Source organism: Pseudomonas sp. LBUM1643 (assembly GCF_059716215.1).
In genome coordinates, this window is record NZ_CP166813.1 from 5,533,006 (window position 1) to 5,588,734 (window position 55,729).

57 protein-coding genes and 4 tRNA genes (2 of these 61 running past the window's edge) are annotated in these 55,729 nt (G+C 57.8%); 27 read left to right on the forward strand and 34 right to left on the reverse strand.

Translation table 11 applies throughout. From position 1 onward, the window contains the following. Positions 1–1,822, forward strand: the 3' portion of a protein-coding gene (locus ACA063_RS24960; protein WP_497663753.1) for a DUF748 domain-containing protein. The gene continues 1,136 nt to the left of window position 1, outside the view; only the last 1,822 of its 2,958 coding nucleotides appear in the window; its start codon lies off the left edge, out of view; it ends in the stop codon at positions 1,820–1,822. Beyond that, positions 1,822–2,118, forward strand: coding sequence for a DUF2845 domain-containing protein (locus ACA063_RS24965; RefSeq protein ID WP_497663754.1), 297 nt, complete (start codon positions 1,822–1,824; stop codon positions 2,116–2,118). Before ACA063_RS24960 ends, ACA063_RS24965 begins: the two co-directional genes overlap by 1 nt. A 255-nt stretch (positions 2,119–2,373) precedes the next feature. Here ACA063_RS24965 and ACA063_RS24970 read toward each other — a convergent pair whose 3' ends face one another. Then, the gene (locus ACA063_RS24970) at positions 2,374–2,736 is read right to left on the reverse strand and encodes a BON domain-containing protein (protein WP_497663755.1); all 363 of its coding nucleotides are present in this window, start codon (positions 2,734–2,736) and stop codon (positions 2,374–2,376) included. A gap of 317 nt (positions 2,737–3,053) precedes the next feature. After that, a complete protein-coding gene (locus ACA063_RS24975) occupies positions 3,054–3,464 on the reverse strand; it encodes a pilin (protein WP_497663756.1) in 411 nt (136 codons plus the stop codon). Positions 3,465–3,689: 225 nt separating this feature from the next. Here ACA063_RS24975 and pilB point away from each other — a divergent pair, with 225 nt between their 5' ends. Genes pilB through yacG form a run of 5 tightly spaced genes read left to right on the forward strand, consistent with a single transcriptional unit; the run spans position 3,690 to position 8,301 of the window. Beyond that, positions 3,690–5,390 (forward strand): type IV-A pilus assembly ATPase PilB, encoded by a 1,701-nt coding sequence (gene pilB / locus ACA063_RS24980; protein WP_497663757.1) that lies wholly within the window; start codon positions 3,690–3,692, stop codon positions 5,388–5,390. Positions 5,391–5,392: 2 nt separating this feature from the next. Continuing rightward, the gene (locus ACA063_RS24985) at positions 5,393–6,610 is read left to right on the forward strand and encodes a type II secretion system F family protein (protein ID WP_497663758.1); all 1,218 of its coding nucleotides are present in this window, start codon (positions 5,393–5,395) and stop codon (positions 6,608–6,610) included. Position 6,611: 1 nt separating this feature from the next. Further along, complete coding sequence (locus tag ACA063_RS24990) at positions 6,612–7,484, forward strand: prepilin peptidase (RefSeq protein ID WP_497663759.1); 873 nt, start codon at positions 6,612–6,614, stop codon at positions 7,482–7,484. After that, positions 7,481–8,104 (forward strand): dephospho-CoA kinase, encoded by a 624-nt coding sequence (coaE, locus tag ACA063_RS24995; protein WP_497663760.1) that lies wholly within the window; start codon positions 7,481–7,483, stop codon positions 8,102–8,104. Before ACA063_RS24990 ends, coaE begins: the two co-directional genes overlap by 4 nt. After that, positions 8,101–8,301: a DNA gyrase inhibitor YacG gene (yacG, locus tag ACA063_RS25000; protein WP_123404924.1), complete on the forward strand. Its 201-nt coding sequence runs from the start codon at positions 8,101–8,103 to the stop codon at positions 8,299–8,301. Before coaE ends, yacG begins: the two co-directional genes overlap by 4 nt. Before the next feature lie 54 nt (positions 8,302–8,355). Here yacG and ACA063_RS25005 read toward each other — a convergent pair whose 3' ends face one another. Beyond that, positions 8,356–9,045, reverse strand: coding sequence for an energy-coupling factor ABC transporter permease (locus ACA063_RS25005; RefSeq protein WP_497663761.1), 690 nt, complete (start codon positions 9,043–9,045; stop codon positions 8,356–8,358). A 136-nt stretch (positions 9,046–9,181) separates the two neighbouring features. Between ACA063_RS25005 and ACA063_RS25010 the strand changes: the two genes are divergently transcribed. The 5 genes from ACA063_RS25010 to ACA063_RS25030 all read left to right on the forward strand — a co-directional run bounded on the left by ACA063_RS25010 (position 9,182) and on the right by ACA063_RS25030 (position 12,629). Then, positions 9,182–9,808, forward strand: a complete 627-nt coding sequence (locus tag ACA063_RS25010; protein ID WP_162437805.1) for a DUF1780 domain-containing protein — start codon at positions 9,182–9,184, stop codon at positions 9,806–9,808. Then, positions 9,805–10,332: an MOSC domain-containing protein gene (locus ACA063_RS25015; RefSeq protein WP_497663762.1), complete on the forward strand. Its 528-nt coding sequence runs from the start codon at positions 9,805–9,807 to the stop codon at positions 10,330–10,332. Before ACA063_RS25010 ends, ACA063_RS25015 begins: the two co-directional genes overlap by 4 nt. Positions 10,333–10,383: 51 nt before the next feature. Beyond that, entirely contained in the window at positions 10,384–10,557 is a 174-nt protein-coding gene (locus ACA063_RS25020; RefSeq protein WP_162437803.1) for a DUF3094 domain-containing protein, read from the forward strand. Positions 10,558–10,617: 60 nt separating this feature from the next. Beyond that, a complete protein-coding gene (locus tag ACA063_RS25025; RefSeq protein ID WP_162437802.1) occupies positions 10,618–11,916 on the forward strand; it encodes an NAD(P)/FAD-dependent oxidoreductase in 1,299 nt (432 codons plus the stop codon). A gap of 305 nt (positions 11,917–12,221) precedes the next feature. Beyond that, positions 12,222–12,629 (forward strand): HvfA family oxazolone/thioamide-modified RiPP metallophore, encoded by a 408-nt coding sequence (locus ACA063_RS25030; protein WP_497663763.1) that lies wholly within the window; start codon positions 12,222–12,224, stop codon positions 12,627–12,629. Between the two features lie 115 nt (positions 12,630–12,744). On the opposite strand, the gene ACA063_RS25035 is transcribed toward ACA063_RS25030, so the two are convergent. The 7 genes from ACA063_RS25035 to rluD all read right to left on the reverse strand — a co-directional run bounded on the left by ACA063_RS25035 (position 12,745) and on the right by rluD (position 17,839). Next, positions 12,745–12,821 (reverse strand) — tRNA-Pro (locus ACA063_RS25035). A 95-nt stretch (positions 12,822–12,916) separates the two neighbouring features. Then, a tRNA-Lys gene (locus tag ACA063_RS25040) sits at positions 12,917–12,992 on the reverse strand. Positions 12,993–12,997: 5 nt separating this feature from the next. Next, positions 12,998–13,074, reverse strand: a tRNA-Pro gene (locus tag ACA063_RS25045). A 9-nt stretch (positions 13,075–13,083) separates the two neighbouring features. Further along, positions 13,084–13,159: transfer RNA gene (locus ACA063_RS25050), tRNA-Asn, on the reverse strand. A 300-nt stretch (positions 13,160–13,459) separates the two neighbouring features. Beyond that, positions 13,460–16,024 (reverse strand): ATP-dependent chaperone ClpB, encoded by a 2,565-nt coding sequence (clpB, locus tag ACA063_RS25055; RefSeq protein ID WP_497663764.1) that lies wholly within the window; start codon positions 16,022–16,024, stop codon positions 13,460–13,462. A 130-nt stretch (positions 16,025–16,154) separates the two neighbouring features. Next, entirely contained in the window at positions 16,155–16,880 is a 726-nt protein-coding gene (gene pgeF, locus ACA063_RS25060; RefSeq protein WP_497663765.1) for a peptidoglycan editing factor PgeF, read from the reverse strand. After that, positions 16,877–17,839, reverse strand: coding sequence for a 23S rRNA pseudouridine(1911/1915/1917) synthase RluD (gene rluD / locus ACA063_RS25065; RefSeq protein WP_007942311.1), 963 nt, complete (start codon positions 17,837–17,839; stop codon positions 16,877–16,879). The genes pgeF and rluD overlap by 4 nt, the downstream gene beginning before the upstream one ends. Positions 17,840–17,990: 151 nt before the next feature. Here rluD and ACA063_RS25070 point away from each other — a divergent pair, with 151 nt between their 5' ends. The 4 genes from ACA063_RS25070 to ACA063_RS25085 all read left to right on the forward strand — a co-directional run bounded on the left by ACA063_RS25070 (position 17,991) and on the right by ACA063_RS25085 (position 22,305). After that, complete coding sequence (locus tag ACA063_RS25070) at positions 17,991–19,013, forward strand: outer membrane protein assembly factor BamD (protein WP_497663766.1); 1,023 nt, start codon at positions 17,991–17,993, stop codon at positions 19,011–19,013. A gap of 136 nt (positions 19,014–19,149) precedes the next feature. Beyond that, positions 19,150–19,383, forward strand: coding sequence for a PP0621 family protein (locus ACA063_RS25075; RefSeq protein ID WP_162437797.1), 234 nt, complete (start codon positions 19,150–19,152; stop codon positions 19,381–19,383). Then, positions 19,373–20,962 (forward strand): sensor histidine kinase, encoded by a 1,590-nt coding sequence (locus ACA063_RS25080; RefSeq protein WP_497666587.1) that lies wholly within the window; start codon positions 19,373–19,375, stop codon positions 20,960–20,962. The genes ACA063_RS25075 and ACA063_RS25080 overlap by 11 nt, the downstream gene beginning before the upstream one ends. Before the next feature lie 2 nt (positions 20,963–20,964). Further along, on the forward strand, positions 20,965–22,305 hold the full coding sequence (locus ACA063_RS25085; RefSeq protein WP_497663767.1) for a sigma-54-dependent transcriptional regulator: 1,341 nt from the start codon (positions 20,965–20,967) through the stop codon (positions 22,303–22,305). Positions 22,306–22,434: 129 nt separating this feature from the next. On the opposite strand, the gene thiO is transcribed toward ACA063_RS25085, so the two are convergent. The 7 genes from thiO to ACA063_RS25120 are packed head-to-tail and all read right to left on the reverse strand — an operon-like array spanning position 22,435 to position 29,203. Next, on the reverse strand, positions 22,435–23,535 hold the full coding sequence (gene thiO, locus ACA063_RS25090) for a glycine oxidase ThiO (protein WP_497663768.1): 1,101 nt from the start codon (positions 23,533–23,535) through the stop codon (positions 22,435–22,437). 55 nt (positions 23,536–23,590) lie between these two features. Further along, complete coding sequence (locus tag ACA063_RS25095) at positions 23,591–23,998, reverse strand: type IV pilin protein (RefSeq protein WP_162437793.1); 408 nt, start codon at positions 23,996–23,998, stop codon at positions 23,591–23,593. Between the two features lie 14 nt (positions 23,999–24,012). After that, entirely contained in the window at positions 24,013–27,093 is a 3,081-nt protein-coding gene (locus ACA063_RS25100) for a pilus assembly protein (protein WP_497663769.1), read from the reverse strand. Next, on the reverse strand, positions 27,080–27,562 hold the full coding sequence (locus ACA063_RS25105) for a pilus assembly PilX family protein (RefSeq protein ID WP_497663770.1): 483 nt from the start codon (positions 27,560–27,562) through the stop codon (positions 27,080–27,082). Before ACA063_RS25105 ends, ACA063_RS25100 begins: the two co-directional genes overlap by 14 nt. Positions 27,563–27,573: 11 nt before the next feature. Continuing rightward, on the reverse strand, positions 27,574–28,287 hold the full coding sequence (locus ACA063_RS25110; RefSeq protein WP_497663771.1) for a PilW family protein: 714 nt from the start codon (positions 28,285–28,287) through the stop codon (positions 27,574–27,576). Then, a complete protein-coding gene (gene pilV / locus ACA063_RS25115; RefSeq protein WP_497663772.1) occupies positions 28,284–28,733 on the reverse strand; it encodes a type IV pilus modification protein PilV in 450 nt (149 codons plus the stop codon). The genes ACA063_RS25110 and pilV overlap by 4 nt, the downstream gene beginning before the upstream one ends. Further along, positions 28,730–29,203 (reverse strand): GspH/FimT family pseudopilin, encoded by a 474-nt coding sequence (locus tag ACA063_RS25120; protein WP_497663773.1) that lies wholly within the window; start codon positions 29,201–29,203, stop codon positions 28,730–28,732. Before ACA063_RS25120 ends, pilV begins: the two co-directional genes overlap by 4 nt. 130 nt (positions 29,204–29,333) lie before the next feature. Here ACA063_RS25120 and ACA063_RS25125 point away from each other — a divergent pair, with 130 nt between their 5' ends. After that, positions 29,334–29,876: a GspH/FimT family pseudopilin gene (locus ACA063_RS25125; RefSeq protein WP_497663774.1), complete on the forward strand. Its 543-nt coding sequence runs from the start codon at positions 29,334–29,336 to the stop codon at positions 29,874–29,876. Here ACA063_RS25125 and ispH read toward each other — a convergent pair. The 5 genes from ispH to ribF all read right to left on the reverse strand — a co-directional run bounded on the left by ispH (position 29,853) and on the right by ribF (position 35,767). Then, complete coding sequence (gene ispH / locus ACA063_RS25130; RefSeq protein WP_162437786.1) at positions 29,853–30,800, reverse strand: 4-hydroxy-3-methylbut-2-enyl diphosphate reductase; 948 nt, start codon at positions 30,798–30,800, stop codon at positions 29,853–29,855. The genes ACA063_RS25125 and ispH overlap by 24 nt on opposite strands. Before the next feature lie 234 nt (positions 30,801–31,034). Next, entirely contained in the window at positions 31,035–31,487 is a 453-nt protein-coding gene (gene fkpB / locus ACA063_RS25135) for an FKBP-type peptidyl-prolyl cis-trans isomerase (RefSeq protein ID WP_490147755.1), read from the reverse strand. Beyond that, positions 31,480–31,992, reverse strand: a complete 513-nt coding sequence (lspA, locus tag ACA063_RS25140; RefSeq protein WP_162437784.1) for a signal peptidase II — start codon at positions 31,990–31,992, stop codon at positions 31,480–31,482. The genes fkpB and lspA overlap by 8 nt, the downstream gene beginning before the upstream one ends. Next, entirely contained in the window at positions 31,985–34,816 is a 2,832-nt protein-coding gene (gene ileS / locus ACA063_RS25145) for an isoleucine--tRNA ligase (protein ID WP_194692801.1), read from the reverse strand. The genes lspA and ileS overlap by 8 nt, the downstream gene beginning before the upstream one ends. Further along, positions 34,817–35,767 (reverse strand): bifunctional riboflavin kinase/FAD synthetase, encoded by a 951-nt coding sequence (ribF, locus tag ACA063_RS25150; RefSeq protein WP_162437782.1) that lies wholly within the window; start codon positions 35,765–35,767, stop codon positions 34,817–34,819. On the opposite strand from ribF, the gene ACA063_RS25155 reads away from it, so the two are divergent. Next, positions 35,675–35,893, forward strand: coding sequence for a hypothetical protein (locus ACA063_RS25155; protein WP_162437760.1), 219 nt, complete (start codon positions 35,675–35,677; stop codon positions 35,891–35,893). The two genes, ribF and ACA063_RS25155, sit on opposite strands and share 93 nt — an antisense overlap. A gap of 3 nt (positions 35,894–35,896) precedes the next feature. On the opposite strand, the gene murJ is transcribed toward ACA063_RS25155, so the two are convergent. Then, positions 35,897–37,435, reverse strand: coding sequence for a murein biosynthesis integral membrane protein MurJ (gene murJ, locus ACA063_RS25160; protein ID WP_497663775.1), 1,539 nt, complete (start codon positions 37,433–37,435; stop codon positions 35,897–35,899). 252 nt (positions 37,436–37,687) lie between these two features. On the opposite strand from murJ, the gene rpsT reads away from it, so the two are divergent. After that, positions 37,688–37,966, forward strand: a complete 279-nt coding sequence (gene rpsT / locus ACA063_RS25165) for a 30S ribosomal protein S20 (protein ID WP_008154937.1) — start codon at positions 37,688–37,690, stop codon at positions 37,964–37,966. A 186-nt stretch (positions 37,967–38,152) separates the two neighbouring features. Here the strand turns inward: rpsT and ACA063_RS25170 are convergent, their stop codons facing one another. From ACA063_RS25170 to rplU, 5 genes are all read right to left on the reverse strand, one after another. Further along, complete coding sequence (locus tag ACA063_RS25170) at positions 38,153–38,617, reverse strand: CreA family protein (RefSeq protein WP_015096894.1); 465 nt, start codon at positions 38,615–38,617, stop codon at positions 38,153–38,155. A 12-nt stretch (positions 38,618–38,629) separates the two neighbouring features. Then, a complete protein-coding gene (gene proB / locus ACA063_RS25175) occupies positions 38,630–39,748 on the reverse strand; it encodes a glutamate 5-kinase (protein ID WP_162437843.1) in 1,119 nt (372 codons plus the stop codon). A 137-nt stretch (positions 39,749–39,885) separates the two neighbouring features. Continuing rightward, positions 39,886–41,109 carry an Obg family GTPase CgtA gene (gene cgtA, locus ACA063_RS25180; RefSeq protein ID WP_162437780.1) on the reverse strand — a complete coding sequence of 408 codons (1,224 nt, stop codon included), beginning with the start codon at positions 41,107–41,109 and terminating at the stop codon, positions 39,886–39,888. A 193-nt stretch (positions 41,110–41,302) separates the two neighbouring features. Further along, a complete protein-coding gene (gene rpmA / locus ACA063_RS25185; RefSeq protein ID WP_003176049.1) occupies positions 41,303–41,560 on the reverse strand; it encodes a 50S ribosomal protein L27 in 258 nt (85 codons plus the stop codon). A gap of 34 nt (positions 41,561–41,594) precedes the next feature. Continuing rightward, positions 41,595–41,909, reverse strand: a complete 315-nt coding sequence (gene rplU, locus ACA063_RS25190; protein WP_007901869.1) for a 50S ribosomal protein L21 — start codon at positions 41,907–41,909, stop codon at positions 41,595–41,597. A 240-nt stretch (positions 41,910–42,149) separates the two neighbouring features. Here rplU and ACA063_RS25195 point away from each other — a divergent pair, with 240 nt between their 5' ends. From ACA063_RS25195 to ACA063_RS25205, 3 genes are all read left to right on the forward strand, one after another. Beyond that, complete coding sequence (locus tag ACA063_RS25195) at positions 42,150–43,118, forward strand: polyprenyl synthetase family protein (RefSeq protein ID WP_490147758.1); 969 nt, start codon at positions 42,150–42,152, stop codon at positions 43,116–43,118. Between the two features lie 154 nt (positions 43,119–43,272). Then, a complete protein-coding gene (locus tag ACA063_RS25200; protein WP_497663776.1) occupies positions 43,273–43,614 on the forward strand; it encodes a zinc ribbon domain-containing protein YjdM in 342 nt (113 codons plus the stop codon). 206 nt (positions 43,615–43,820) lie between these two features. Continuing rightward, on the forward strand, positions 43,821–44,078 hold the full coding sequence (locus ACA063_RS25205) for a PA4570 family protein (RefSeq protein WP_497663777.1): 258 nt from the start codon (positions 43,821–43,823) through the stop codon (positions 44,076–44,078). Positions 44,079–44,192: 114 nt separating this feature from the next. Here the strand turns inward: ACA063_RS25205 and bamJ are convergent, their stop codons facing one another. The 3 genes from bamJ to ACA063_RS25220 form a co-directional block, all read right to left on the reverse strand. Continuing rightward, positions 44,193–44,810, reverse strand: coding sequence for a BamJ family beta-barrel-assembly machinery protein (gene bamJ, locus ACA063_RS25210; protein WP_497663778.1), 618 nt, complete (start codon positions 44,808–44,810; stop codon positions 44,193–44,195). A gap of 121 nt (positions 44,811–44,931) precedes the next feature. After that, positions 44,932–45,243 (reverse strand): DUF6482 family protein, encoded by a 312-nt coding sequence (locus tag ACA063_RS25215; protein ID WP_497663779.1) that lies wholly within the window; start codon positions 45,241–45,243, stop codon positions 44,932–44,934. Between the two features lie 138 nt (positions 45,244–45,381). Further along, complete coding sequence (locus tag ACA063_RS25220; protein WP_497663780.1) at positions 45,382–45,870, reverse strand: TIGR00645 family protein; 489 nt, start codon at positions 45,868–45,870, stop codon at positions 45,382–45,384. Positions 45,871–46,030: 160 nt separating this feature from the next. On the opposite strand from ACA063_RS25220, the gene ACA063_RS25225 reads away from it, so the two are divergent. Beyond that, the gene (locus ACA063_RS25225) at positions 46,031–47,860 is read left to right on the forward strand and encodes a hypothetical protein (RefSeq protein WP_497663781.1); all 1,830 of its coding nucleotides are present in this window, start codon (positions 46,031–46,033) and stop codon (positions 47,858–47,860) included. 18 nt (positions 47,861–47,878) lie between these two features. Here ACA063_RS25225 and ACA063_RS25230 read toward each other — a convergent pair whose 3' ends face one another. Then, positions 47,879–48,220, reverse strand: coding sequence for a PA4575 family protein (locus ACA063_RS25230; RefSeq protein WP_162437773.1), 342 nt, complete (start codon positions 48,218–48,220; stop codon positions 47,879–47,881). Between the two features lie 319 nt (positions 48,221–48,539). After that, positions 48,540–50,978 carry a Lon protease family protein gene (locus ACA063_RS25235; protein WP_497663782.1) on the reverse strand — a complete coding sequence of 813 codons (2,439 nt, stop codon included), beginning with the start codon at positions 50,976–50,978 and terminating at the stop codon, positions 48,540–48,542. A gap of 274 nt (positions 50,979–51,252) precedes the next feature. Here ACA063_RS25235 and ACA063_RS25240 point away from each other — a divergent pair, with 274 nt between their 5' ends. The 4 genes from ACA063_RS25240 to ACA063_RS25255 all read left to right on the forward strand — a co-directional run bounded on the left by ACA063_RS25240 (position 51,253) and on the right by ACA063_RS25255 (position 54,814). Further along, entirely contained in the window at positions 51,253–51,741 is a 489-nt protein-coding gene (locus ACA063_RS25240) for a DUF3015 domain-containing protein (RefSeq protein ID WP_162437771.1), read from the forward strand. A 105-nt stretch (positions 51,742–51,846) separates the two neighbouring features. Next, positions 51,847–53,700 carry an Lnb N-terminal periplasmic domain-containing protein gene (locus ACA063_RS25245; protein ID WP_497663783.1) on the forward strand — a complete coding sequence of 618 codons (1,854 nt, stop codon included), beginning with the start codon at positions 51,847–51,849 and terminating at the stop codon, positions 53,698–53,700. 192 nt (positions 53,701–53,892) lie between these two features. After that, a complete protein-coding gene (locus ACA063_RS25250; protein WP_497663784.1) occupies positions 53,893–54,249 on the forward strand; it encodes a hypothetical protein in 357 nt (118 codons plus the stop codon). A 70-nt stretch (positions 54,250–54,319) separates the two neighbouring features. Beyond that, on the forward strand, positions 54,320–54,814 hold the full coding sequence (locus ACA063_RS25255; protein ID WP_497663785.1) for a GreA/GreB family elongation factor: 495 nt from the start codon (positions 54,320–54,322) through the stop codon (positions 54,812–54,814). Here the strand turns inward: ACA063_RS25255 and gdhA are convergent. Continuing rightward, on the reverse strand, positions 54,811–55,729 hold the 3' portion of the coding sequence (gdhA, locus tag ACA063_RS25260; protein WP_497663786.1) for an NADP-specific glutamate dehydrogenase. 419 nt of this gene lie beyond the right edge of the window; only the last 919 of its 1,338 coding nucleotides appear in the window; the start codon falls outside the window, past its right edge — the gene reads right to left on this strand; the stop codon is at positions 54,811–54,813. The genes ACA063_RS25255 and gdhA overlap by 4 nt on opposite strands.

Genomic DNA, 55,729 nt, shown 5'->3' on the forward strand with positions numbered 1-55,729 from the left:
CGTGCAACTGCGCGATTACCAGGTGCATCTGGCGGACCGTCAGGCTCAGCCCAACGTGGCGCTGGACATCGGACCGCTGAACGTCGACCTACAGAACTTCGACAGCCTCAACGGCTCGCCTTTCGACCTCAAGCTCGACACTGGCATCGGCAAGCAAGGCAAGCTCACCGCGGAAGGCATCGTCAATCTGGCGCCGGTCAATGCGAAGCTCAAGGTTCAAACCAAAGATATCGACCTGCGTGTCGCCCAGTCCTACATCAACCCGTTTATTCGCCTCGAACTGCGCAGCGGCATGCTAGGCAGTGACCTGGCTGTCGACCTGAAAAGCACCGAGCCCCTCGCGCTCAGCGTCACCGGTCGAGCTCAGATCGATCAACTGCACACCCTCGATACCTTGAAGACCCGTGACTTTCTCAAGTGGCAACAGGTCGTGGTCGAGGGCCTGAATTATCAGCATGGCGACAGCTTGTCGATCGACAAGGTCAACCTGTTCCAGCCTTACGTACGCTTCATGATCAACGATGACCGCACAACCAACGTCGACGATTTGCTGATCCCGCAACCGGCCGATTCCGGCAGTAAATCCACTGCCGCCAAACCGGCCAGCAAAGACAAACCCCTGGGCATTCACATTGGCGGCATTGCCATTAATGACGGGTCGGCCAACTTCGCCGACTTCAGCCTGACGCCAAACTTTGCCACCGCCATCCAACAGCTCAACGGTGCGATTGGCACCATCGACAGCCGCCAGATGAAACCGGCCACCGTCGACATCAAGGGCAAGGTCGACCGCTATGCGCCAGTGACCATCAAGGGCGCGGTCAACCCGTTCGACCCGATGGCCAGCCTGGACATTGCGACCAGCTTCAAGCGCGTGGAACTGACCACACTGACGCCCTACTCCGGAAAATTTGCCGGTTACCGCATCCGCAAGGGCCGACTTAATCTCGACCTGCACTACCTCATCACCAAAGGCCAGCTCAAAGCTGAAAACAAAGTGGTGGTCGAACAGCTGCAACTGGGCGAAAAAGTCGACAGTCCCGATGCGGTGAGCCTGCCGTTGAAACTGGCGATCGCGTTGCTCAAGGACGTCGACGGCAAGATCTCGATCGAACTGCCGGTCACTGGCGATCTCAACAATCCCCAGTTCAGCGTTATGCCGATCGTCTGGCAAACCCTGCGCAACCTGATCGTGAAAGCGGCTGCCGCACCCTTCAAGTTAATCGGCGGACTGGTCAGCGGTGGTGGGTCGCAGGATCTGGGCACCGTTTCCTTCGCCCCGGGTTCAAGTGACTTGAGCAAGGATGCCGAGGGTGCATTGATCAAACTGTCCCAGGCCCTCAAGGAACGTCCAGCCCTTCGCCTGGAAATTGAAGGCACCGCTGCAGCCAGCAGTGACGGCCCGCTGATTGCCGAGCAACGTCTGGAGCGGGAATACCAATACAACTACTACAAAATGCTCCAGCGTCGCGGCGATAAAGTGCCGGCCCAAGCCTCTCTTCTGGAGGTGCCGGACGGCGAAAAGGGCGCGCTGCTGGAAGGGATCTACCGCACACGCCTGAAGACCCAACCGCCTGCCGAGTGGAAAGACCTGGGCAAGGAAGAACGCACCGCGAAAATGCGCGAAGGTTTGATCAAGTTCTGGAGTTCCAGTGACGTGCTGTTACGTCAGCTGGGTCAGGACCGCGCCAGCGCCATCAAGGACTATCTGGTCGACAAGGGGCAATTGGCCGATGACCGCGTTTACTTCATCGACGCCAACCTTGGCGAAGCTGAAAGCGACGGCCGGGTCATTACGCCCCTGCACCTGGATGCCGAGTGATGATTCGCAGAGTGTTTTTCAGCCTGGCGCTGACATTGATCGCGGGGAATGTCTGGGCGGCCGACACGCTACGCTGCGGCAGTCAATTGATCAGCGTCGGGGATCGTTCCAGCGAGGTCTTGCAGAAGTGCGGGGAGCCCGTCGCACGCGACCCGCTGGGCTATAAGCGCAGCGCTAACCGACGGGAAGAATTCCAGGTCGAAGAGTGGACTTACGGGCCGAATGGCGGGATGTACCAGTACTTGCGGTTCGAGGGTAATCGCCTGGTGCAGATCACCAGCAAGCGCGGTAGTTGAACGTCAAAAGATCGCAGCCCCGTTTCACTCGACAGCGCCTACACACCGACAAGGGATGTGCGCTTCCTGTAGGAGCTGTCGAGTGAAACGAGGCTGCGATCTTTTAATTCCACAATAGAACAGGCCCCGACACGAATGCCGGGGCCTGTAATGGCCACATCCTTGTGGCCTTCGCATGAACTCCAAAGCTGCGACAGACGTATAGCTCGGCCCGTCTATCGCGCCTTCTCCCGGTTCAGGCGAGAAGTCGTGCCGTTACTCGGCTTTCAGGCCGTCAGCGGAGACCGCTTTGACGCCTTTGATTTTCTTGGCGATGGCCACTGCGGTGGTTTTCTGAGCGTCAGTCACTGCAACAGTGGACGACAGGGACACAACGCCTTTGTTGGTTTCAACTTTGATGTCGGTACCAGGAATGCCTTTTTCGGTAACCAGGTCTGCTTTGACTTTGGTAGTGATCCAGGTATCGGAAGTAGCTTCTTTGGCTTCGGTCACTTCACCAGCGGCCAGCACCATTGGTGACTGGGTAGCCTGGGTAGTTTGTGCAAATGCGGAACCGGCCATGGTCAGGGTCAGGGTCAGCGCGGTAGCAGCAGCGGCAGTGATAGCGAACTTCTTCATACGAGTAACTCCTGTTTTTCTGGAAAGTCTGCTGCGTGTCTTGTCAGCAGGGTTACTGGGTATATTGCGAACGCTGTGCCAACTTTGAAACACAGAATAATTACTTATAAATCAACAGGTTAAAAAATCACCTGATTTTCGAAATCATGCAATTTGCATGAGTTGGAAATAATGGACATGCAAGTTGCGGGTTTTGGCGTGGGCCTAAGGCCATGAATTGTCGGGGGTTTTCTCAAATTTCCCGATTGCGCCGTATCAGAATCAAAAAAAAGCCCTGTATCGCGAAATACAGGGCTCTTGATGATGCTGAAACTGGATCAGCCAGCAGCAGGCGTGCAACCTTTCGGCGCGTAGTCTGCGATAACACTGGTGGCGCATGACCAGCCTTTGGCGGCATCGCGAGTCAACGTCACAGTTGCGCCGGTAATAACGGAAGGTGCGCCTTTGATTGTGCAAACGATGCCTGAAGCAGGACTCGTAGCAGCGGTGATGGTGCAGTTTTGCGTATCGCCAGCGGGGTTGAAGGCTGTCGCTGCTGGTGCCGCAGTACCGGAGTTCACCGCATCTTCATAATTGACCTTCAGCGCCGATACTTCGGCCGCGCCAGCCGTCATCTTCGCCCGCGCCTGGTACTTCGAATAGGCCGGGATAGCGAACGTCGCCAGGATCCCGATGATCGCCACAACGATCAACAGCTCGATCAGGGTAAAACCTTTTTGGTTATTCATAGACAAGCTCCATGCATGAGTCGGAATCTCATGATCTGCATTTATCCCAGCACAGCGCATGCCAACAGCCGCAACGCCTGCACGCTGGGGGCAAGCGCAAATTACCCATCTTTAGAGCCCTCGTAATCCGCACTATCTGACACTTTTTGTCACTTCACCACGGCTGGTTTGGCTCCGTCCCTTGACTAGGCTATAAGTCATGAACTGTCTGCGTCCGGTATCCCAATGAATGACATCGCTCTTAGCGGCCTGGCCAAGCAACTGGTCCTGGCCGAGCTGCTGACTGACAAAAGCGCGCAACAGGCGTATCAGCAAGCCCAACGCAACCGCATCTCCCTGGTCAGCTATCTGGTGCAGAACAGGCTGGTGAAGAGCCGGCGAGTCGCCGAGATCGCCTCCGAGCATTTCGGCATGGCGCTGTTCGACCTCAATGCCCTCGACAAGGAAGGCCAGCCCAAAGGACTGGTCAGCGAAAAGCTCGTGCGCCAACACCACGTCTTGCCCCTGTGGCGGCGTGGTAACAAGTTGTTCGTGGGGGTTTCCGACCCGACCAACCATCAAGTCATCAATGACATCCAGTTCAGTACCGGGCTGACCACCGAAGCCATTCTGGTAGAGGATGAAAAGCTAAGCGACGCCATCGAAAAACTCTTCGACACCCACTCCACCGGCCTGGAAGACATGGCCGACGTTGACCTTGATGGCGTGGACATTGATTCAGCCGATGACAGCAAAGCGGACGCCATCGCTGGACAGGATGCCGATGACGCGCCAGTGGTTCGCTTCGTCCACAAGATGCTGCTCGACGCGATAAAAAGTGGCTCCTCGGACCTGCACTTCGAGCCTTACGAAAAAACCTACCGCGTGCGGATGCGCACCGACGGCATGCTGCGCGAAGTTGCCAAGCCACCGATTCAACTGGCGGGCCGCATCGCCGCGCGGTTGAAAGTCATGGCCAGCCTCGACATTTCCGAACGACGCCGCCCCCAGGACGGGCGGATCAAAATGCGCCTGTCCAAAAGCAAATCCATCGACTTCCGGGTCAATACCCTGCCGACCCTATGGGGCGAGAAAGTGGTGATCCGGATCCTCGATCCGTCCAGCGCACAAATGGGCATCGACGCCCTCGGTTACGAACCCGCGCAAAAAGATCTGTACATGGCCGCGCTGAGGCAGCCACAGGGCATGATCCTGGTCACCGGCCCCACGGGTTCCGGCAAGACCGTATCGCTCTACACCGGCCTGAACATTCTCAACACCGTGGACATCAACATCTCCACCGCCGAAGACCCGGTGGAAATCAACATGGAAGGCGTCAACCAGGTCAACGTCAATCCCAAGCAAGGCCTGGATTTTGCCCAGGCGTTGCGCTCCTTTTTGCGGCAGGACCCGGACGTGATCATGGTCGGCGAAATCCGTGACCTCGAAACCGCTGAAATCGCCATCAAGGCGGCCCAGACCGGGCACCTGGTATTGTCGACCCTGCACACCAACAGTGCGGCGGAAACCCTCACCCGCCTGCACAACATGGGTGTTCAGGGCTTTAACATTGCGACGTCCGTCAGCCTGATCATCGCTCAGCGCCTTGCGCGCAAATTGTGCAGTCATTGCAAAAAACCTATCGACATACCCCGCGAAGCATTGCTCAAGGAAGGTTTCCCAGAGGAACGCATCGGCTCGTTCACGATCTTTGAACCGGTCGGATGCGACCTCTGTAACAACGGCTATAAAGGCCGGGTCGGGATTTATGAAGTGGTGAAAAACACGCCGGCGCTTCAACACCTGATCATGGCCGAAGGCAATTCACTGGAAATCGATATTCAGATGCGCAAAGACGGTTTTGATGATCTGCGTACTTCCGGTCTGCAAAAGGCCATGCAAGGCATCACCAGCCTTGAAGAAATCAACCGGGTCACCAAGGACTGAACATGGCGGTCAAAGCAGTAAAAATCAGCGTTTACGCCTGGGAAGGCACCGACAGGAAAGGCACGAAAATGACCGGCGAATTGAGCGGTCAGAATCCGGCGCTGATCAAGGCTCAGTTACGCAAGCAAGGCATTAACCCGGGCAAGGTGCGCAAGAAGTCCGTCTCGATTTTCAACCTGGGCAAGCGTATCAAGGCCCAGGACATCGCCCTGTTCACCCGGCAAATGGCGACCATGATGAAAGCCGGTGTGCCGCTGCTGCAATCGTTCGACATCATCGGCGAAGGCTTCGAGAATCCGGCCATGCGCAAACTGGTGGGCGAGGTGAAACAGGAAGTCGCGGCGGGTAACAGCTTCGCTGCGGCCTTGCGTAAAAAGCCCCAATACTTCGATGAGCTCTACTGCAACCTGGTGGACGCGGGCGAACAGGCAGGTGCTCTGGATACACTGCTGGAACGGGTCGCGACCTATAAGGAAAAAAGCGAAGCCCTCAAGGCGAAGATCAAGAAAGCCATGACCTATCCCCTGTTCGTGGTGTTCGTCGCGCTGATTGTGACGGGGATTCTGCTGGTCAAAGTGGTGCCGCAGTTCGAGTCTGTTTTCAAAGGGTTTGGTGCTGAATTGCCCGCCTTTACCGTAATGGTCATCGGCCTCTCGGAGTTCATGCAGGAGTGGTGGTGGATCATACTGGGGCTATTGATCGCAGCAATCTTCGGTGTACGCCATGCGCTTAAAACCTCTCAGGCTTTTCGCGACCGGATGGACACCTGGCTGCTGAAACTGCCGTTGGTGGGCGCTCTGATGTACAAGTCTGCCGTCGCTCGTTATGCCCGCACACTGTCGACCACTTTTGCCGCAGGGGTGCCACTGGTAGAAGCCTTGGAGTCCGTTGCCGGGGCGACCGGCAATATCGTGTTCAAGCGTGCGGTGTTAAGGGTCAAGCAAGACGTTTCGACGGGTATGCAGCTGAACTTCGCCATGCGCACCTCTGGCGTTTTTCCAAACATGGCGATCCAGATGACGGCGATTGGTGAGGAGTCCGGCGCGCTGGACGACATGCTGGACAAGGTGGCGAGTTTCTACGAAGCCGAAATCGACAACATGGTGGACAACCTCACCAGCCTGATGGAACCGTTCATCATGGTGGTGCTGGGGATTATCGTCGGCAGCCTGGTGGTTGCCATGTACCTGCCTATTTTCCAACTCGGCGCAACGATCTGACATGCCCTTGAATGAAATCCTTACTGCGTACCCAATGGCCTTTGTCGCGCTTGCCCTGCTGGTCGGCTTGCTGGTGGGCAGCTTTCTGAATGTGGTGATCTGGCGTCTGCCGAAAATGCTTGAGCGTGATTGGCGGCTGCAAGCTCACGACATACTCGGTCAGCCGCTGGATACGCCTCAGCCGACCTATAACCTGATATTGCCCCACTCCCATTGCCCTCACTGTGATCACAGCATTCGCGCCTGGGAAAACATTCCAGTCATCAGTTACGTGTTTCTGCGGGGACGTTGCTCAAGCTGCGCGGCGCCGATCAGCAAGCGCTATCCATTGACCGAACTGACCTGTGGCGTGTTGTCGGCGTTTATTGCCTGGCACTTCGGATTCGGCTGGCCGGCGTGCCTGGTACTGGTCCTGACATGGGGCCTGTTGGCCATGAGCCTCATCGATGCAGAACATCAACTGTTGCCGGATGTGCTGGTGCTGCCGTTGCTGTGGCTGGGATTGATCGTCAACAGTTTCGACCTGTTCGTGCCGCTGCATGAGGCGCTGTGGGGCGCGATCGCCGGCTACCTGGTGTTGTGGTCGGTGTTCTGGCTATTCAAGCTGATCACTGGCAAGGACGGTATGGGCCACGGTGATTTCAAGCTGCTGGCGATGCTCGGCGCCTGGGGCGGGTGGCAAATTCTACCGCTGACTCTGCTGTTGTCGTCCTTCGTGGGCGCCATCATCGGCGTGACCCTGCTACGTTTTCGCAATGCCAAAACCTCCACACCGATCCCGTTCGGCCCCTATCTGGCAATTGCCGGCTGGATTGCGTTGCTCTGGGGTGGTCAAATAACCGACTTCTATTGGCAGTTTGTCGGTTTGAAATGAATACCCCTGTGGAAAAACCCTGGATTCTTGGTCTCACTGGCGGCATCGGCAGCGGCAAAAGCGCGGCTGCACAGCACTTCATCGATCTTGGGGTGCACGTGGTGGACGCCGACCACGCAGCGCGCTGGGTGGTGGAGCCCGGTCGCCCGGCGCTGACCAAAATCGTCGAGCACTTCGGCCCTGATGTCTTACAGGCTGACGGGCAGCTGGATCGCGCTGCATTGCGCAAGCTGATCTTCGAAGTACCAGAGCAGCGCATGTGGCTCGAAGCGTTGCTGCATCCGCTGATCGCGAAGGAAATCGTCGAACACCTGGGCAAGGCACAATCGCCCTACGCGATACTGGTGTCGCCGCTGTTGATCGAATCCGGCCAGTACGCCATGACGCAACGGGTCCTGGTCATCGATGCCCCCGAACAGCTTCAGATCGAACGAACCCTGCAGCGTGACCAGACCAGCGAGCAGCAGGTCCAGGCGATCCTCAAGGTTCAATCAAGCCGTCAGGATCGCGTGAGCCATGCCGACGATGTCGTGATCAATGACCGCGACCTCACCTGGCTGCACAGCGAGGTCGAACGCCTGCATCACTTTTACCTTACTTTGCGTGGAGGCCAGTCATGAGCCAGACCCCAACCGTCAACTGCCCAACCTGCGGCGCTCCTGTTGAATGGAGTGCCACCAGCACCTTCCGACCGTTCTGTTCGGACCGTTGCAAACTGATCGACCTGGGCGCCTGGGCGTCCGAAGAACACAAGATTCCCGTCAGCCCGGACGCCGAAGACGACCTGTTCAGTGAAGACTTCGAACCCCGTCATTAAGAGGACGACCAAGGAGGGCCTTTAAACCCCAGGGCGAAAGACTTCAATTCAGAATCAGGATTTTGGATCGTCGTCTTTCCAGGGTGCCGACAGGTAGCGCGTACGATTGAAAGTTTCTAGCCACTCGGGGCAGAACACCACCAATGCGCTGACCACCATGCCGTTGATGAACGCCTCGGGAAATATGATCAGCCACAGATAGCCGACAAAATCCTCCAGCCAATACGGCATCGCAAAACGCCCATCGAACCACAGCAGCCAAAGCGCAAGCAGCAGGCACAGCAACGCAGACACCGCCGCCGCAAAGAATCCGGAAACGAAGATATAGACAAAGGGATTACGCGGCTGCGCGCGCTCGACCAGAATGGCGCAGCATTCAGTGATCAACACCGGCAGCAAAATCAGCAATGCGCCATTGACCCCCACGGCAGCAAGGTCCTGACGCCCGAGGAAAACCAGGCCCATTTGTGCCACCAGGCCGCCGATGATTGCCAATGGCCAATCCAGCAGCAGGGTGACCGCCGTCAGTCCGATGAAGTGATAGCTCACGCCAGTGTCGAAATCCCGACGCACCAGCCAAAGCATGAACAGCGCGAATATCGTGCCAAACAGCAAATGCTGACGCCGACGGTCGGTGAACAATTCAACCCACGGCGCACGCCAGATTGCCCACATCACCACAGGTAAATAAATCAGCCAGCCGACCGTCAGACTTTCCGGTGACAGCAACTCGGCGCCGATCATGTGCCTACTCCTTTGAACACCACCGTAGTCTCCTTCGCTGAGTGCAGCTCATATCAGCAGTCTACACCGGCCTAAAAGTCGCTCCACCTGATGCAAAGCTTTCTGCTTGTCGCATTTGAACGCTAAGCTTGGGCCTATGGATGACTCAGACTACTTACGCCTGCTGACCATTGCGGCCGAGCAAGCCAACGCATTCCTGTCCAATGCCCGCAAATGGGAGCGTGAGCGTTGGGTTTGCCAGCGCCTGCTGCAAGGCCTGAACATTCCCTATCGCGCCGACGAGTTTGCCCCCGCCGGAGAGCCGCCAGACGTGCTGTTTCGCGACGCCAGTTTCGAGGTGTTCTTCGTTCTCGACGAAGGCCGACGCCTCAATGACGAATGGCGCGACGAACTGCAGCGCCGACGCAGCGCGTTTTCCTTGAGCTCACTCGTACGCCGCGAAGCAAAACCCAAGCGCATTCCGGCCAATGAGTTCTTGATGAGACTGGCGCCGACCCTGCGTAAAAAAGCGCACAACTACAAAGAGCGCGGCATGGACCTGGGGGAACTGGACATCATTGCTTTCGCCAGCCTCAAGCGCGAAGTACTTGACCTCAACAGCCACTTTCCACCGCCCACCGAATACCTGCGCCAGGGCTGGCGCTCGTTGTCGCTGGTCGGGCCGACCTTCGCCCGCGTGCTGTTCGCGCACCCGGACGCCCCGGACTTCCTGCGCAGCAACCTGGGCCGCAGCATTGTTTTCGACGTTGGAATCAGTCTGTGAGCCCGTTGCAGGAATTGCTCGCCGAAGTCCCGCAAACCGGCCTCGTTCGCTGGATTGGCGTGCGACCGGAACCGCACGTGCCAATGATTGAGCTCGATGCCGTGGAAGCGCGTCTCGAGGCAGGCCTGACCGGCGATCGCGCTCGCCCCGGCGTACGTAATGCCCGGCAGGTAACGCTTATTCAGTGGGAACACCTGGCGGTGATCAGCTCACTCATGGGGCGCTCGATCGATAATCCGGTGTTACCACAGGATTTGCGGCGCAACCTGGTCATCAGCGGGATCAATCTGTTCAGCCTCAAGGGCCGACGCTTCCGCATTGGCCAGGCAATTTTCGAAACCACCGGTTGGTGCCAGCCCTGTGCACGCCTTCAGAACAACCTCGGCCCCGGGACGTTTCAGGCCGTTCGTGGACATGGCGGAATCACAGCTCGAGTGCTACAAAGTGGAATCATTCGCCTAAACGACACCGTGAGCGTCGAGCCCATTCCGGACAGCGGCTATGCTCCGTTCAACGTGCGTTAAATCAGCCTGTAGCTTCTACACATTCAGCAACGTCTACCTGATGAGGCCTTTATGACCAGCCGCCTGAACCCGGACGACCAGAAGCATGTCGAAGAGTACCTGCACCTGTCCCAACACCAAGTCGAGCGCCGGCCCTTCCGGCCGTGGATGCTCCTTGTGCTGGTGCTGGCAGTGACCATTGGTTTGGGCCTGTTGAGCCGATTTATCAGTTACCTGACGCTATGAGCCGCCTCGCGCTCGCTCGGGTAGTTGCACCGATTTCTTTTAGCCTTGCGAGATATCCCCATGACTCATCGTATTGTCATCGTTGGCGGCGGCGCCGGCGGTCTGGAGTTGGCTACCCGTCTGGGTAAGACTCTGGGCAAGCGCGGCACGGCCAGCGTGATGCTGGTCGACGCGAACCTGACCCACATCTGGAAACCCCTGTTGCACGAAGTGGCCGCCGGATCGCTGAACTCTTCCGAAGACGAACTCAACTATGTCGCCCAGGCGAAATGGAACCACTTCGAGTTCCAGCTGGGGCGCATGAGCGGGCTTGATCGCACCCAGAAGAAAATCCAGTTGGCCGCCACTTACGACGAAGCCGGCGTAGAGCTGGTGCCTGCCCGTGAACTGGGTTATGACTCGCTGGTGATTGCCGTCGGCAGTACCACCAACGATTTCGGCACTCAGGGTGCGGCGCAGCATTGCCTGTTCCTCGATACCCGCAAACAGGCCGAGCGCTTTCACCAGCAACTCCTGAACCATTATCTGCGCGCCCACGCCGGACAGACCGACAAGGTCGAGCAAATCAGCGTGGCCATCGTCGGGGCAGGTGCAACGGGTGTCGAACTGGCCGCCGAGCTGCACAACGCCGCTCATGAACTGGCGGCGTACGGACTGGACCGGATCAAACCAGAGAATATGCACATCACCCTGATTGAAGCCGGACCACGGGTGTTGCCAGCATTGCCGGAGCGCATTGGCGGGCCTGTGCATAAAACCCTGGAAAAACTCGGGGTCAACGTCATGACCAATGCGGCAGTCAGTGAAGTGACGGCTGACAGCCTGATCACCGCGGATGGAAAAGTGATCAATGCCAGCCTGAAAGTCTGGGCTGCGGGGATCCGCGCACCGGGTTTCCTCAAGGACATCGATGGTCTGGAAACCAACCGCATCAACCAGCTTCAAGTGTTGCCGACCCTGCAGACGACGCGCGATGAAAACATCTTCGCCTTCGGTGACTGCGCAGCGTGCCCGCAACCGGGTACAGATCGCAACGTGCCGCCACGGGCGCAAGCCGCGCACCAGCAGGCGTCATTGCTGGCCAAATCGTTGAAGCTGCGCATCGAAGGCAAGGCGTTGCCTGAGTACAAATACACCGACTACGGCTCGCTCATCTCGCTGTCGCGTTTTTCGGCTGTGGGTAACTTGATGGGCAACCTGACCGGTAGCGTGATGCTTGAAGGCTGGCTGGCGCGGATGTTTTATGTGTCGCTGTATCGCATGCACCAGATGGCGCTGTATGGCGCGTTTCGTACGGCGATGCTGATGCTGGGCAGCAAGATCGGGCGCGGTACTGAGCCGCGGTTGAAACTGCACTAACCCTCTAACCACTGTGGGAGCAAAGCTTGCTCGCGATGGCCGTCATAGCAGTCGACATATCGGTTGAATGCAGGTCCGTCATCGAGCAAGCATTGCTCCTACAGAACGTCATCCAAGCAAAGATCCTTGTGTCCCACTGTATCCCCGCCCCGATTCAGCCCCTTCGCTTACAAACTCCCCCTGGCGCGACACAGTAGCGATACACCCATCCCGCTAAATGGCCACACCCGAGCAAGGCAACCCGCCTGCTCTGGCTACCTGACCCTTTATCGAGCGGTTGTGTCGTGCAACCCAGGAGAATTCAAATGTCCCGTACCCCTACTCTCGGCAAGAACACTTTTGGCCTGCTCGGCGCTGTACTGGCCGGTGGCATGATGTTGTCCGGCTCCGTGTTTGCCTCCCAGCCTTTGACTCAGGGCTATTTGCTGGCGTCGGCCGAACAAGTCGTGAAGACCCCTGAAGGAAAATGTGGTGAAGGCAAGTGTGGCGACGAGTCGATGGCCCGGACCGATACCGATACCGACGGTGACGGCAAAGTATCCCGCGCAGAATTTTTGAAAGTGGCGCCCAAAGCGGACTTTGACAAGATCGATGCCAACCATGACGGGCAGATCGATGAGCAGGAAGCATTTGATAACGTGAAGGCTAACTACGAAGCCAATGGCAAAAAAATGCCGAAAGGCCTGTTCGAGCACCTGAAGGACAACAGCTAAGACCTGAACGCCGCACCCACGCCTCGCTTCTCCAAAAGAGATGCGGGGCTTTTTTATGTGCATTTGCTGCAGGCAAAAAAAATCCCCATATCTTTCGATACGAGGATTTTTAATATGGTCGGGGTAAGGGGATTCGAACTCCTGACATCCTGCTCCCAAAGCAGGCGCGCTACCGGACTGCGCTATACCCCGGTAAAAAAAAGGCGACCTTATCAGTCGCCTTCTTCGATCAGGGCTTTTGGCCTCTGATCTTAAGATCTGATTCCAGCGTTAACTGGTTTCAAAAATGGTGGGTCGTGTGGGATTCGAACCTACGACCAATTGGTTAAAAGCCAACTGCTCTACCAACTGAGCTAACGACCCAAAAATGGTCGGGGTAAGGGGATTCGAACTCCTGACATCCTGCTCCCAAAGCAGGCGCGCTACCGGACTGCGCTATACCCCGGTTTGAAATTGGCTCCGTGACCAGGACTCGAACCTGGGACCCAATGATTAACAGTCATTTGCTCTACCGACTGAGCTATCACGGAACTACATATTTCAATTTACAACGTTGAAGCTTTACAGCGTTCTCTTCGACCCGTTCGCATCGCTGCGTTCGTGTGTCTGAGGCGCGCTATTCTACAATCTTAAGCACCTCTGTCAACCCCCTAAATTGCTTTCAAGTTAATGATTTGCAACTTATTTCAGATTTCTGCTTGGGGAGCAGAAACCCTTCCGGGTGACTTACTGCGGGGCGCACTTTACAAGCCTTTTCCTTTGAGTTCAACAGCCTAACGAAAAAAAGGCCTCGCAATGCGAGGCCTCTTCCAATTTGCTGCCGCTTTGGATCAGACGAAGACGATTTCGTCGTTTTCCACGACACCCTGAGCGGTATCGCCAGGCATGAACCGACCCGAAAGGATCAGCTGTGCCAACGGGTTCTCGATCCAGCGCTGAATCGCTCGTTTGAGCGGCCGTGCACCATATACCGGGTCGTAACCCACCGCGATCAGCTTGTCCATGGCCTCAGGACTGAGATCAAGCTTCAGTTCCCGTTCAGTCAGACGACTGCGCAGGCGACTCAGCTGAATCTCAGTGATGCCGGCGATCTGATCGCGAGCCAGAGGCTCGAAGATCACCACTTCATCGACCCGGTTAATGAACTCCGGACGGAAGTGTGTGGAAATCGCGTCCATCACCGCGGCGCGCTGAGCCTCCCGGTCACCGACCAATTCCTGAATCTGTACCGATCCCAGGTTAGAGGTCATGACGATCACGGTGTTCTTGAAATCCACCGTGCGGCCATGACTGTCGGTCAAGCGGCCATCTTCCAGCACTTGCAGCAGGATGTTGAACACATCGGGATGGGCCTTCTCGACCTCGTCCAGCAAGATTACCGAGTAAGGCTTGCGACGCACTGCCTCAGTCAGGTAACCGCCTTCTTCATACCCTACGTATCCTGGTGGCGCACCAATCAGTCGAGCCACGGAATGTTTTTCCATGAACTCGGACATATCGATCCGTACCATCGCCTCTTCCGTATCAAAGAGGAATTCGGCCAAGGCTTTACACAGCTCGGTTTTACCCACACCGGTCGGGCCGAGGAACATGAACGAGCCACTCGGGCGATTCGGATCGGACAATCCGGCTCGCGAGCGCCGCACCGCGTTGGAAACGGCGATTACCGCTTCGTCCTGGCCGATCACACGCTGGTGCAACAGGCTTTCCATCTTCATCAGCTTGTCGCGCTCGCCTTCGAGCATTTTCGATACGGGAATACCGGTCCACTTGGAGACGACTTCGGCGATCTCTTCTTCAGTGACCTTGCTACGCAACAACTGGTTTTCGCTCTTGCCGTGCTGATCGACCATCTGCAGGCTGCGCTCCAGGTCCGGGATCACCCCATACTGCAGCTCCGCCATACGGTTGAGGTCGCCTTTGCGGCGGGCCGTTTCCAGCTCCTGTCGCGACTGTTCGATTTTCTGCTGGATCTGCGCAGAACCCTGGACTTCAGCTTTCTCCGCGTTCCAGATTTCTTCCAGGTCCGAGTATTCGCGCTCCAAGCGGGCGATTTCTTCCTGGAGTTTTTCCAGGCGTTTCATCGCCGCTTCGTCACTTTCTTTCTTCAGCGCCTGGGATTCCACCTTCAACTGAATCAAGCGACGCTCCAGACGGTCCAGCACTTCCGGCTTGGAATCGATTTCCATGCGGATGCGGCTGGCAGCTTCATCGATCAGGTCGATGGCTTTGTCCGGCAGCTGACGGTCAGTGATATAGCGATGACTGAGCTTGGCCGCAGCAATGATCGCACCATCGGTGATCGCCACCTTGTGGTGAACTTCGTAACGCTCTTTCAAGCCACGCAGGATGGCAATGGTGTCTTCTTCGCTCGGCTCGTCTACCAGAACTTTCTGGAAGCGCCGTTCGAGGGCCGCATCCTTCTCTATATACTGGCGGTACTCGTTGAGCGTGGTAGCACCCACGCAGTGCAACTCACCCCGAGCCAATGCCGGCTTGAGCATGTTGCCCGCGTCCATCGAGCCTTCGCCTTTACCGGCGCCGACCATGGTGTGCAGTTCGTCGATGAACAGGATGATCTGTCCTTCCTGCTTCGACAGTTCATTGAGCAGCGATTTCAGGCGCTCCTCGAACTCACCGCGATATTTGGCACCGGCAATCAGCGCCCCCATGTCCAGAGACAACAGGCGTTTGCCTTTCAGACCATCCGGCACTTCGCCATTGATGATCCGCTGCGCCAAACCTTCGGCGATGGCCGTTTTACCGACGCCCGGCTCACCGATCAGTACCGGGTTATTTTTCGTACGACGCTGCAGCACCTGAATCGTGCGGCGAATTTCGTCGTCACGGCCAATCACCGGGTCGAGCTTGCCGTCTTCGGCACGCTTGGTCAGGTCGACGGTGTATTTATCCAGCGCCTGACGCGACTCTTCGTGGTTGGCATCGTTGACGGCATCACCACCGCGCAAATTGTTGATGGCGTTTTCCAGGGCTTTTTTGCTGACGCCCTGGCCAAGCAACAATTTGCCGAGTTTGCTGTTCTCATCCATCGCGGCCAGCAATACAAGCTCGCTGGAGATGAACTGGTCGCCCTTCTGCTGTGCCAGACGATCCGCCTGGTTGAGCAGGCGCGCCAGGTCCTGCGACATGTTGACGTCGCCGGTCGGGTTCTGGATTTTTGGCAGCTGGTCGAGCTCTTTCGTCAGCTCTTTACGCAGGCTGTTGACGTCGAAGCCTACCTGCATCAGCAGAGGCTTGATCGAACCACCCTGCTGTTCGAGCATGGCTTGCATCAAGTGCGCCGGTTCAATGCCCGGATGGTCAAGACCGACCGCCAGCGATTGGGCGTCGGATAGAGCTAACTGTAATTTGCTTGTTAAACGGTCGATACGCATAAGTCACCTTCCTTTTGAGCAGGCCGGACCTATAAAACATCCTGAATGAAGAAACCTGCCAGATACCGTTATAGATGCGGTCGATTCTGGGAGTTTCAAGCGCCGATCAGTTGATGCAGGTCAGGGAAGTCTAGCGCTCAAGCCAGATAAGGGAGGCAAACCGGCCGGTACGGGATGAACGGCGGTAAGAAAAGAAGCGTGGATCGGTGACCGTGCAGAAACCGCCACCGTAGACAGCGGTCACACCGCGAGCCGCCAGACGCAGGCGTGCCAGCTCATAGATGTCGGCCATGTACTTGCCGACGTTTTGGCTGGCAACAAAGGCTTTCTCGGCTTCGGGTAACTGGTGGATGAAGGTTTCACGAACTTCGGGGCCGACTTCAAAGGCCTGTGGGCCAATGGCCGGACCGAGCCAGACCAGCACTTCTGCTGCTGGCAACGCCAGGGTATCGAGTGTTGCTTCGAGCACACCTGCCGCCAACCCTCGCCAACCGGCATGAGCTGCCGCGACGCGAGTGCCGGCACGATCGCAGAACAGCACAGGCAGGCAGTCCGCCGTCATCGCCGCGCAGGCGATACCAGGGGTTGCCGTCCAGCTCGCGTCGGCCGTGGCGACCACACCCGGATCAGCATGAGCCACGGCGATACCATGAACTTGCTGCAACCAGGCGGGTTGAATAGAGAAACAATCGGTGAGGCGCCGGCGATTTTCGGCAACAGCTTCAGGGCTGTCATCGACATGATCACCGAGGTTGAGGCTGTCGAACGGCGCCAGACTGACGCCGCCCGAACGGGTGGTAACGCAGGCTTTCACCCCGGCAGGCGCAGGCCAGTCGGGAATCAGCCAGTCACTCATCCGATGAACGCCTCACGGTCTTGCTTGAGCAGCGTCAGTAACCAGACGAAATCGTCCGGCAATGGCGATTCCCAGCTCATGCGCTTACCGGTCGTCGGGTGGTCCAGTTCCAGGAATCGCGCGTGCAATGCCTGGCGCGGGAACGCCTTCAACGATTCGACCATGGTCACACTGGCTGCCGGCGGAATGCGGAAACGACCGCCGTAGGCAGGATCTCCGACCAACGGGTAGTTGATGTGCGCCATGTGCACACGGATCTGGTGCGTACGACCGGTTTCCAGCTTCACCCGCACGTGAGTATGGGAGCGGAAACGCTCGAGCACGCGGTAATGGCTGACGGCTTGCTTGCCACCTTCCATCACTGCCATGCGCTGGCGCTGCTGGCCGTGACGACCGATCGGGGCGTTGATCTTGCCACCAGCGGTCACCACACCAATCACGATGCACTCGTAGATCCGGCTTACGCTGCGGCTCTGCAACTGAGTGACAAGCTGTGTCTGCGCTTGAATGGTCTTGGCTACCACCATCAGACCGGTGGTGTCCTTGTCCAGGCGATGCACGATACCGGCGCGGGGCACATTGATAATGTCCGGCACATGGTGCAGCAAGGCGTTGAGCAAGGTGCCATCGGCATGACCGGCAGCCGGATGCACCACCAGGCCCGCAGGCTTGTTGATCACCAGGATGTCGTCATCTTCATAGACGATGTCCAGTTCGATGTCTTGAGCGATCCATTCGCCCTGAGCTTCCTGCTCGGCAGTCAACTCAAGAATGGCGCCACCGTGAACGATGTCTCGCGGGCGTATTACCGCCCCATCCACAGTCAGGCGGCCGTCTTTGATCCAGGCGGAAAGGCGCGAGCGCGAGTGCTCAGCGAATAATTGTGCGGCGACTTGATCGAGGCGTTGGCCGCCCAATTCGGACGGCACCTCTGCGCGAAGTTCAATTTTATCGGACATGCTCAGACTAGGCGTCGGCACAGCCTTTGGTTTCGGCTGCGCGCTTGTGGTTAAATACGGCGTCTTTTGCCCCGAGGCTTTTCAACGGGGCGCTCATCATAACAGGACGGCCTCGCCCAAGACAGCGGCCGTCATAGGGACGCAAGCCGCCATGCAAGTGAAACACCTGCTGCTGATCGCCATCCTCGCATTGACCGCTGCTTGCTCATCGAAGGAAGTCGTAGACGAAAACCTGAGCGAGGTCGAGCTGTACCAGCAGGCTCAGCACGATCTGGATAACAATAGCTACACCGCGGCCACAGCCAAGCTGAAGGCCCTGGAATCGCGCTATCCGTTCGGTCGCTACGCCGATCAGGCTCAACTCGAGCTCATTTACGCCAACTACAAAAACACCGAGCCTGAGGCTGCTAAATCGGCTGCCGAGCGTTTCATTCGCCTGCACCCACAGCATCCGAACGTGGATTACGCTTATTACCTGAAGGGTCTGACGTCTTTCGACCAGGACGTCGGCCTGCTGTCGCGTTTCCTGCCGCTGGACATGACCAAGCGTGACCCGGGCGCTGCTCGCGACTCCTATAACGAGTTCGCCCAGCTGACCAGCCGCTTCCCGAACAGCCGTTACTCGCCTGACGCCAAGCAGCGCATGATTTACCTGCGCAACCTGTTGGCGGCCTACGAGATCCACGTTGCCGACTACTACCTGACTCGTCAGGCCTACGTTGCCGCTGCGAACCGCGGCCGTTATGTAGTGGAAAACTTCCAGGAAACCCCATCGGTCGGTGACGGCCTGGCGGTGATGGTCGAGGCCTACCAGCGTCTGCACCTGGACGAACTGGCCAGCACCAGTCTCGAAACCCTGAAGCTCAACTACCCGAACCATCCAAGCCTGGAAGACGGTCAGTTCAAGCCTTCGGTTGCCGAAGCCGACAACCGTTCGTGGCTGAGCAAGGCCACATTGGGCCTGATCGAATCCCGTCCGCCACTGCCGCCGGGTGAAACTCGCGCCAATCAGGACGTGCAGAAGCAATTCCAGGATGCCAAAGACGCGATTCCTAACGATCTCAAGCCGCGCGATGAAAACGGCGACGTGATCGAAGAAGAGGAACAAGAGTCCGAAGGCAATAATGACGACCGTTCCTGGTTCAGCTACATGACGTTTGGCGTGTTCGACTAACGCTTCAACGTTGCGCGAAAAGGGAGACTCTTGAGTCTCCCTTTTTATTGCCTGATGATTACGGCGAGTTAATCCGCTGTGCGCCTGACCCGTCCTTGGCTAAACTGCCGAATCATCAATCAAATAGCAGCTGACCATGCTTCGTTTACTGTTCTGGATCGCCCTGATTGCCGCCGCCATATGGTTCTGGCGCAAGTTCAAGGGACAGGCTTCCGCGCCAAAGTCATCTGCCGAGCTGGAAGCGGCGCCCATGGTTCGCTGCGCTCACTGCGGCGTGCACCTGCCCCGTGATCGAGCGCTGAACCTTCAGCAGCAGTGGTATTGCAGCCAGGCTCACCTTGAGCAAGGCCCGGGCACCAGTGATCGCTGAGACGCCCAGTCCCGGCAACAAACAAGCCCAGCGACTGCTGCGCCTCTATCATCTCTACCGTTTAAGCGTTGGCATCATTCTGGTGCTGCTGATCTCCAGCAACATGGACGGTCAGTTGCTTTCACTTGCCAATGGCGACCTGCTGCGCAACGGCAGCTGGTTGTACCTGGTGCTGAATATTCTGTTGGTGGTGTTTCTCGAGAACACCCGCCGTCCAGCCCAGTTGTTCACCCTGGCGCTGGTCGACGTCGTGCTGCTGTGCGGGCTGTTCTATGCCGCCGGCGGCGTCGCCAGCGCAATCGGTAATCTGCTGATCGTCTCAGTCGCCATCAGCAACACCTTGTTGCGCCGACGCATCGGACTGTTGATCGCTGCCATCGGCGCGATTGGCATCGTAAGCTCGAGTTTCCTGCTGAGCTTCAGTCGCCCCGCCAGCCCCAGCTATTATTTGCAGGTCGGTACAGTCGGCGCCCTGTGCTTCGCAGTGGCATTGCTGGTGCAAGGCCTTATCCGACGCCTGGAAGTCAGTGAAAGCCTTGCACATCAGCGGGCGAACGAAGTCGTCGGCCTTGAAGCCCTCAATGCGCTGATCCTGCAACGCATGCGAACCGGCATCCTCGTCCTTGACGACGTGCAGTGCATTCAACTGGCAAACAACAGCGCGCTGACCTTGCTAGGCCAGGAAACGCTTGAAGGCCTTCTGATCGAAGACGTCTTACCCCTCCTCGTCGAACGCCTGCAACTGTGGCAAAACAACCCGACGCTGCGCCCCCAAAGCCTGAAAGTCGTCAGTAACGGACTGGAGCTGCAACCGAGCTTCATTGCGCTGGATAACAGCCCAAGCCAGCAGACACTCATTTTTCTTGAAGACCTGGCCCAGATCGCCCAACAGGCTCAGCAGCTCAAACTCGTCGCCTTGGGTCGACTGACCGCCAGCATTTCCCACGAAATCCGTAATCCACTGGGCGCCATCAGTCATGCCGCCCAGCTATTACAGGAATCCGAGGAACTGAACAGCGCTGATCGGCGTCTGACCCAGATCATTCAAGACCACTCGCAGCGGATGAATCGGGTTATCGAAAACGTTTTACAACTGTCCCGGCGCCAGCAAACCGTACCGCAACGACTTGATTTGAAGCCGTGGCTGGAACAGTTCGTCAGTGACGTCCGCGAAAGCGCTACCGAGAAGCAGAAGATTCATCTGAACATCGGTCCGGGAGACCTCAAGACCCTGATGGACCCGAACCAACTGACTCAAATTCTCGACAATCTGTTACGCAACGCCTGGCGCCACAGCGCCCAGATCCATGATGAGGCGCAGGTGTGGCTGGCATTGTTCGTAGACCCGCAAAGCCAGCTACCAATACTCGAAGTGCGGGACGACGGCTCCGGTGTGACTGCGCAATCCCAAGCCCATTTGTTCGAACCGTTCTTCACCACCAGCAACCAAGGCACAGGTCTTGGGCTTTATCTGTCCCGTGAGCTGTGCGAAAGCAATCAAGCCCGCCTAGACTTCCAACCACGCCAAGGCGGCGGCTGCTTTCGCATCACCTTTGCTCACGGACGGAAACAAAGTTGAACATGAGCCCACTGCAAAAAATCCTGATCGTCGATGACGAGCCTGACATACGCGAACTCCTGGAAATCACGCTCGGCCGAATGAAGCTCGATACGTTCAGCGCTCGCGACCTCGGCGAAGCCCAGGCGCTGTTGGCTCGGGAGAAGTTTGATCTTTGCCTGACCGACATGCGCCTGCCTGACGGTACCGGACTCGAGCTGGTGCAGTTCATACAGCAGCGCTACCCGCAAGTGCCGGTGGCGATGATCACGGCCTATGGCAACCTGGAAACGGCGATCAACGCCCTCAAGGCTGGCGCGTTCGACTTTCTGACCAAACCGGTCGACCTGACCCGCTTGCGGGAGCTGGTGAGCAGCGCACTGCGCCTGCCTGTGCCCGGTGGCGCCAGTACGTCAATCGAACGTCGGCTGCTGGGTGATTCATTGCCCATGCGTAACCTGCGTAAGCACATCGACAAACTGGCTCGCAGCCAGGCACCGGTCTACATCAGCGGCGAATCAGGAAGCGGCAAGGAACTGGTCGCACGCCTGATCCATGAACAGGGTCCGCGTACCACTCAGCCATTCATCCCGGTGAACTGCGGGGCGATTCCATCAGAGTTGATGGAAAGCGAGTTTTTTGGGCACCGCAAAGGCAGCTTCAGCGGCGCTGTCGAGGACAAGCCAGGGCTGTTCCAGGCCGCTCATGGCGGTACTTTGTTCCTCGATGAAGTGGCTGACTTGCCTTTGGCAATGCAAGTCAAACTGCTGCGCGCCATTCAGGAAAAAGCCGTGCGCAGTGTCGGCGGTCAACAGGAAACCGTCGTTGATGTCCGCATTCTCTGCGCCACGCATAAAGACCTCGACGCTGAAGTCGCCGCTGAACGCTTTCGTCAGGATTTGTACTATCGGCTCAACGTGATCGAACTGCGGGTTCCATCCTTGCGAGAACGTCGCGACGACATCGAACTGCTCGCCAGTCATGTGCTTAAACGCCTGGCAGCGGACAGCGGCGAACCCGTCACAAAACTTCATCCCAAGGCTCTGGATGCGCTGAAAAACTATCGTTTCCCAGGCAACGTACGGGAGTTGGAAAACGTCCTTGAGCGCGCTCATACGTTGTGTGAAAACAAGCAGATTGAGGCGAGCGACCTGCGGCTGGTCGATGGCAACTGCACTGCAGAGGGTGAGGTGCCAGATCTGACACAGATCGACAACCTGGAAGATTATCTGGAAAACGTTGAACGAAAACTGATTCTCCAGGCTCTGGAGGAAACCCGCTGGAACCGCACCGCAGCGGCTCAGCGGTTGAATCTTTCATTCAGGTCGATGCGTTATCGGCTCAAGAAATTGGGCCTCGATTGAGGGCCTCATCGCGAGCAGGCTCGCACCCACAGGATCTTGGTTGAACACAGCATCCTGCGACACTTGAGATCCACTGTGGGAGCGAGCCTGCTCGCGATGACTATCGAGTAAACGACCCATGTCCCGTGGTCAAATCCGGCCTGTCGGCGCGTAAGGCGCAGGATCAATAATCGGTTCACGCCCAAGCATCACATCCGCAAACAACTGGCACGACGCAGGTGCCAACACCAACCCGTTTCGATAATGCCCGCAATTGAGCCAGAGCCCGTCAAATCCAGGAACGGGCCCGATATAGGGAATCCCCTCCGGAGACCCCGGACGCAATCCGGCCCAATGCCCCACCACCTCGGCATCCGCCAACGCTGGAATCAATTCCACCGCCGAAGCCTTCAGGCTCTCCAGAGCCACCTCGGTCGGCGTCTTGTCGTAACCTTCATGTTCCAGCGTACTGCCAATCAAGATGTGCCCGTCGCGCCGTGGAATTGCATAGCGCCCCTTGGCCAGCACCATACTCGGCAGGAAATCCGCTGCGCACTTGTAAAGAATCATCTGCCCTTTCACGGGTTCAACCGGCAAATCCAGACCCAGGGTTTTCAGCAAGTCCCCGCTCCACGCACCTGCGGTCAGTACGACCTGGTCGGCGCGGATGGCACCCGTGGATGTTTGCACACCAACCACTTGATCACCTTCGCGGATAAACCCGTCTACCTCGCACTGTTCGTGAATCGTAACGTTGGGCAGTGCCAGCAACGCTGCCTTCAGGGACTTCACCAGGCGCGGATTACGTACATTTGCGACATCGGCCATGTAGATCGCTCGCGAAAAACCGGCACCCAGCACCGGTACCGCGTCATGAGCCGCCGAAATATCCACAGCCCGCAACGGACGGTTTTCCCGCAGCGCCCAGGCCAGCGCTTGCGCTTCATCATCCAGATCCAGCCAATACAGCCCGGTGACATGCACCTCGGGATCGACGCCGGTCGCGGCATGCAATCGCCTGCCCAGCTGTGGATAGAAATCCTGTGACCAGTGCGCCAGCGCGGTGACGGCCGGGCTGTATCGCCATGGATAGAGCGGCGACACGATCCCGCCACCCGCCCAGGACGACTCCTGGCCAACATTCGAGCGATCCAGCAGCACCACGCTTTGCACTTCGGACGCGAGATTGAACGCTGTCAGCAAGCCAATCACGCCGCCGCCGACAATCACTACTTGCTGTTGCCTGGTCATGTTCTGATCCAACCGTTAGATAGACAGAGGGCGCAAAGAGCGCTCAAAAAGTAACTCAGCGACCCCAGCAGTCCTTGGTGGTCAGTCCGGCTGTCGCGTTCACCATGCTCCTGATGCCGGTATTAGTGATGGTGAAGTCCCCGCACTTGTCACCCGCCATGGCGGTACCAGCCTTGCGCACAGCCGTCAGCAGGAAGGTCTGATCGGTCAGCGTCGGGGTGATGGTGTAGAAGTCATTGCCGGCGCTCAGCCCGGTGGCACCGGTGTAGACACTGGTTTTCGAATTCGAGTAGAACCGTTCGAGTATCTGCGCCTGCTCCGAAAGCAACCCCGCCACTTCAGTTCGGCGCCCCTTTTTCACGTATTCGGTCAGGCTCGGGTAGCCAATGGTGATGACGATCCCGATGATCGCAATTACGATCATGATTTCGATCAGGGTAAAACCTCGGTTGGATCTGCGCATGCCTCAACTCTCACTTACTGTATTTGTCGCCACATTATGCGACGGCTACCGCCGCCGGCCTTTTCCACCAGCGTCGTTGGCGTTCCGCTGGAGTCGTTCACGATCTTGCGGGCGCCGCCGTTGACGATGGCGTTGAGCACCGGCATTCCGCCCGTGAAGATCACACCGCTGGAAATCGTGTCCGTGCCGTCAACCAACCCGTCACCGTTGGTGTCGAGCACCGCGTAGTTGAGCATCTTACCGCTGAACGCATCGAGTTCGACCAGTTTGCCCGTGCCAAAACTGGCGCAAGGGTCGGTGGTGTCGACACTGGCCGTGGTAAAGACGATCCGCCCCAACACCAAAGCGGCCTGATTGATCACCCGTTCACCGGTCAGGGCACTGTTATAGACCAACGGCAAATACCAGCCCTTCTCCGCCGGATAGGTCACGTCGTTCTGGCTGGTAGTGATGAACTGCCCCGAGCTTCCCGAGAACACACCCGTGACCGATTGAGCTTGCAGACTCGCGGTGGTGATTTGCCCGGAGCCGCCATCCGCGTCCCACACCGCATAAAACGCCTGCAGGTCCTTGTTGGTCTTATCGGCGGTTTCGTTGAACTTGCCGGTGCCAAAAAATACCACTTTGCCGCCCAGGGAATTGTCCGCGAGTAACGGCTGCGCAGTGATCGGTTGGGTGGCGCCCCCGGCGGCGGTAAACAACGGTTTACCGGAGAACGCCACGCCCCATGCATCGGGATTTGTACTACTTAAATCAAACTTCCACAGCCGTCCTTTCAGGTCGCCACCATAAGCCGCCTGCACCACATTCTGGGAGTTGACCTTGAGTTTCACCGAGGACAGGCCGTTCGTGGTTTCGGTACTGTCGACCACGATTTTCCTGATCAGCGAGCCGTTGCGGATATCGACGACGTACAACGCCGCCACACCCGAATTGCTGCCATAACCGTTTGAGATAAACGCCGCCCAGCGACCATCATCCAGGCGTGCCACCTCGGGACGGGCGTAGGCGTAACCCAGATCGTTGAAAGCATTCGACGGGGTTGCCGTGGCCGGCGCGCTGATCTCCCATAACGCCTTGGGCTGGTTGTTAGGCGAAGCATCGAACAACTGCAACGCGTAATACGTCCGGCCACCGGCACCTGCTCCGCCCAGCGCCAGGGTTTTCCAGTCACTGTCGAGTTGGGCGTCGAACACGCCCACCTGACCGTCCACCAGGAATTTGTGGCTGACGCCGTTGATGTAAGCGACATCGGCAATGTAGCGCAGCGATGGCAACACACTGGAGGGCATGTAGGCATAACGTCGCACGCCATTGCTTGCATTGATGACGCTGACAAAACCATCGTTGCCGTTTTCCACCAGACTGGCCGTCATGTTAAGGGCCTTCTTGGCCAGATAGGTGGTATAGCTCGAATTACCCGATAAATCCGAAGCGGTTTTCTCCGAGGGAGAAGCGAGTACCAGTGGCGAGTTGATGACGTCGCCGAGCAAAACGCTGCGTACCTTCAACCCGGCCTTGTTCGTCCCCTTGCTCCACTCCACCAGATCGCCACCGCTAACGTTGGTGGGCAGCCCCTGGTTCAGGATTGTCTGCTGCGCAGGGGAGAAATTCGTGAACGCCAATGTCACGGGTGCGTTGTTCAGGGAGTTCCAGGACTGGTAAGTGGGCGCCGTTGCGCCGGGGACAATGGTCTTGTCCGTGGTCCAGAGCACCGAAGATGTGTCCACCGCGCCGGTAGAAGTGAAGCCGAACGCTTTGATGGTGCCGCGCCAGTCTTTGGGGTCGTAGCTGGTCTGATAGTACGAGGAACCCGACCCGACGATCGTGCTGCTGGTGGTGCCGCTGCCCCCTGAACCCGCCTTGGAGGTAATGTCACTCAAGGCCGATGACAGCGCGGTGGTCAGGCCAGTACTGTCGGTTGCCAGGTAGTACTTGCCCTGGCCGTACTTCGCGGCATCCTCCAGCATCTGATTGGCGGTGGTGAAGCCCACGGTGTAGGTGTTCATGTTCTGCTTGGGAAAGTCCGTCGCGTCCCAGCTTTTTTTCGCCAGATCGACACCGGTCGAGCGCATGTCGATGTCGAAGGCAAACTTGGCGATGTCATCCAGAAACAGCGAATCACCTTCGTCGTCGCCGCCCAGCGGATTATCGCCATCATTGTTGATGCCATCCCAGTTCGGCAGTCGGGGGCCGCCCTGGGCAATGGCTTGAGGGTCGTTCGTGGGAAAGGTACGGTCATAGGTTGGCAACCCATCGGTAATCACCACCCCATAGTTTTTCTGGCAGCGATACTGGATCGGGCTCGTGTACAGGCTCGGCGTGGTGTTGTAGTACGGAGCCAGACCGCGCATGTAACGAGTGACTTCGTAATAGGTTTCTGCCAGCGGCGTGTTCGCCACGGCACCCAAGGCCGCGATTGAATCGGTCAGCGTCTTGAATTTGGCATCTGTCGTCAGATCGTCGATGGGGACCGCGATGTAACCACCATTGCCGCGGTTGTTGCTGTTGACCGCATTGAAGGTGGCAAGCCCGATGCGCAACGTGCGATTCGCCCTGACCAACGCGGTTGATACATTTCGCGCAACACTGATGCGCGAGTCGATGGGAATGGGGGAACTGGCGGTTGAAAAGTCGGTTTTCTGCCCATTCGCCAAACCGACCACGTAGGAAATGTAGTCCCCCGAATACCGTGTATCGCCGTTCCCCGCCGGGTCAGGCAACTTGATGCACAGGGGCGCCAGTGAGTTGTTATAAAAAGCGTTGTAGCCGCTTGTGCAGCCTGACGTTGCCAGGCTCGAGAGAAAGATCGAATCCCCCGTGATCGCGGACGAACTCAAGCATAAACCCAGGAATGAGTTGCACTCGCGGGCTGGCGTCCAGTTTGCCGTCGGGTCGAAGGCAGCAGCGTAAATGATGTTGTTCATGCTGCCTGAGTCATCGATAAGCAGCATCACATTCGGCGCCACGGCCGCCGCACTCAACAGCGGTGAGTCGGACGGCGTAAACGCATAGGCCGGTGCCGAGAGATACAAACCCACCAGCGCGCCGCACAGTATTTGCCACCACCCGGCGCTGCTCTCAGTACTTCGCATAGATGCTCTCCACCACACTGCGAACGTTGTTGCCCACCACGGCCACTGCCGTGACCCGGTACAACGTCGCCGAGGTGTTGCTCGGTACATTCACGGCATTCAAGGTGGTGCCAAGGTTCTGTACGCCATAGAAACCGCTGCCGGCCGCAATCCAGGTGACACCGGAGGTCGCATTGAACCCGGCGCCGTTAATGGATGACGACTCCGCAGGTGGCGCGCACTGGACGGTGCCACTGCAAACCGCCAATGAAAAAGTGTCCAGTTGCACGGCACTTTCGCCGATGCGCAATGCTGCTTCGGCATTCTGGAACGATTGATTGCGCAAGGACACGCTGGTCGCCATTTTTTCCTGCAGGGTGGCGTTCTGCATCGAGGAAATACCGATCAGTGTTAACAACAACAGGAATACCAGGCTAACCAGTAGCGCCATGCCGCGCTGGGAGTGAGGGGTGACTGCAGAAAAACTCATCGGCCCTCCTCTCATGGCAAGCGGTTGCGCAAGGCGGCAACCACGTTGAAGGTTTGATCGCGTACCCGCTTGTCGGGGTCCGTAAGCGTCAACGTCAGTCGCACGCTGCGGATTCGCGCGGGGTCTGAAGGATTGCTGCTGTAACTGGAGGCAGCAGCGTCCGTGGCAGAACTGGCCATGCCAAAGCTCACATTGAACGCGCTGACGTTATCCACGAGAACAAACTGAGTCGGCGAACCAATTCCCGCCCCCATCGTCAGCTGTCCATTTTTCAGGCTATAGATCAATCGTCGAATCGGAAACGCCAGCTGCCCTGAGGCAGGGGCCTTTGTCTGCGGATAGGCCGTTGCGGTACTTCGGCAGTCGGAAATCACAGTCCAGGTCGGCATACCCCCGCTCCCCCCAACATCAGCGGTCACGAGCGTAAGTTTAAGGTTGGCGTTGTCCCAACTGATGGGCGTGATTTGACTGGCACTGAAGTCGCTGACCGGGGGCGCCTCGGTAATCGTCCCCAGACAACCGAACATGCCCACCATGCGAATCTCCTGAATCATCTTGCTCAGCACAAAGCGTGCATCTTCCTGCATGTTGGCGGCGCTGTTCTGGGTGACATAGGTATTTTTGGCGGCGATAAAAATCTGCGCAACGCCCAACACCACGATCAAGCTCAACGCTGTCGCGATCAATAGTTCGACCAGGCCGAAACCGCTGTCGCGCCGGGTCATGGTGTAGACACCGGGTCGACGGTGGCACGACTGGTCAATACGAAACTGCGACGGGAATTGGCGGTGTTGGCGGCTCGGGAGTCATCCCAGGTGATTGTGATGGTGTATACCCGCTGATTGAGGGCAACGCTGCCCGTGGCGGTGGCGCCGAGGGCACTTGCGATGTTGGTGGTGAAGTCGTAGAGATCCTGATCCCGGGCGACGCTCAGGTTGGCCGAGGTGGGTGGCGTGACCGTGTAATCGGCTGCCGAGTTGGCGCGAATTCGATCCATCATGTCGTAGGCAATAAAACTGGCCTGACTGGTCATCCGCGAGCTGTCGGTGTACTTCAACGCATTGAGTTGAATGGCCGCTGCCCCCAACAGGCCCACAGCCAGAATCAACATCGCAACCAGGACTTCAATCAGCGTCGTGCCTTCCTGTGCGCGTTTGCTCCATCCCCTCATCCGCAATTTCCGCTCAATATGATTCGTCCGTTCAAACACACATTCAGTGTCCTGCTTTGCGCGCCCAGCGCATAGCTGATCGCCACCGCAGTGGAAGGCGCAGACAACCCGCCCAGGTTGTTGAAGTCGATGGCGGTCACTCCTGAGGGTAGCGTCAGAGTCGCGCCGCTGCTCATTGCGGGAACAACCCGCAATACATTGGCGGGCGTGCCAGTCCCCTCATACACCGTCAATTCACCGGTCCAGACACTACCACCCGCCGTAGGACGAACCCGTGTGGTGATGCCCCGGTCGATCGCCTCCAGCCGGGCGAAATTCAAAGCGCGTCGCAGGTCACCGATCTCGGTATCAGCCTTGGTCCCTTGAACCGAACTGGTGAACGCCGGTACCGCCAGCGTGATCAGGATCAAAAAAATGGCGAGCGCGACCAACAACTCGATCAGCGTGAAACCTTTTGTACGATGATCCATCGATGCCCTCCGTTGCCGTCGGCTATACCTGCTGTTACACGCTAGAACATTCAGCTGGCAGATGTATGGTTGTTTTGCCATTAGTCGCGCTCGAATGTGCGTGTCACCACACTCCAGGGAGGGAGATGTCATGCGCCAGCAAGGTTTCAGTCTGATCGAACTGCTTATGGGACTGACGATCGCCGGGATTGTTCTGTCGTTGGTCAGTCCGGCGTTCGCAGCACTCACCGAATCGAACCATCGCGAAGAAGCGGCGAAGTCTTTAGTCGCGGGTGTGCGCAGCGCAAGAAGCGAGGCGATCACGCGCAATCAGACCGTGATGATTCACGGCATCGATGGCGATTGGAGTCAGGGGTGGCGGATCATTGTGGATGTCAGCGGCAAGGGGTATGAGGACAGCGACAATCCAGTGTTGATCGAGCGTCAGAGTGGCAACCGTGCGCCGATTGTAGGCAACACGCGTGTTACGACATCCATACGATTTACCGGTCTCGGCCAACCAATGGGCGGAGGGTTTCAAGGAGGGACATTGCATGTCTGTGCAACTCGCGAACCGCTAAGCCAACACCAGGTGGTGTTGGCTTCCAACGGCCGCGTCAGCCTGCGCAGTGATAAAACTGCACAGGCTTTGTGCGTGGGAGGAGAAGACTCAGAGAAGGGAGCGGACGCGTAATTCCTTGGGCATGGAGAACGTGATGTTTTCCTCGCGCCCGGCCAATTCATCGGCACCGGTAGCACCCCACGCCTGCAACTGCTGGATCACACCACGCACCAGCACTTCCGGTGCGGAGGCGCCGGCAGTAATGCCGATCCGCTCGACACCGTCGAACCAGCTCTTTTGCAGGTCCTCGGCGCCGTCGATCAAGTAGGCCGGGGTGGCCATGCGTTCAGCCAGTTCACGCAGGCGATTGGAGTTGGAGCTGTTAGGGCTGCCGACTACCAAGACCACATCGCATTCATCAGCCAATTGCTTGACCGCGTCCTGCCGGTTTTGCGTGGCGTAGCAGATGTCGTCCTTGCGTGGACCACCGATCGCCGGGAAGCGCGCACGCAGGGCATCAATGACGCGACTGGTATCGTCCATGGAGAGCGTGGTCTGGGTCACGAACGCGAGCCTTTCGGGATTGCTCACTTGCAGCGCGGCGACATCTTTTTCGTCTTCGACCAGGTAGATCGCACCACCATTGCTGCCATCGTACTGGCCCATGGTGCCTTCGACTTCCGGATGACCGGCGTGGCCGATGAGGATGCATTCGCGCCCGTCACGGCTATAGCGTGCAACTTCGATATGCACCTTGGTGACCAGCGGGCACGTTGCGTCGAACACCTTCAGGCCGCGGCCGGCGGCTTCGGTACGGACCGCCTGGGAGACGCCGTGGGCACTGAAGATCACGATGACGTCATCCGGCACCTGATCCAGTTCTTCGACGAAGATCGCCCCGCGAGCCCGCAGGTCTTCAACGACGAATTTGTTATGCACCACTTCGTGGCGCACATAGATAGGCGGCCCGAAAACTTCCAGAGCGCGGTTGACGATTTCGATCGCCCGGTCCACACCGGCGCAGAAGCCACGGGGATTGGCGAGTTTGATTTGCATGCTGTGCCTCGTGTCTTGCGCGCAAGAAATAGCGAAAACAGTGAAAAATCTACTGTGGGAACAAGCCTGCTGTGGCGAGGGGATTTAGCGAAACGTCGCACCGCCCCGTTAGGGCGCGAAGCGACCCTAAACCCAACCACCACGGTCTTGAATGAGAACGGGGTGCCTTATTTACGATTGCTTCGCAATCGAACGGGGATAAATCCCCTCGCCACAAAGGCTTGTTACCACAATTTACAGCGATGTGACGCTGATAATCTCAACGTCAAACGTCAATGTCTTGCCAGCCAGCGGGTGATTGAAGTCGATGGTCACTTGCTCATCATCGAACTCTTTCACCACGCCGGGCAACTCGGTATTCGCCGCATCGTTGAAGATCACCAACAAGCCCGGAGACAGGTCCATGCCCTGGAACTGCGAGCGCGGGATGATCTGCACATTCTGCGGGTTGGGCTGTCCGAAGGCGTTTTCCGGCGCAATCGCCAGGGTACGCTTGTCGCCCGCCTTGAAGCCAAACAGTGCTGCTTCGAACCCTGGCAACAGGTTGCCATCACCGACCTTGAAGGTCGCCGGGGCTTTGTCGAAAGTGCTGTCGACAGTATCGCCGTTCTCCAGGCGCAGTGCGAAGTGCAAGGTGACTTCCGTGTTCTGGCGGATGCGTTGCTCAGCCAATACGTGTTCAGTCATGAACGGCTTCTCCGGTCTTTTTACTTTTGAACATATCCAGTGCAAGCATCACGGCACCAACAGTAATAGCACTGTCGGCAAAGTTGAACGCCGGGAAATACCAGCGGTTCTGCCAATGCACCAGGATGAAATCGATCACATGGCCCAAGGCAATGCGGTCGTACAGATTGCCCAGCGCGCCACCGAGCACCAGGGCCAGCGCAACTGCCAGCCAGGTTTCGTTGCGCCCCAGACGCTTGAGCCAGACCACCAGCACGGCACTGACCACAATCGCGATCAACGCAAACAGCCAGCGCTGCCAGCCGGAGCTGTCGGCCAGGAAGCTGAACGCAGCGCCCGTGTTGTAGGCCAGGGTCCAGCTGAAGTAATCGGGGATCACCACGATTTGCTGGTACATGCTCAGCGAGCCTTCGAAGTAGAACTTGCTGGCCTGGTCAATGACCAAAACCAGCAAGCTCAACCAGAGCCAGCTCAGTCGTCCGAAACGACCAACGCCATTAGGCATAGTGGCGAACCTCGCCAGCGCCGCTGATGTTGTCGACACAACGACCGCAGATTTCCGGATGTTCCGGGTTCACGCCAACGTCTTCGCGGCAGTGCCAGCAACGGGCGCACTTGGCGAAGCTCGACTTGACCACTTTAAGCTTCAGACCGCTGACTTCGGTGACTACCGCGTCGGCCGGTGCCTGCACGAAAGGTGCAACGCTGGCGGTCGAGGTGATCAGTACAAAGCGCAGTTCGTTGCTCAGCTTGGCCAGGTCGGCGCTCAACGCTTCTTCGGCAAACAGCGTTACTTCGGCTTGCAAGTTGCCACCGACGGCTTTGGCCGCGCGCTGGATTTCCATTTCTTTGTTGACCGCTACCTTCACCGCCATGATCCGCTCCCAGTAGGCGCGGCCCAATTCGACATTTTCCGGCAACTCGGTCAGGCCTTCGTACCAGGTGTTGAGCATCACCGATTCGTTACGCTCGCCCGGCAGGTATTCCCACAGTTCGTCAGCGGTGAACGCCAGGATCGGCGCGATCCAGCGCACCAGCGCTTCGGAGATGTGGTACAGCGCAGTTTGCGCTGAACGGCGAGCCTTGCTGTTAGCGCCAGTGGTGTACTGACGGTCCTTGATGATGTCGAGGTAGAAACCGCCCAGCTCCTGCACGCAGAAGTTATGGATCTTGGAGTAGACGTTCCAGAAGCGGTATTCGCCGTAGTGCTCTTGCAGCTCGCGCTGCAGCAGCAAGGTACGGTCCACGGCCCAACGATCCAGTGCCAGCATTTCTTCGGCCGGCAGAATATCGGTGGCCGGGTTGAAACCGGTCAGGTTGGAAAGCAGGAAGCGAGCGGTGTTACGGATACGCCGGTAAGCGTCCGCGCTGCGCTGCAGAATCTGCTCGGAAACCGCCATTTCACCCGAGTAATCGGTGGAAGCCACCCACAGACGCATGATGTCTGCGCCCAGGGTGTCGTTGACTTTTTGCGGAGCGATCACGTTGCCCAAGGACTTGGACATCTTGCGGCCGGACTCGTCGACGGTGAAGCCGTGAGTCAGCAGCTCGCGGTAGGGCGCGTGATTGTCGATCGCACAACCGGTCAGCAACGAGGAGTGGAACCACCCGCGGTGCTGGTCGGAACCTTCGAGGTACAGGTCGGCGCGCGGGCCGGTTTCGTGGCCCATCGGATGCGAACCGCGCAGGACGTGCCAATGCGTGGTGCCTGAATCGAACCAGACATCCAGGGTGTCACTGATCTTGTCGTACTGCGGCGCTTCGTCACCGAGCAGTTCGGCAGCGTCCATCTTGAACCAGGCTTCGATGCCTTCGACTTCTACGCGCTTGGCGACTTCTTCCATCAGTTCAACGGTACGTGGGTGCAGCTCGCCGCTTTCCTTGTTCAGGAAAAACGGGATCGGCACGCCCCAGTTGCGCTGACGGGAGATGCACCAGTCCGGACGGTTAGCAATCATCGAGTGCAGGCGCGCCTGGCCCCAGGCCGGCACGAACTTGGTTTCTTCGATGGCTTTGATTGCCCGCTTGCGCAGGGTTTCACCAGTTGCAGGCTCTTTGTCCATGCCGATGAACCATTGCGCGGTGGCGCGATAGATCAGCGGCGTCTTGTGACGCCAGCAGTGCATGTAGCTGTGTTCGATGATGGTTGTGTGCAGCAGCGCACCGACCTCGGTCAGCTTGTCGACGATGGCCGGGTTGGCTTTCCAGATGAACTGGCCGCCGAAAAACTCCAGCGACGGAACGTAGACGCCGTTGCTCTGCACCAGATTGAGGATGTCATCGTTGACCATGCCGTATTTCTTGCAAGTCACGAAGTCGTCCACGCCGTAAGCCGGGGCGGAGTGAACCACGCCAGTGCCAGCGCCCAGCTCAACGTAGTCGGCCAGATAAACGGGCGACAGGCGATCGTAGAACGGATGACGGAAGTTGATCAGTTCCAGCTCTTTACCGGTCGTGGTCGCGATGACCGAACCTTCCAGGCTGTAACGGGCCAGGCAAGACTCGACCAGCTCTTCAGCCAGCACCAGCAGTTTGTCGCCGACGTCGACCAGGGCGTAATTGAATTCCGGGTGTACGTTCAGCGCCTGGTTGGCGGGGATGGTCCACGGCGTGGTGGTCCAGATCACGATCGAAGCGGGCTTGGTCAGCGACGACAGACCGAAAGCCGCAGCCAATTGGGCCTCATCGGCAATCGGGAAGGCCACGTCAATGGTCGCGGACTTCTTGTTCTCGTACTCGACTTCCGCTTCGGCAAGAGCCGAGCCGCAGTCGAAGCACCAGTTCACTGGCTTCAAGCCCTTGAACACGAAGCCGCCCTTGACGATTTCCGCCAGGGCACGGATTTCACCCGCCTCGTTTTTGAAGTCCATGGTCTTGTACGGATTGGCGAAGTCGCCCAACACACCGAGACGGATGAATTCGGATTTCTGACCTTCGATCTGCTCGGTGGCGTAGGCACGGCACAGCTCGCGGGTTTTATCCGCGCCCAGGTTCTTGCCGTGGGTCACTTCGACTTTGTGCTCGATCGGCAGGCCGTGACAGTCCCAACCCGGAACATAAGGCGCGTCGAAACCCGACAGGGTTTTCGAGCGGATGATCATGTCCTTGAGAATCTTGTTCAGTGCGTGACCGATGTGAATCGTGCCGTTGGCGTACGGAGGACCGTCGTGAAGCACGAACTTCGGACGATCCTTGCCAATTTCGCGCAACTTACCGTACAGGCCAATGCTGTCCCAGCGCTGCAGAATCTGCGGTTCGCGCTGAGGCAGGCCGGCCTTCATTGGGAAGGCGGTGTCCGGAAGGTTTAGCGTGGCTTTATAGTCGGTCATTTAAGGCTCTTCATTAGCGATTGGCGCTAGGTGCGACAGGGCACGGGCGGCGGCGACATCCGCATTGATCGCCGTCTTAAGCGCCTCCAGAGAGGCGAAACGCTGCTCTTCACGCAGCTTGTGGTGGAAAACCACCGTCAAACGCCGGTCATACAGATCGCCGGCAAAATCTAAAAGATGTACTTCGAGGTGAGCCTTGCCATCGCCCTGAACCGTTGGCCGCACGCCAATGTTGGCGACGCCAGGCCAGGTCTTGCCGTCGATATCGACATTGACCAGATAAACACCGGTCAGTGGAACCCGACGACGCTTGAGCTGGATGTTGGCCGTGGGCGTACCCAGTTGGCGCGCCAGCTTCTGACCATGCAATACCCGCCCGGCAATCCTGTAGGGACGACCCAGCAGACGCTCGGCCAAGACAAAATCAGCAGCGGCCAAGGCGTTGCGAACCTGCGTACTGCTGACGCGAATACCGTCCAGTTCCACGGTTTGCGCCGCCTCTACGGTAAAGCCCTGCATGACGCCGGCCTGTTGCAGAAAATCGAAGTCCCCCACCCGGTCACAGCCGAAACGGAAGTCGTCACCGACCTCAAGGTGCTGAACGCCCAGGCCATCCACCAGAATAGTATCGACGAATTCACTGGCGCTGAGCTTGCTCAGGCGTTGGTTGAAGGCCAGGCACAAAACGCGGTCAACGCCTTCGTCGGCCAGCAGCTGCAGTTTGTCTCGCAGCCGGGCCAGACGGGCAGGTGCCGTGTCCGGAGCGAAAAACTCTCGCGGTTGCGGCTCGAAAATGACCACGCAGCTGGGCACGCCCAACTCGAGCGCACGCTCACGGAGCCTCGCCAGGATTGCCTGGTGGCCACGGTGAACACCGTCAAAGTTGCCAATAGTGGCGACACAGCCCCGATGCTGGGGGCGCAGATTGTGGAGGCCTCGAACCAGCTGCATAACGCGCTTCTTGCTCATAAAGTGGTCGATTATAACCACACCCGGCGGCCGACGACAGGCAACACCGTAACCCAAAGTGATCGAGCCGACAAAAACACCGACTCGCCCGTGTTTATCGCGTCGTGACGTTCAACTCAACGCCTTGCGATTGAAGTCGCGTAAACGAAAGCCCATCAAAAACAGCATACCGAAATAGGCGATCACGCCAGCAGCGACCAAAGCCCCCAGACGCAGGAACCTTTCCAGCATGTGGCCCTCGGCCCAGGCCGGCATGAAATGCATGCCTGCCAGTAAAACACCGGACATCACCAGCACGGCAATCACCAGCTTGAGACCGAACTTCCCCCAGCCGGGCTGAGGTTGATACATCTGTTGCTTACGCAGCTGATAAAAAAGCAGCCCGGCATTGATACAGGCACCGGCACTGATCGCTAACGCCAGACCGGCATGTGCGAGCGGCCCGATCAGCACCAGGTTGAACAACTGCGTCACGACGAGGGTGAAAATCGCGATTTTTACCGGCGTTCGGATGTTTTGTTGCGCGTAAAAGCCTGGAGCCAGCACTTTAATCACGATAATTCCGAGCAAACCGACGGAATAGGCAATCAAGGCCCGCTGAGTCATGGACGCATCAAAAGCGCTGAACTGGCCGTACTGGAACAACGAGACCGTCAGCGGTTCGGCGAGAATACCCAGCGCCAGCGAGCATGGCAGCACCAGCACGAAACACAGCCGCAGGCCCCAATCGAGAATCCGCGAGTACTCGTGACGATCCTTGCTGGCATAAGTCTTGGCCAGGGTTGGCAACAGAATCGTACCTAACGCCACGCCCAACACGCCGGATGGCAACTCCATCAAACGGTCGGCGTAATACATCCAGGATACGGAGCCTGCCACCAGGAAAGAGGCGAAGATCGTGTTGATGATCAATGAAATCTGGCTCACGGACACACCGAGAATGGCCGGCAGCATCTGTTTCATCACCCGCCACACACCGGTGTCACGCAGATTCAGGCGCGGCAGCACGAGCATGCCGATCTTTTTCAGATGCGGCAGCTGATATAGCAGCTGCGCCAGACCACCCACCAGAACCGCCCAGCCGAGCGCCATGACCGGTGGATCGAAGTACGGCGTCAGGAACACCGCAAATATAATCATGCTGACGTTGAGCAGTGTCGGCACGAAGGCCGGCACCGAGAAGCGGTTGTAGGTATTGAGGATCGCCCCGGCCAGGGATGACAGAGAGATGAGCAATATGTAAGGAAAGGTCACTCGCAAAAGGCTGGACGTGAGCTCGAATTTCTCCGGCGTGTCGGTGAAACCAGGCGCTGTCGCCCAGATAACCCACGGTGCGGCGATCATGCCCAACGCGGTGACCAGTGCGAGCACCAGCGTCAGCAGGCCCGAGACGTAAGCAATAAATGTTCGCGTCGCTTCTTCACCCTGCTGGCTTTTGTACTCCGCGAGAATCGGCACAAATGCCTGGGAAAATGCGCCCTCGGCGAAGATACGCCGCAACAGATTAGGCAATTTGAAGGCAATAAAGAAGGCGTCTGTCGCCATCCCTGCGCCAAAAGTACGTGCGATGAGCGTGTCACGAACGAACCCCAGAATCCGGGAAAGCATCGTGATAGAGCTGACGGCGGCCAACGATTTGAGCAGATTCATTGAAAGAGTTTGTGCCTGTCGATAAACAGCAGGCGAACAAAGCGCCTACTTATGCGATACTCCGCGCCGCAGCAGCACAGAGCCAAAGCTCGCGAGTTTACAGGTCAAGCGCCGGAAATAAATATCCCGCCTCTTTATACCTACCACTTAGCGGAACGTTTCAACCGCCCTTGACAAGACAACAACTCATCGGCATGATTCGCGGCCTATTTTGTTTGCTATTTCCTAAAAAGTCTTTCGAGGAGCTCGACGGTGGCCAACACACCTTCCGCCAAAAAACGTGCAAAACAGGCTGAGAAGCGTCGCAGCCACAACGCCAGCCTGCGTTCCATGGTTCGTACCTACATCAAGAATGTAGTTAAAGCCATTGACGCAAAAGACGCTGAAAAAGCTCAAGCTGCTTACGTTCTGGCCGTGCCAGTTATCGACCGTATGGCCGATAAAGGCATCATCCACAAGAACAAGGCTGCTCGCCATAAGAGCCGCCTGAACGGTCACGTCAAGGCTCTGAACCTTGCTGTAGCCGCATAAGCGATAAGCTTGTTAAAAAACCGACCTCAGGGTCGGTTTTTTATTGCCTGCGATTTAGTGAACGCGCTGCAAAAAAAAATGCAGGAGTGAGCCTGCTCGCGATAGCGGTATAACATTCAACACTGATGTCGACTGTTATACCGCTATCGCGAGCAGGCTCACTCCTACAGTTGGATCTGCGTCAGGCTATTGGGCGTGCGCCCACGGCAGGATCGGAATCGCCGTTACCGCATTCTGTGGACTGCCCTCAATCAAGCGATCGCTGTAGACCAGGTACACCAGTGTATTGCGCTTCTTATCGAGGAAACGCACCACCTGCATGGTCTTGAACACTAGCGACGTGCGCTCCTTGAACACCTCGTCCCCGTCCTTCAGCTCACCCTTGAAGCTGATAGGGCCGACCTGACGACAGGCAATGGACGCCTCAGCGCGATCTTCCGCTAACCCCAAACCACCCTTCACTCCTCCGGTCTTGGCACGCGACAGGTAACAGGTCACGCCCTCAACCTTCGGATCATCAAACGCTTCGACAACGATACGATCATTCGGCCCGACAAACTTGAACACTGTCGATACCTGACCAATCTCTTCGGCTGAAGCCAGCAACGGCATCGCCAACAGCAGACCCAACAATCCTTTTGCCACGCGCATTCAGGTATTCCTTCAAACCAGAATCAGGTTATCGCGGTGAACCAGCTCAGGCTCCGCCATATAACCCAATAGACCGACAATCGCCTCAGACGACTGACCAATGATTTTTTGTGCTTCGAGCGCGCTGTAGTTCGCCAGGCCTCGGGCGATTTCACGACCATCCGGAGCCACGCACACCACCATCTCGCCACGACGGAAGCTGCCTTGAACCAGCTTGACGCCCACCGGCAGCAAACTCTTGTTGCCCTTTGACAGCGCCGTTACCGCACCCGCATCCAGCACCAGCGTGCCGCGGGTTTGCAGATGCCCTGCCAGCCACTGCTTGCGCGCTGCCAGCATGCCGCGCTCAGGCGACAGCAAGGTGCCGATGCGCTCGCCCGCTTTCAGGCGATCCAGCACGCGCTCCAGGCGCCCACCCACAATGATGGTGTGAGCACCCGAACGAGCCGCCAGACGCGCGGCACGCAATTTGGTCTGCATACCGCCACGACCCAACGCACCGCCTGTACCACCCGCCACCGCATCCAGCGCCGGATCATCGGCGCGCGCCTCGTAAATCAGGTTGGCATCGGGATTGTTGCGCGGATCGGCGTCAAACATGCCGTCGCGATCGGTGAGGATCACCAGCAGATCAGCTTCAACCAGGTTGGCCACCAGCGCCGCAAGCGTGTCATTGTCGCCAAAGCGGATTTCATCGGTGACGACGGTGTCGTTCTCGTTGATGACCGGAATCACTTTCAACTCAACGAGCGCGCGCAAGGTACTGCGGGCATTGAGATAGCGCTTGCGATCGGACAAGTCATCGTGCGTCAGGAGGATCTGCGCAGTGTGCCGGCCATGCTCGGCAAAGCTCGACTCCCACGCCTGCACCAGGCCCATCTGGCCGATTGCGGCAGCGGCCTGAAGCTCGTGCATCGCACTGGGTCGCACGCTCCAGCCCAGACGGCTCATGCCGGCAGCCACCGCCCCAGAGGACACCAGCACCAGCTCGACACCCGCCTCATGCAAGGCCACCATCTGCTCAACCCAGACACTCATTGCCGCGCGATCCAGGCCCTTGCCGTCCGCCGTCAGCAAAGCGCTGCCGATCTTCACGACCCAACGCTGCGCACCTGTCACCTTGCTCCGCATCATCTTCAACCTTAGCTTGAGGACAGCGCGACCTGGCACTGCCCGTGACGTTAATCGTGGTTATTCGTGACCAACGATCGATTTCCAGATACTAAAACGCCGCTCTGGTGAGCGGCGCTTAAGTTTATCGCAACGAATCAGTCACGCACGTAAATGATTTCCGGACCGTCTTCGTCATCCACATCTTCTTCATCCCAGTCATCGTCGCCGATGTCATGGACCGACTTCACGCCGCTGCGACGCAGAGCACGCTGGTCATCCAGGGCTTGCAGCTGAGCACGGGCTTCGTCTTCGATACGCTGATCGAGTTCGGCCAATTCTTCCTTGTAAGCCGGGTCGTTCGCCAGGCGATCGGCACGGTCTTCCATGTAACGCATGATGTCGTGGCACAGACGCTCGGTACCGAGCTTGGAGATGGCCGAGATCACATAAACAGGACCGGTCCACTCCAGACGATCAACGATCTCCTTGACGCGAGCGTCGTGCTCTTCTTCAAGGATCTGGTCGCACTTGTTCAGCACTAACCAACGATCACGCTCAGCCAGGGACGGGCTGAATTTGGTCAGTTCGCTGACGATCACTTCAGCAGCATCCGGCGCGCTTGCATCGTCCAGCGGCGCCATGTCTACGAGGTGCAGCAGCAGACGGGTACGCGACAAGTGCTTGAGGAAGCGAATCCCCAGGCCTGCACCATCGGAAGCGCCTTCGATCAACCCCGGAATATCCGCGACCACGAAGCTTTTCCAGCGATCGACGCTGACCACACCCAGGTTCGGCACCAACGTGGTGAACGGGTAGTCAGCGACCTTCGGCTTGGCGGCCGAGACCGAACGAATAAAGGTACTTTTGCCAGCGTTCGGCAAGCCCAGCAAACCAACGTCGGCCAAGACCTTCATTTCCAGCTTCAGGTCACGCGCCTCACCCGGCTTACCCGGAGTGGTTTGACGCGGAGCACGGTTGGTACTGGATTTGAATCGGGTGTTGCCCAGACCGTGCCAGCCGCCATGAGCCACCAGCAGTTTCTGACCTGCCTTGGTCAGGTCACCGATCACTTCCTGAGTGGCCGAGTCGATGACGGTAGTACCGACAGGAACCCGCAGTACCAGCTCTTCACCCTTCTTACCGGTGCAGTCGGTGCTGCCGCCGTTGGAACCGCGCTCGGCATCAAAGTGCCGGGTGTAACGGTAGTCCACCAGGGTGTTGAGGTTTTCGTCGGCGAGCATGTAGACCGAGCCGCCATCACCACCATCACCGCCGTTAGGGCCGCCGTTTTCAATGAATTTTTCGCGACGGAAGCTCATGCAACCGTTGCCGCCGTCACCAGCTTTTACTCGAATCGATACTTCATCAACAAACTTCATAACAAAACGCCTCTCGTCATACGGACGAGCCGAGAAAATCTAGACATAAGACTCTTGCAAAAATGAGCGCAGCGACCTCAATCAACGACCGCAAATCCAGCGCTGGAGCCCATTACAAACAGCTTTGCAAGAGACTCACCCCACAAACGAAAAAGCCCCGTCGCGAGACAGGGCTTTTCCAGCGATCGCGCAATTAAGCGGCGACAACGCTCACGTAACGGCGGTTGAACGCGCCCTTTACTTCGAACTTGATCACGCCTTCGATTTTCGCGAAGAGGGTGTGATCCTTACCCATGCCAACACCGTAACCGGCGTGGAATTGGGTGCCGCGCTGACGCACGATGATGTTGCCCGGAATGATTTTCTGGCCGCCATACATCTTAACGCCAAGGCGCTTGGCTTCTGAGTCGCGACCGTTACGGGTACTACCACCAGCTTTTTTGTGTGCCATGAGTCAATTCTCCTAGTGAGGAATTAGGCTGAAATTAAGCCTGAATACCGGTGATTTTGATCTCGGTGTACCACTGGCGGTGGCCCATACGCTTCATGTGGTGCTTACGACGACGGAACTTGATGATGCGGACTTTATCGTGACGACCTTGGGAGATCACTTCAGCCACAACGGTAGCGCCAGGAACAACTGGAGCGCCGATATTCACGTCGTCGCCATTGGCAACCAACAGAACGCGATCAAAAGTAACGGATTCGCCGGTAGCGATTTCCAGTTTTTCGATCTTCAGGTATTCACCTGGAGCAACTTTGTACTGCTTGCCACCAGTAACGATTACTGCATAAGACATGGTATTTCTCCGATAATCCTGCTCACCCAGCTCTTTATAAGAAGAGGTATTGGCTGGCATGGCTGCATTGGGCTGGAAGGCCCGATTGCAATTGCGTAAGGCAGGTGCTGCCCAGGAAGTTCAGGGTGCGCGATTGTACGCAAGCTGCTTGAGCGATGCAAGGGGCCATCCATCGCGCCTTGACACCCGCCGACGTGGGTCCTAGCATGCCGCGCAACCCTTCTGGAGCAACTGTCGCTGATGCAACCCCAAGCTTTCTACCGCGCGGTGGCGGACGATTTTAGCGCCGTCGACGGCATCATCAAGAAGCAGCTGACTTCCCGAGTGCCGCTGGTTTCGAAAATCGGCGATTACATCACCTCGGCTGGCGGTAAACGCCTGCGTCCTTTATTAGTGTTGCTCTGTGGCAAGGCGCTGGGCCGTGAAGGCGATGACATGCGCCTGCTGGCCGCGACCATCGAATTTCTGCACACCGCCACCCTGCTGCATGACGACGTCGTCGACATGTCCGGCATGCGCCGTGGCCGCTCGACCGCCAACGCCATGTGGGGTAACGCCCCGAGCGTGCTGGTCGGCGACTTCCTGTATTCGCGCTCCTTTGAAATGATGGTCGAACTGGGCTCCATGCCGGTGATGAAGATCCTTTCGCAAGCGACCCGCATCATCGCCGAAGGCGAAGTGCTGCAGCTGTCGAAGGTGCGTGACGCGAGCACCACCGAAGAAACCTACATGGAAGTCATCCGCGGCAAGACCGCCATGCTCTTCGAAGCGTCGACCCACAGTGCCGCGGCCCTTGCCGGTGCGACGCCGGAACAGAGCGAGGCGTTGCGCACCTTTGGCGACCATCTCGGGGTTGCTTTCCAGCTGGTTGACGACCTCCTCGACTACAAGGGCGACGCAGAAACGCTGGGTAAGAACGTCGGTGACGATCTGGCCGAAGGCAAGCCGACCCTGCCGCTGATCTACACCATGCGCGAAGGGACGCCGGAACAGGCTGCACTGGTGCGCAAGGCGATTCAGAAAGGCGGCATCGAAGACCTGGAAAGTATCCGTGAAGCTGTGGAAGCCTCAGGCTCGCTTGAGTACACCGCACAGCTGGCGCGTGAATACGTGGCCCGCGCGATCAAATGCCTCGACGCGCTGCCCGCCAGCGAATACCGCGATGCACTGGTCGAGTTGAGTGAGTTTGCGGTAGCCCGCACGCACTAAGATCAAAAGATCGCAGCCTCCGGCAGCTCCTACAGGGTTTTGTGTTCACCTGTGAGAGCCGTCGGAAGCTGCGATCTTTTGCCATCCGCGCCCTCCCCGGCTAAAACCCTATATAATGTGCGACTTTTAGCGGTCCTGAACTCAAGGAGCTTTAGTGAGCACGTTGCCACCCTGCCCGAAATGCAATTCCGAATACACCTATGAAGACGGCCAGCAGCTGATCTGCCCTGAGTGCGCCCATGAATGGTCCGCCAGTGGCGAAGCTGAGGTTGCGTCCGATGACACCGTGAAAAAAGATTCAGTCGGCAATGTCCTGCAAGACGGTGACACCATCACTGTCATCAAGGACCTCAAGGTCAAGGGCACATCGCTGGTGGTCAAGGTAGGCACCAAGGTGAAAAACATCCGCCTGTGTGATGGCGACCATGACATCGACTGCAAAATCGATGGCATTGGCCCGATGAAGCTCAAATCCGAGTTCGTCAGAAAAGTCTGAACACGCTGCATGCCATCCTGCGCCCTGCGTGGGATGGTGCTTCGCCCTCCCCGCCCTTGCGCCTCATTCCTTGCAATAGCAAAACGCCAGTCGGTTTGACCTTACGCAATCTGTACCCGGAAAAAAAAGCAAACCACCAATAGGTCCTTGCTATTTGATGAATAAGAATTATTCTCATTGAAATCCAATCAATGGAGATGAGAACCATGACTTATTTGATCGATGCCTGGCTGGACCGTCCACACCCTTACTTGAGGATCCTGCATCGGGAGACCGGGGAAGTGTGTGCCGTACTTGAAGAGGAAGCCTTGAACGAGCTGCAGGATCAGGGAGACCTGGACGTCAACGGCTTGAGTTCCAGCGAGCCGATGGTGCTCAAGGAGCTGGTGCGTAACCTGTTTCTGTTCTGCTACGCCCGGGCATTGCGCCCGACGAATGAACTGCATCACAAGCTCGAACTATGAGAAACACCATGAAAACGGTGGGAGCCAGCCTGCTGGCGATGGCAACAACCCGGTTTTAGAGAAAAATCCGGTTGACCGCATCGCCAGCAGGCTGGCTCCCACACGGGCCAGGCGTTACAGAACGTCGAGCAGCTCGACGTCGAACACCAGTACGCTGTGCGGCGGAATGCTGCCAACGCCTTGAGCGCCGTAAGCCAGCTCGCTCGGCACGTACAGACGCCATTTGCTACCGGCATTCATCAGTTGCAGTGCTTCGGTCCAGCCTGGGATCACGCCACCTACCGGGAACTCTGCAGGCTGGCCGCGCTCGTAGGAGCTGTCGAACACAGTGCCGTCGATCAGGGTGCCGTGGTAGTGAGTACGTACTTGATCTTCACGGGTCGGCTTGGCGCCTTCACCTTGGGTCAACACTTCGAATTGCAGGCCGGAAGCGAGGGTGGTGATGCCGTCACGCTTGGCGTTATCAGCCAGGAATGCCAGGCCTTCACCCGCCGCTGCTTCAGCTTTTGCTGCTGCTTCGGCTTGCATGACTTCACGAATCACTTTGAAGCTCGCGGACATCTCTTCCTGACCTACGCGGCTTTCCTTGCCGGCGAAGGCGTCGGTCAGACCCGCCAGGATCGCGTCCAGGCTAACGCCCGGTGGCGGGTTGTCGCGCAGTTGGTCGCCCAACTGGCGGCCGATACCGTAGCTGACGCGAGTTTCGTCGGTGGACAGATTTACTTCGGACATGACACTGCTCCGCTGTGCGGACGGCCCAGGAACATGCCGTGCTTGCACAGCGCATCCCGGAGCGCCCGGAACCAAAAGGGCCAGCAGACTAGCACAGATGCTATTGCGTTGATGAGAGGCGTCAGTTGTGCCATGCAGAACGAAAGGCGATCGGCACCTTCAGGCTTTCTTCGGCACTGGCACCCAACCCGCACATCTCGTCATGCACCGAGGTGTGCACAAGGTTGAAGGGCAAGGCTGGAAAAGCGTGCAACACTTCACGCGCGTGTTCCACAGAGCGCAAGTGGAACATGCCGCCGTTGGCATTGCTCAAGGGGTAGGCGGCACCGTGCATGCGCGCCTCCAACAGATAAATACCGCCTTCCAGCGATATCAGGTTCAGCTCATCGACCTTACCGGCGATGGCAAAGGCATTCAGCTCTTGCAGGTTCATGAACGCACCTCAGACAGTGGCGAACCAGGACCCTTACAGGCATAGGCCTCGCCGCATCAAAGCACAAGCCATAAACCACACCGCTTGTCTGTTTCGCACCTGCCAATGGGAGCAAAGCTTACTCCCACTGGGATGGGATCAGTGCTTGGTCAGCTTATCCAGATAACCCATGGCAAACGCCGAAATGACGAAGGTCATGTGAATGATCACGTACCACTTCAAATGCTCTGGGTCGAGGTTTTGGGCGTCCATAAAAACCCGCAGGAGGTGAATGGAAGAAATCGCCACAATGGAAGCTGCCACTTTCATCTTCAAGGATGAAGAATCCATGGTACCCAGCCAGTTGAGCTTTTCCTTGTTTTCATCGATATCCAGTTGAGAAACGAAGTTCTCGTAACCGGAAATCATCACCATCACCAGCAAGCCACCCACCAACGCCATGTCAATCAGTGACAACAGCACCAGAATCAGTTCCGACTCGACCATCGAGAACACGTTGGGGATGACGTGAAACACTTCCTGAAAGAATTTCAGCGCCAGCGCCAGCAGCCCGAGGGACAGGCCGAAGTAGATCGGCGCCAGCAACCAGCGGGAGGCATACATTGCATTTTCGATAAAGCGTTCCATTGAATCTCACACAAGGGGCTGGAAATGGCCGCGAGTATAACAGCCGCCTGTTACACCCAGAAACCGTCCGGAATCCGCAACCTGCGCGTTTGTCACAAGGTTTTTCTGCTAGTGTCCAAACTATTGACAGCACAGCTGCAACGGACAGGAAGACTGGAAAATGGATGTGCGATTATCTTTAACGAGTGCGGGAATTTGCCTCGCCCTGCTGATGAGCGGTTGCTCGCCCAGCGATGAGAAGCGTGAGATCAGCCTCGACGAAAAGACTGCGCAATTCGAAAAATCACTGGACGCCATCCAGGATCCGAAGCTCAAGGGCGCCGTGGCCGAACTCGGCGGCTCCCTGCTGTTGCTCGAACGGGCGCAACTCAAGCTTGACAGCAAACCTGTGGAAACCGGATACACCGACGATGCGCTGGCCGTGCTCAAGCACTACCCCACCCCTCAGGCGCTGGTCGACACCTACATCTCCGGCCTGTTTGTGCTGCACAAGGACTCCAGCTCCGACTACCTGACTGATCTGCAGCCGGTGTTCCCGTTCAGTTTCAATATCCCCGACGCGTTTCTCTTCCCTCACGGCCTGGAATGGCAATCGGTAACCCTGAGCAATAAGCGCGTGATCCCATTCCAGCCAGAGTGGTCGGAAACCGACCCCGGCATCCAGTTGAGCCCCTCAAGCTCCAACCTGACCAATCCCGATGATCTGACGGTGACCTATCCCTTCATCGATGGCCTCGACGTCGAAAACAAAAATCAGCCGCAACCGGTGAGCCTGCAAGGCAAAGTTGAAGTGATTGCGCCACGCCGGCTGTACAGCTTTGACCTGACGAAAAAAGACGTCGGCCAGACCCGCACCAATGACAACCTCAGCGTCACGCTGCTGAAACTTGAAAACAACTACGCAGAGATCGAGTTCAACAACAGCGCGCCATTAGCGCCCGAAGTAAACGAGACGCCACTCAATCCGCTGGTCGTTCAGGCGAAAGACACCACAGGGCAATTCCTCTCGCGCTCAGGGTCGATTAACGAAACCGCCGAGCAGATTGCTTTCTATCAAAAACAACTGGCACGCATGCAACAGCAGAAAGGCTGGAGCGAGGCGTTCGAAAAGCAGCTCGATGAAGAACAACGCGCTTATGAAAAAAAACAAACCCACCACTACTCCAAGGTGTATTTCAACGGGCCGATCGACACCCTCGAAGTCAACGTACTGGACTTCTCGGCCGCCACGGTCACCCGCAAGGACCTGGACCTGCCGGTCCGCCGGTTCGATTCACACACCACAGAAAAAACGATCCAGACGTTAAATCTCCCCGTGGTGGTCTACGACGATCAGGCGCCGAACTGGCTCAAGGGTGCGACGCTCGAAGAAGACCAGTTGAAGAAAAGTGTCAGCATCCGTCAGTCGGTCGAAGATCCAAGCGCGGCGCGCATCGAGTTCGATCATGCCAAAAGCTTTAATGACGAACTGCTCGGCAACTCTTTCAATCCCGGTGACAGCCCTGTCAGCTTCTTTACCGAAGACAGTCAGGGCAAACGCGACGAGCCGATCGAGCTACCACCTGAGGCTTACCAGGTCGATCCGTTGCGCGGCACCATCACCTACGACCTGAATCTGTTTCCCGAGACGCCAGCGTACGTCGTGGGCTCGATGCCGCTATTCCTGGCCACTGTCGAGAAGAAAACCCTGGAGTCCCATCAACTGCCCAAAGGCCTGGAGCTCAAAGGCAACGCGCTGGTGGTCGATCTCAAGACTTATCCCGCCCAGGACTGGCGTTTTTTCGCCAGGGACGACAGCGGCAATTATCTGAAGGAGATTCTTTCAGTCAGCCATGATGCGAGCGCGGAAGGCCCGGCATTGGTAGGCGTGCACTATTTTTACGGGCACCCCACCCGACTGGAAACCTATCAACGAACCGATCTCACCACCGTGCAATACGGTTTCGAGGTCAAGCTCGACAAGGCTGATACGTCCAGCCTTGCTCAATAGTGATCCCAATGATCGGATTCAATGATCAGGCCGAAACTCGAAGCCACCGGGATTGCGATTGCGACCGCCATTGATTTCCCGCAGTTGGGCCTGCAGGTGCAGGCACCAGATTTGCGGGTCATCGGCCAATTCGTAACCATGCAGCGTCAGGCTTTCAACGATGGTGTCGAGGATCGATTCGGCCACGAAAGGCCCATGAAACGGCCCCTGGGCTTTGATGGCTGAAGGTTGTTCGCCGGCCATTCCAGCGGCAAAAAGCAAGGTCCACATGCCCGTATCCCCCGCCAGCGGGCGGATGGCACATTCGATCCGGGTCACAAGGCCCAGGCATTGACGGGTAAGGCAGAGGTTGCGCGACATGGCGGCGACCCTCGGTAGATCCGGTATTCAGCCCCCACGAGAAGGCTGTCTCGATCCAGTGATTACTGTCGATATCCTTGAGCTGAGAATAGAAGAAAAGTATGGCTAGCATGCCAACTGAGACCAGAAGGCGCCGAGCGGTCATTGTGTGAATTTTGACGCCAGAGTGATGTCACTTTTCAAGCCCGGATGGATAAAAATGTGGGAGCGAGCCTGCTCGCGAAAACGACGTGTCAGGCGACATTGATGCCGACTGAAAGTCCCTCTTCGCGAGCAGGCTCGCTCCCACAATGGATCGATGTAGTTTTCGGCGAATGTGTCAGGCCGGTTTGGTTTCTACCAACGCTTCCTGCGCCGCTTCTTTCTCGATCTCCTTCAGATCCTCTTCACTGATCATTTCCGCAATCACGCGCAAGCGCTCCACGACCCGCGCGTTGACACTGCCCTCAGGAAATTCGCCGTTCTCATCGGGCGCACCCGCCGGCTCACCCACCAACAGGCTCAATGCCTCATCGGCCTGCCGTACCGCGTACACATGGAACTGCCCTGCACGCACCGCCGCCAGCACCTTCTCGTCGAGCATCAGGGTCGCAACGTTCGCCTGGGGAATAATCGCGCCTTGTTTACCGGTCAAGCCGCGCGCTTCACAGAGCCGGAAGAAGCCTTCGATTTTCTCGTTGACCCCGCCCACCGCCTGCACTTCACCGAACTGGTTGATCGAACCGGTGATCGCAAAACACTGCTTGAGCGGCGTTTTCGACAAGGCCGAAATCAGTGTGCAAGCCTCGCCCAGCGATGCACTGTCGCCATCCACGTAACCGTAGGATTGCTCCAGCGCGATACTCGCGGAAATCGCCAAAGGGAATTCCTGGGCATAACGACTGCCCAGGTAACCCGTGAGGATCATCACGCCTTTTGAGTGGATCGGTTGGCCGAGGTTGACCTCGCGCTCGATGTCGACAATACCGCTGCCACCCGGATACACCGTGGCGGAAATCCGCGCCGGCACACCGAATGCCGAGTCGCCGACTTCCAATACGGTCAGCCCGTTACATTTGCCCACGGCCGCGCCATCCGTGTCGATCAGGATGATCCCGGCCAGCATGTCATCGAGAATCCGCGCCGAGACTCGCCCGGTGCGGGTCGCCTTGGCCTTGAGCGCACGTTCGATGTGTCCGGCATCAGTCATTTCATCCGCCGCCAGGTGACGAATGAAATCCGCCTCGCTGACCAACTGGAACAGATCGCCGATACGCGCCGAAAGACGCCCCTGATGCTCAGCCAGTCGCGCGCTGTAGGTCGCCAGACGTGCCACCGCATCAGCGGTCAGCGGCGCCATGCCCTCCTCCGATGTTCGGGTTTTCAGCAACTGGGCGAACTGTTCCAGGCTCTCGTCGACCATCGGGATGTCTTCATCGAAATCCACCAGAACGCGGAACATCTCCTGGAAGTCCGGATCAAGGTCCTGCAGCGTGTAATACAACTGGCGAGCGCCAATGATGACGACTTTGACCTGCAACGGAATGTGTTGCGGGTTCAGCGTCACTGTTGCCAGACGACCCAGCTCACCCAGCGGCGACTCCATCTTCAGCTTGCGCGATTGCAAGGCACGCTTGAGCGCATCCCACACGAACGGCTCGCTGAGCATCTTTTCCGCTTCAAGGATCAGGAAACCGCCATTGGCCCGATGCAACGCGCCCGGTCGCAGTTGGCGATACGTCGTGTAGAGCGCCCCTTGATCGGTGCTGTACTCAATGCGGCCGAACAGGTTTTCGTAAGTCGGGTGCGGCTCGAACACCACCGGCGCACCGCCACTGGACGAGTGCCCCACTACCAGGCTCGGAGCGTATTGCTCTTCCAGCATCTTGCGCGCCACGGCGTCGACTTTGCTGTCGTCCACCAGTTGCTCGACCACGGTCTTGAGCAAGTACACCTGCATCGCTTGCAGATAGCCGCACACGGCCGCGTTCTCTGCGTATTTCTCCGACAAGGGAGACAGCAAAGGCTGCAAGGCCAGGGTGATGGTTTCTTCGTTGAGCTGACGCAGTTGATTGCTCGACTCGCGCTTCCACTGCGGCAGGCTGGCGAGCTCTTCGTTCAGCCGCTCTTCCAGACCCGAGATGTCGTCGTGGAAGCGTTCACGATCAGCCTCGGGCAGTTGCGCAAATTCCGCTTCATCCAGTGCCTTGCCTTCAGCCATCGGCGTGAACGCAATGTTGCTGGCATCACGGTACAGCGCGACATCCTTCTCCAGCGCCAGACGTTCGATGATGTCGAGTGCCTTGTCATAGCGCTGGTTGAAGGCGCGATCGATGGCACTTTTCTTTTGCTGGTAGGACGGGTGTTCGAACACTGCCGGGAATGTCGCCAGCAGGTTGTCGATCAAACCGTTGATGTCGCCGATAAACGCACCGGCAGTACCCGATGGCAATTCCAGCGCACGGGGCTCGCGCGGTTCGTCGAAATTATTGACGTAGACCCAGTCCGCCGGGGTCTGCAGGCGCTTGCCTTCGGCTTTCAGATAGCGTTTGACGAACGAGAACCGGCCAGTGCCGGGCTCACCCATGACAAAAACGTTGTAACCGGGGCGTGGCATGGCCACGCCGAACTGCAAGGCTTCGACCGCACGTTCCTGGCCGAGCACACCGCGGAAGGGCTCCAGATCATTGGTGGTAGAGAAGCTGAACTGTTCAGCGGAAAACGGACGGGTTAGCGCTTCAGGCGCTAGACGCAAGCTGGCAGCAACAGGATCAGGCATCGGGCTTCCTTACATCAGGCGGGGCAGATAGCGGCATTCTGGCGCTGCCCATACCCCACTTGCAAGGCGCGCCTACAGGCAAAGCATAGACAACCGGCTATCCCCAGGCGGGCCGGGCGTAAAACAGCGTTTAGATCAAATATTTTGCAAAAAATCACGGAACCCTTGGAACGTGCCTAAACTCCAAACTGCGCGGCTGGAACAATAACCGGCCCACTGGCGCCAGATCGGGCCAGACCCTGTCCATTGGTATGCACATAAAGAGAACAAAGCTATGAAACGGATTCTTCTCGGTACTCTCTTCACCGCTGTATCCATCAACGCCATGGCTCAGGCGCCAGGCGGCCCGGATTGCGGTTGGGGCAACATGCTGTTCGAAGGTCAGCGTGGCACTCCGGCTCACTTCCTGGCATCCACCACCAACGGCACTTCCGGTAACGCAACGTTTGGTATGACATCCGGCACCAACGGTTGCTCGACCAACGCGTCGCTGACCTATGGCGGCAAATCCTGGTTTGCCATGAATGGCATGATGAACGAGCTGTCCGAAGACATGGCCAAAGGTAACGGCGAAGCGCTGACTACCTATGCCGTGGTACTGGGCGTCGCGCCGGAAGACCGTGCGCACTTCGCTGCTGTGACTCACGAGCACTTCCAGCAAATTTTCAGCAAGGCTGACGTAACCGCTGAAGACGTGCATACCAACACCCTGGCCATCCTGAAATCCGATCCTCGTCTGGCCAAGTACGCAACTCAAGCTTAAGCTCGACCCGCCCGTTCCTTTCGAGGAGCGGGTTTTATTTTTTGAACCTGGCTCTTTTTGGCCCGCACTTTTGGGTCTTTATTCTCGAACTCTAAGTTGCCCACTATGCTCAAACGCCTTGCCTGGCTGGCGCTCTGTGTCTGCGCCCCGCTGTCCGCCGCGCCACACATCGACCCTCAACGTTTGCAGCAACTGGCCAACGACCCTTTCTGGATTTCCCTGGGCCACTACGAAACCGCCAAGCTGGGTGGCTGGCGCAGTTACGTCAGTGACAAGAAATTCTTTATCGCCCCTGACGGTAATGAACACCCGGACCGCGAACTCGCAGCCACCGTGCAAGCGCTGTATGCGCCGCCGAGTGCAGGAGAAAAACACGCCCAGTGTGTTTATCCGTCCCGCACCCGCTGGCTGAAGTCACAGCTGAACCTGACCGATCTGCCGACGCTTGAATGCGCTGAATTCAAGCAGTGGTTCAAGGACGTCTCGCCCCACAGTGCCGTGATGATCTTCCCTGCGGCCTATCTCAATAGTCCGTCGTCGATGTTCGGCCACACCTTGCTGCGTATCGACCAGGCCGATGTTCAGAGCGACAAGACGTCGCTACTCAGCTACGCGATCAACTTCGGCGCCTACATCGAAGGTTCGGACAACAGCATTCTCTATGCCTGGAAAGGCTTGATGGGTGGCTACCCAGGGCTGTTTGCGCTGGTGCCGTATCAGGAAAAACTCTCGGAGTACCGCAGCCTCGAAAACCGCGACCTGTGGGAGTACCGGCTGAACCTGACACAGGCAGAAACCGCGCGCATGGTCGAGCATGTCTGGGAATTGAAACAGATCCAGTTCGACTATTTCTTCTTCGACGAAAACTGCTCCTATCGCCTGCTGGAATTACTCCAGGTCGCACGTCCAAGCTTGCGCCTGACCGAGCAGTTCCCGCTCACCGCCATTCCGACCGACACCGTCAAAGCCGTCAAAGAAGCCGGCCTGGTGGAGTCCATCGAGTATCGTCCGTCCCGCGAGCGCGAATTGTTGAGCCGTGCCGAGCCGTTGACCGATGAAGAGCAGCAGTGGGTACTGAAGGTCAGCGCCGATCAGAAACAATTGCAGGACCCAGCCTTCAAGGCGCAACCACGCGACCGTCAGGCGCTGATCATCGACGCTTCTTACCGTTTGGAACGCTACCGCGCCAACGGCCAGGAGCGCGATCCTGAGCGGGCTCAGCGCAGCTTCGAACTGCTTCGGGCGATCAACCAGAACCCCGCGCCGGATCTCGATATCCCACGCCCTGGCTTGCCAGAAGACGGTCATGAATCGCGCACCTGGCAGGCCGGCATCGGCACCCGGGGCGACGAGGCGTTTGCCGAGTACGGCTTGCGCATGGCCTATCACGACCTCAACGACAATGCTGAAAGCTTCCCGCTCGGCGCGCAGATCGAAATCCTGCAGATGAAACTACGCCAGTACGAAGGCAATCGCTGGCAGTTTCAGCAGCTTGATCTGGCGACCATCCGTTCCCTGACGCCGCGCAACGAGTTGCTGCAACCGCTCTCATGGCAAGTCACCGGCGGCCTTGAGCGTGTACCGGGCAAGCATGACGATGAAACACTGGTCAGCCACGTCAACGGCGGCGGCGGTGGCACCTGGCAGCTTGGTGAAGATGTATTGGGTTTTGCCCTCGGCACAGTTCGAGTCGAACACAACAATGATTTCGCCGAATTCGTTTCTCCGGCCGGAGGTTTCAATACCGGTGTGCTGTGGAAAAACCCGCTGGGCAACCTCAGCCTGGAAGCCAAAGGAGATTACTTCACCAACGGCGAAGTGCGCCGCAGCTTGAGCCTGAATCAGCAGTGGGAGTTGTCGCGCAACTTTGGCGTGCGCCTGACGGCACAGCGTGAGTTCAGCCATGTCGCGACGCCTGAGACTGAGGTCATGCTAGAGGTGAAGTGGTATCACTATTGACCCCCTCAACCTGAGGAGCAAAGCTTGCTCGCGATCGCATCACCTCAATGTGCGTGCACGACTGCGCCGATGCCATCGCGAGCAAGCTTTGCTCCTACAGAGCTGCAGTATTTTGATCTTTCTTTCACATCCGGCTCACGAATCCACACCTAGACTTCTCCCATAGGCCGTTAAACGGCCCGGGAGTTCGAGATGTGGCGTAGCATGGCTGTGCTGGGGGTTTTGCTGTTGAGTGCGGGTTGCCAGTCAACCCACGAAGATCTCATCGCCAAGGGGTATCCACCGGCATTCGCCGATGGTTTCGATGACGGTTGCAGCAGTGGTCGACAAGCGGGTGGCGCCATCACAGGGGAGTTTCGCAAGAACGTCCCGCGCTATCTCAAGGACAAGCAATACGCCGAGGGCTGGAGCGATGGATTTCGCCAGTGCCAGGCCATGCTTGAGAACCAGGATCGCGATGACTATCGCAGCCACCATTGGGATGACCGCGACAAAGCCTGGCAACAGCAAAAAGATCAGGACGCTGCGCGCGCCTATCGCTCGCAATGAGTCGCTGACAGGTATCCGCCGAAACTAAATGCCTGCGAACATGGCCCAAACCCAATAACGGGAGAAAACCATGAGTCGCGCCTTCGTCAATGAAGATAACGCCGCAGCGCAAGCTGATCAGCCGGTCGAACGGCAGGTGAGCGAGCAGCCCAATTACGTGACGCCCACGGGGCTGACCCAATTGCAGGCGAAAGTCGCCGAGCTGCAACAGCAACTGAGCGAGCAATCGGCCAAAGGAGAACAGGCGGACAAACAGCGTCAAGCCGACCTGGAACGAGATCTACGGTATTTCAACCAGCGCCTGCACAGCGCTCAGGTCGTGACGCCCGCGAACTCGACGCAAAAAGTGCAGATCGGCAGCCGTGTGACCTTCGCTGATGAACAGAGCACCGAACAAACGGTGCAACTGGTGGGTGAGGATCAGGCCGATGCGTCGGCAGGCCTGATCAACTGGGGATCACCCCTGGGCCGTGCGTTGCTCGGGGCGCAACTCGGTGACGAGGTGCTGTGGCAACGCCCCGCCGGTGATCAGATGATCGAGATCGTGCGCATCGAACCGGCTTAAACCACGCCTTGAGCGAGCATGGCGTCAGCCACTTTGACGAAGCCGGCGATGTTCGCGCCTTTGACGTAGTTGATTCGTCCGTTCTCTTCGCCGTAATGCACGCACGCGTGATGGATAGACTGCATGATCGCGTGGAGTTTGCTGTCGACTTCACCGCCGGTCCACAAGAGGCGCATGGCGTTTTGCGACATCTCCAACCCGCTCACCGCAACGCCTCCTGCGTTCGATGCCTTGCCTGGCGCGAACAAGATACCCGCCTCGATGAACAGGTCCACGGCTTCCAGGGTGGTCGGCATGTTCGCGCCCTCGGCCACGCAGATGCAGCCATTGCGCAACAGCGTGCGGGCGGCGTCGGCGTCGAGTTCGTTCTGCGTCGCGCAAGGCAATGCGATGTCGCACGCCAGGTCCCACGGGCACTGACCGGCGCGGAACTCCAGGCCAAAGCGCGCGGCCAACTCGCTGATCCGGCCACGCTGGACGTTTTTCAGTTCCAGCACCGCCAGCCATTGCTCTTCGGTCAAACCCGCTTCGCAGTACAGCGTGCCTTCTGAATCCGACAGCGAAATCACCTTCCCGCCCAGGTCCATGACCTTGCGGGCTGCGTATTGCGCGACGTTGCCAGAGCCCGAGATCGCCACACGCTTGCCTTCGACTTTCTCGCCGGTGCGCTTGAGCATTTCCTCGGCGAAGTATACGCACCCGAAACCCGTGGCTTCGGGACGGATCAGACTGCCGCCATAACTTGGGCCCTTGCCGGTCAGAACGCTGGTGAACTGGTTGCTCAGGCGCTTGTACTGGCCGAACAGGAAACCGATTTCGCGGGCACCCACGCCGATGTCGCCGGCGGGCACGTCAACGTCTGCACCGATGTGCCGATACAACTCGCTCATGAAGGCCTGGCAAAAGCGCATGACT

Excerpts from the sequence above, each read along its gene's own strand:
- ACA063_RS25025 (WP_162437802.1), top strand. The coding sequence starts at position 10,618 with ATGACTCATCGTATTGTCATCGTTGGCGGCGGCGCCGGCGGTCTGGAG.
- bamJ (WP_497663778.1), bottom strand. The coding sequence starts at position 44,810 with ATGTCCGAAGTAAATCTGTCCACCGACGAAACTCGCGTCAGCTACGGT.
- ACA063_RS25010 (WP_162437805.1), top strand. The coding sequence starts at position 9,182 with ATGGATGACTCAGACTACTTACGCCTGCTGACCATTGCGGCCGAGCAA.
- rluD (WP_007942311.1), bottom strand. The coding sequence starts at position 17,839 with ATGTCCGATAAAATTGAACTTCGCGCAGAGGTGCCGTCCGAATTGGGC.
- ACA063_RS25170 (WP_015096894.1), bottom strand. The coding sequence starts at position 38,617 with ATGCGCGTGGCAAAAGGATTGTTGGGTCTGCTGTTGGCGATGCCGTTG.
- ACA063_RS24975 (WP_497663756.1), bottom strand. The coding sequence starts at position 3,464 with ATGAATAACCAAAAAGGTTTTACCCTGATCGAGCTGTTGATCGTTGTG.
- ACA063_RS24965 (WP_497663754.1), top strand. The coding sequence starts at position 1,822 with ATGATTCGCAGAGTGTTTTTCAGCCTGGCGCTGACATTGATCGCGGGG.
- ileS (WP_194692801.1), bottom strand. The coding sequence starts at position 34,816 with ATGACCGACTATAAAGCCACGCTAAACCTTCCGGACACCGCCTTCCCA.
- ACA063_RS25225 (WP_497663781.1), top strand. The coding sequence starts at position 46,031 with ATGGATGTGCGATTATCTTTAACGAGTGCGGGAATTTGCCTCGCCCTG.
- ACA063_RS25085 (WP_497663767.1), top strand. The coding sequence starts at position 20,965 with ATGAGCCCACTGCAAAAAATCCTGATCGTCGATGACGAGCCTGACATA.
- ACA063_RS25005 (WP_497663761.1), bottom strand. The coding sequence starts at position 9,045 with ATGATCGGCGCCGAGTTGCTGTCACCGGAAAGTCTGACGGTCGGCTGG.
- ACA063_RS25250 (WP_497663784.1), top strand. The coding sequence starts at position 53,893 with ATGTGGCGTAGCATGGCTGTGCTGGGGGTTTTGCTGTTGAGTGCGGGT.
- ACA063_RS25220 (WP_497663780.1), bottom strand. The coding sequence starts at position 45,870 with ATGGAACGCTTTATCGAAAATGCAATGTATGCCTCCCGCTGGTTGCTG.
- cgtA (WP_162437780.1), bottom strand. The coding sequence starts at position 41,109 with ATGAAGTTTGTTGATGAAGTATCGATTCGAGTAAAAGCTGGTGACGGC.
- ribF (WP_162437782.1), bottom strand. The coding sequence starts at position 35,767 with ATGCAGCTGGTTCGAGGCCTCCACAATCTGCGCCCCCAGCATCGGGGC.
- ACA063_RS25255 (WP_497663785.1), top strand. The coding sequence starts at position 54,320 with ATGAGTCGCGCCTTCGTCAATGAAGATAACGCCGCAGCGCAAGCTGAT.
- pilB (WP_497663757.1), top strand. The coding sequence starts at position 3,690 with ATGAATGACATCGCTCTTAGCGGCCTGGCCAAGCAACTGGTCCTGGCC.
- ACA063_RS25240 (WP_162437771.1), top strand. The coding sequence starts at position 51,253 with ATGAAACGGATTCTTCTCGGTACTCTCTTCACCGCTGTATCCATCAAC.
- clpB (WP_497663764.1), bottom strand. The coding sequence starts at position 16,024 with ATGCGTATCGACCGTTTAACAAGCAAATTACAGTTAGCTCTATCCGAC.
- ACA063_RS25245 (WP_497663783.1), top strand. The coding sequence starts at position 51,847 with ATGCTCAAACGCCTTGCCTGGCTGGCGCTCTGTGTCTGCGCCCCGCTG.
- ACA063_RS25100 (WP_497663769.1), bottom strand. The coding sequence starts at position 27,093 with ATGCGAAGTACTGAGAGCAGCGCCGGGTGGTGGCAAATACTGTGCGGC.
- ACA063_RS24985 (WP_497663758.1), top strand. The coding sequence starts at position 5,393 with ATGGCGGTCAAAGCAGTAAAAATCAGCGTTTACGCCTGGGAAGGCACC.
- ACA063_RS25075 (WP_162437797.1), top strand. The coding sequence starts at position 19,150 with ATGCTTCGTTTACTGTTCTGGATCGCCCTGATTGCCGCCGCCATATGG.
- ACA063_RS25095 (WP_162437793.1), bottom strand. The coding sequence starts at position 23,998 with ATGCGCAGATCCAACCGAGGTTTTACCCTGATCGAAATCATGATCGTA.
- ACA063_RS25235 (WP_497663782.1), bottom strand. The coding sequence starts at position 50,978 with ATGCCTGATCCTGTTGCTGCCAGCTTGCGTCTAGCGCCTGAAGCGCTA.
- yacG (WP_123404924.1), top strand. The coding sequence starts at position 8,101 with ATGAGCCAGACCCCAACCGTCAACTGCCCAACCTGCGGCGCTCCTGTT.
- ACA063_RS25120 (WP_497663773.1), bottom strand. The coding sequence starts at position 29,203 with ATGGATCATCGTACAAAAGGTTTCACGCTGATCGAGTTGTTGGTCGCG.
- pilV (WP_497663772.1), bottom strand. The coding sequence starts at position 28,733 with ATGAGGGGATGGAGCAAACGCGCACAGGAAGGCACGACGCTGATTGAA.
- ACA063_RS25020 (WP_162437803.1), top strand. The coding sequence starts at position 10,384 with ATGACCAGCCGCCTGAACCCGGACGACCAGAAGCATGTCGAAGAGTAC.
- murJ (WP_497663775.1), bottom strand. The coding sequence starts at position 37,435 with ATGAATCTGCTCAAATCGTTGGCCGCCGTCAGCTCTATCACGATGCTT.
- ACA063_RS25215 (WP_497663779.1), bottom strand. The coding sequence starts at position 45,243 with ATGAACCTGCAAGAGCTGAATGCCTTTGCCATCGCCGGTAAGGTCGAT.
- ACA063_RS25195 (WP_490147758.1), top strand. The coding sequence starts at position 42,150 with ATGCAACCCCAAGCTTTCTACCGCGCGGTGGCGGACGATTTTAGCGCC.
- thiO (WP_497663768.1), bottom strand. The coding sequence starts at position 23,535 with ATGACCAGGCAACAGCAAGTAGTGATTGTCGGCGGCGGCGTGATTGGC.
- ACA063_RS25230 (WP_162437773.1), bottom strand. The coding sequence starts at position 48,220 with ATGTCGCGCAACCTCTGCCTTACCCGTCAATGCCTGGGCCTTGTGACC.
- ACA063_RS25205 (WP_497663777.1), top strand. The coding sequence starts at position 43,821 with ATGACTTATTTGATCGATGCCTGGCTGGACCGTCCACACCCTTACTTG.
- ACA063_RS25105 (WP_497663770.1), bottom strand. The coding sequence starts at position 27,562 with ATGAGTTTTTCTGCAGTCACCCCTCACTCCCAGCGCGGCATGGCGCTA.
- proB (WP_162437843.1), bottom strand. The coding sequence starts at position 39,748 with ATGCGGAGCAAGGTGACAGGTGCGCAGCGTTGGGTCGTGAAGATCGGC.
- coaE (WP_497663760.1), top strand. The coding sequence starts at position 7,481 with ATGAATACCCCTGTGGAAAAACCCTGGATTCTTGGTCTCACTGGCGGC.
- fkpB (WP_490147755.1), bottom strand. The coding sequence starts at position 31,487 with ATGACTGAACACGTATTGGCTGAGCAACGCATCCGCCAGAACACGGAA.
- ACA063_RS25110 (WP_497663771.1), bottom strand. The coding sequence starts at position 28,287 with ATGACCCGGCGCGACAGCGGTTTCGGCCTGGTCGAACTATTGATCGCG.
- ACA063_RS24970 (WP_497663755.1), bottom strand. The coding sequence starts at position 2,736 with ATGAAGAAGTTCGCTATCACTGCCGCTGCTGCTACCGCGCTGACCCTG.
- ACA063_RS24990 (WP_497663759.1), top strand. The coding sequence starts at position 6,612 with ATGCCCTTGAATGAAATCCTTACTGCGTACCCAATGGCCTTTGTCGCG.
- pgeF (WP_497663765.1), bottom strand. The coding sequence starts at position 16,880 with ATGAGTGACTGGCTGATTCCCGACTGGCCTGCGCCTGCCGGGGTGAAA.
- ACA063_RS25125 (WP_497663774.1), top strand. The coding sequence starts at position 29,334 with ATGCGCCAGCAAGGTTTCAGTCTGATCGAACTGCTTATGGGACTGACG.
- ispH (WP_162437786.1), bottom strand. The coding sequence starts at position 30,800 with ATGCAAATCAAACTCGCCAATCCCCGTGGCTTCTGCGCCGGTGTGGAC.
- ACA063_RS25070 (WP_497663766.1), top strand. The coding sequence starts at position 17,991 with ATGCAAGTGAAACACCTGCTGCTGATCGCCATCCTCGCATTGACCGCT.
- rpmA (WP_003176049.1), bottom strand. The coding sequence starts at position 41,560 with ATGGCACACAAAAAAGCTGGTGGTAGTACCCGTAACGGTCGCGACTCA.
- lspA (WP_162437784.1), bottom strand. The coding sequence starts at position 31,992 with ATGCCTAATGGCGTTGGTCGTTTCGGACGACTGAGCTGGCTCTGGTTG.
- ACA063_RS25030 (WP_497663763.1), top strand. The coding sequence starts at position 12,222 with ATGTCCCGTACCCCTACTCTCGGCAAGAACACTTTTGGCCTGCTCGGC.
- rplU (WP_007901869.1), bottom strand. The coding sequence starts at position 41,909 with ATGTCTTATGCAGTAATCGTTACTGGTGGCAAGCAGTACAAAGTTGCT.